Source organism: Micromonospora sp. C28SCA-DRY-2 (genome assembly GCF_030519475.1).
Classification (GTDB): domain Bacteria; phylum Actinomycetota; class Actinomycetes; order Mycobacteriales; family Micromonosporaceae; genus Micromonospora.
Window position 1 is genome coordinate 1 of the sequence record NZ_JAUMKD010000001.1, and the last position, 56,570, is coordinate 56,570.

Annotated in this window: 50 protein-coding genes and 1 pseudogene (1 of these 51 running past the window's edge); 32 read left to right on the forward strand and 19 right to left on the reverse strand. The window is 74.6% G+C overall.

The window, feature by feature from the left end; translation table 11 throughout:
- Nucleotides 1–2,478 (reverse strand): DNA topoisomerase (ATP-hydrolyzing) subunit A (locus tag Q3W71_RS00005; RefSeq protein WP_302917185.1); only part of this gene is annotated, 2,478 nt, incomplete at its 3' end.
- Nucleotides 2,479–2,507: 29 nt separating this feature from the next.
- On the reverse strand, nt 2,508–4,565 hold the full coding sequence (locus Q3W71_RS00010; protein WP_302917186.1) for a type IIA DNA topoisomerase subunit B: 2,058 nt from the start codon (nt 4,563–4,565) through the stop codon (nt 2,508–2,510).
- Nucleotides 4,566–4,869: 304 nt separating this feature from the next.
- Between Q3W71_RS00010 and Q3W71_RS00015 the strand changes: the two genes are divergently transcribed.
- Both Q3W71_RS00015 and Q3W71_RS00020 read left to right on the forward strand, forming a co-directional pair.
- On the forward strand, nt 4,870–5,529 hold the full coding sequence (locus Q3W71_RS00015; RefSeq protein WP_302917187.1) for a bifunctional 2-polyprenyl-6-hydroxyphenol methylase/3-demethylubiquinol 3-O-methyltransferase UbiG: 660 nt from the start codon (nt 4,870–4,872) through the stop codon (nt 5,527–5,529).
- 229 nt (nt 5,530–5,758) lie between these two features.
- Nucleotides 5,759–7,018: a hypothetical protein gene (locus Q3W71_RS00020; RefSeq protein WP_302917188.1), complete on the forward strand. Its 1,260-nt coding sequence runs from the start codon at nt 5,759–5,761 to the stop codon at nt 7,016–7,018.
- A gap of 119 nt (nt 7,019–7,137) precedes the next feature.
- Here Q3W71_RS00020 and Q3W71_RS00025 read toward each other — a convergent pair whose 3' ends face one another.
- The gene (locus tag Q3W71_RS00025) at nt 7,138–7,680 is read right to left on the reverse strand and encodes an Rrf2 family transcriptional regulator (RefSeq protein ID WP_302917189.1); all 543 of its coding nucleotides are present in this window, start codon (nt 7,678–7,680) and stop codon (nt 7,138–7,140) included.
- A gap of 102 nt (nt 7,681–7,782) precedes the next feature.
- Between Q3W71_RS00025 and Q3W71_RS00030 the strand changes: the two genes are divergently transcribed.
- The 11 genes from Q3W71_RS00030 to Q3W71_RS00080 all read left to right on the forward strand — a co-directional run bounded on the left by Q3W71_RS00030 (nt 7,783) and on the right by Q3W71_RS00080 (nt 20,667).
- Entirely contained in the window at nt 7,783–9,063 is a 1,281-nt protein-coding gene (locus tag Q3W71_RS00030; protein WP_368050368.1) for a globin domain-containing protein, read from the forward strand.
- Nucleotides 9,064–9,222: 159 nt separating this feature from the next.
- Entirely contained in the window at nt 9,223–10,875 is a 1,653-nt protein-coding gene (locus Q3W71_RS00035) for a carbamoyltransferase C-terminal domain-containing protein (RefSeq protein WP_302917191.1), read from the forward strand.
- Nucleotides 10,872–11,873, forward strand: coding sequence for a glycosyltransferase family 2 protein (locus Q3W71_RS00040; RefSeq protein ID WP_302917192.1), 1,002 nt, complete (start codon nt 10,872–10,874; stop codon nt 11,871–11,873). The genes Q3W71_RS00035 and Q3W71_RS00040 overlap by 4 nt, the downstream gene beginning before the upstream one ends.
- Before the next feature lie 35 nt (nt 11,874–11,908).
- Nucleotides 11,909–13,648: an HAD-IIIA family hydrolase gene (locus tag Q3W71_RS00045; protein ID WP_302918680.1), complete on the forward strand. Its 1,740-nt coding sequence runs from the start codon at nt 11,909–11,911 to the stop codon at nt 13,646–13,648.
- A 56-nt stretch (nt 13,649–13,704) separates the two neighbouring features.
- Nucleotides 13,705–14,694, forward strand: coding sequence for a glycosyltransferase (locus tag Q3W71_RS00050; RefSeq protein WP_302917193.1), 990 nt, complete (start codon nt 13,705–13,707; stop codon nt 14,692–14,694).
- The gene (locus Q3W71_RS00055) at nt 14,679–15,896 is read left to right on the forward strand and encodes a glycosyltransferase (protein WP_302917194.1); all 1,218 of its coding nucleotides are present in this window, start codon (nt 14,679–14,681) and stop codon (nt 15,894–15,896) included. Before Q3W71_RS00050 ends, Q3W71_RS00055 begins: the two co-directional genes overlap by 16 nt.
- Nucleotides 15,896–16,705 (forward strand): SIS domain-containing protein, encoded by an 810-nt coding sequence (locus Q3W71_RS00060; protein ID WP_368050005.1) that lies wholly within the window; start codon nt 15,896–15,898, stop codon nt 16,703–16,705. Before Q3W71_RS00055 ends, Q3W71_RS00060 begins: the two co-directional genes overlap by 1 nt.
- On the forward strand, nt 16,702–18,111 hold the full coding sequence (gene rfaE2, locus Q3W71_RS00065) for a D-glycero-beta-D-manno-heptose 1-phosphate adenylyltransferase (RefSeq protein ID WP_302917195.1): 1,410 nt from the start codon (nt 16,702–16,704) through the stop codon (nt 18,109–18,111). Before Q3W71_RS00060 ends, rfaE2 begins: the two co-directional genes overlap by 4 nt.
- Before the next feature lie 8 nt (nt 18,112–18,119).
- On the forward strand, nt 18,120–18,803 hold the full coding sequence (locus tag Q3W71_RS00070) for an SDR family oxidoreductase (protein WP_302918681.1): 684 nt from the start codon (nt 18,120–18,122) through the stop codon (nt 18,801–18,803).
- The gene (locus tag Q3W71_RS00075; RefSeq protein WP_302917196.1) at nt 18,800–19,750 is read left to right on the forward strand and encodes a glycosyltransferase family 9 protein; all 951 of its coding nucleotides are present in this window, start codon (nt 18,800–18,802) and stop codon (nt 19,748–19,750) included. Before Q3W71_RS00070 ends, Q3W71_RS00075 begins: the two co-directional genes overlap by 4 nt.
- Before the next feature lie 53 nt (nt 19,751–19,803).
- Entirely contained in the window at nt 19,804–20,667 is an 864-nt protein-coding gene (locus Q3W71_RS00080; RefSeq protein ID WP_302917197.1) for an alpha/beta fold hydrolase, read from the forward strand.
- A gap of 116 nt (nt 20,668–20,783) precedes the next feature.
- Here Q3W71_RS00080 and Q3W71_RS00085 read toward each other — a convergent pair whose 3' ends face one another.
- Complete coding sequence (locus Q3W71_RS00085; RefSeq protein ID WP_302917198.1) at nt 20,784–20,954, reverse strand: hypothetical protein; 171 nt, start codon at nt 20,952–20,954, stop codon at nt 20,784–20,786.
- Between the two features lie 244 nt (nt 20,955–21,198).
- On the opposite strand from Q3W71_RS00085, the gene Q3W71_RS00090 reads away from it, so the two are divergent.
- Entirely contained in the window at nt 21,199–21,828 is a 630-nt protein-coding gene (locus Q3W71_RS00090) for a hypothetical protein (RefSeq protein WP_302917199.1), read from the forward strand.
- A 165-nt stretch (nt 21,829–21,993) separates the two neighbouring features.
- Complete coding sequence (locus Q3W71_RS00095; protein ID WP_302917200.1) at nt 21,994–22,356, forward strand: hypothetical protein; 363 nt, start codon at nt 21,994–21,996, stop codon at nt 22,354–22,356.
- Between the two features lie 225 nt (nt 22,357–22,581).
- Here the strand turns inward: Q3W71_RS00095 and Q3W71_RS00100 are convergent, their stop codons facing one another.
- Both Q3W71_RS00100 and Q3W71_RS00105 read right to left on the reverse strand, forming a co-directional pair.
- Nucleotides 22,582–22,773, reverse strand: coding sequence for a hypothetical protein (locus tag Q3W71_RS00100; RefSeq protein WP_302917201.1), 192 nt, complete (start codon nt 22,771–22,773; stop codon nt 22,582–22,584).
- A 97-nt stretch (nt 22,774–22,870) separates the two neighbouring features.
- Complete coding sequence (locus Q3W71_RS00105) at nt 22,871–23,782, reverse strand: DUF72 domain-containing protein (protein WP_302917202.1); 912 nt, start codon at nt 23,780–23,782, stop codon at nt 22,871–22,873.
- 118 nt (nt 23,783–23,900) lie between these two features.
- Between Q3W71_RS00105 and Q3W71_RS00110 the strand changes: the two genes are divergently transcribed.
- Both Q3W71_RS00110 and Q3W71_RS00115 read left to right on the forward strand, forming a co-directional pair.
- On the forward strand, nt 23,901–24,410 hold the full coding sequence (locus Q3W71_RS00110) for a DinB family protein (RefSeq protein ID WP_302917203.1): 510 nt from the start codon (nt 23,901–23,903) through the stop codon (nt 24,408–24,410).
- 143 nt (nt 24,411–24,553) lie between these two features.
- Nucleotides 24,554–25,336, forward strand: a complete 783-nt coding sequence (locus Q3W71_RS00115) for a hypothetical protein (protein ID WP_302917204.1) — start codon at nt 24,554–24,556, stop codon at nt 25,334–25,336.
- A 44-nt stretch (nt 25,337–25,380) separates the two neighbouring features.
- Here Q3W71_RS00115 and Q3W71_RS00120 read toward each other — a convergent pair whose 3' ends face one another.
- A complete protein-coding gene (locus Q3W71_RS00120; RefSeq protein WP_302917205.1) occupies nt 25,381–27,438 on the reverse strand; it encodes a glycogen debranching N-terminal domain-containing protein in 2,058 nt (685 codons plus the stop codon).
- Complete coding sequence (locus Q3W71_RS00125; protein WP_302917206.1) at nt 27,435–27,812, reverse strand: SCP2 sterol-binding domain-containing protein; 378 nt, start codon at nt 27,810–27,812, stop codon at nt 27,435–27,437. Before Q3W71_RS00125 ends, Q3W71_RS00120 begins: the two co-directional genes overlap by 4 nt.
- A gap of 220 nt (nt 27,813–28,032) precedes the next feature.
- Between Q3W71_RS00125 and Q3W71_RS00130 the strand changes: the two genes are divergently transcribed.
- Nucleotides 28,033–29,079, forward strand: a complete 1,047-nt coding sequence (locus tag Q3W71_RS00130) for an NAD(P)-dependent alcohol dehydrogenase (protein WP_302917207.1) — start codon at nt 28,033–28,035, stop codon at nt 29,077–29,079.
- A gap of 12 nt (nt 29,080–29,091) precedes the next feature.
- Here Q3W71_RS00130 and Q3W71_RS00135 read toward each other — a convergent pair whose 3' ends face one another.
- A complete protein-coding gene (locus tag Q3W71_RS00135) occupies nt 29,092–29,601 on the reverse strand; it encodes a DinB family protein (protein WP_302917208.1) in 510 nt (169 codons plus the stop codon).
- Nucleotides 29,602–29,679: 78 nt separating this feature from the next.
- Here Q3W71_RS00135 and Q3W71_RS00140 point away from each other — a divergent pair, with 78 nt between their 5' ends.
- Entirely contained in the window at nt 29,680–30,195 is a 516-nt protein-coding gene (locus tag Q3W71_RS00140) for a 2'-5' RNA ligase family protein (RefSeq protein ID WP_302917209.1), read from the forward strand.
- 80 nt (nt 30,196–30,275) lie between these two features.
- On the opposite strand, the gene Q3W71_RS00145 is transcribed toward Q3W71_RS00140, so the two are convergent.
- Both Q3W71_RS00145 and Q3W71_RS00150 read right to left on the reverse strand, forming a co-directional pair.
- Nucleotides 30,276–31,181, reverse strand: a complete 906-nt coding sequence (locus Q3W71_RS00145; protein ID WP_302917210.1) for a siderophore-interacting protein — start codon at nt 31,179–31,181, stop codon at nt 30,276–30,278.
- Between the two features lie 77 nt (nt 31,182–31,258).
- On the reverse strand, nt 31,259–31,486 hold the full coding sequence (locus Q3W71_RS00150) for a hypothetical protein (RefSeq protein WP_302917211.1): 228 nt from the start codon (nt 31,484–31,486) through the stop codon (nt 31,259–31,261).
- 179 nt (nt 31,487–31,665) lie between these two features.
- On the opposite strand from Q3W71_RS00150, the gene Q3W71_RS00155 reads away from it, so the two are divergent.
- A complete protein-coding gene (locus Q3W71_RS00155) occupies nt 31,666–32,280 on the forward strand; it encodes a TetR/AcrR family transcriptional regulator (RefSeq protein ID WP_302917212.1) in 615 nt (204 codons plus the stop codon).
- 72 nt (nt 32,281–32,352) lie between these two features.
- Nucleotides 32,353–33,933 (forward strand): MDR family MFS transporter, encoded by a 1,581-nt coding sequence (locus Q3W71_RS00160; protein ID WP_302917213.1) that lies wholly within the window; start codon nt 32,353–32,355, stop codon nt 33,931–33,933.
- Nucleotides 33,934–33,978: 45 nt separating this feature from the next.
- Here the strand turns inward: Q3W71_RS00160 and Q3W71_RS00165 are convergent, their stop codons facing one another.
- The gene (locus Q3W71_RS00165; protein ID WP_302917214.1) at nt 33,979–36,258 is read right to left on the reverse strand and encodes an LLM class flavin-dependent oxidoreductase; all 2,280 of its coding nucleotides are present in this window, start codon (nt 36,256–36,258) and stop codon (nt 33,979–33,981) included.
- 112 nt (nt 36,259–36,370) lie between these two features.
- Between Q3W71_RS00165 and Q3W71_RS00170 the strand changes: the two genes are divergently transcribed.
- Nucleotides 36,371–36,898, forward strand: a complete 528-nt coding sequence (locus tag Q3W71_RS00170) for a MarR family winged helix-turn-helix transcriptional regulator (protein WP_302917215.1) — start codon at nt 36,371–36,373, stop codon at nt 36,896–36,898.
- 22 nt (nt 36,899–36,920) lie between these two features.
- Here Q3W71_RS00170 and Q3W71_RS00175 read toward each other — a convergent pair whose 3' ends face one another.
- A complete protein-coding gene (locus tag Q3W71_RS00175; protein ID WP_302917216.1) occupies nt 36,921–37,565 on the reverse strand; it encodes a response regulator transcription factor in 645 nt (214 codons plus the stop codon).
- Nucleotides 37,517–38,821: a histidine kinase gene (locus Q3W71_RS00180; protein ID WP_302917217.1), complete on the reverse strand. Its 1,305-nt coding sequence runs from the start codon at nt 38,819–38,821 to the stop codon at nt 37,517–37,519. The genes Q3W71_RS00175 and Q3W71_RS00180 overlap by 49 nt, the downstream gene beginning before the upstream one ends.
- 142 nt (nt 38,822–38,963) lie before the next feature.
- Here Q3W71_RS00180 and Q3W71_RS00185 point away from each other — a divergent pair, with 142 nt between their 5' ends.
- Complete coding sequence (locus tag Q3W71_RS00185) at nt 38,964–41,081, forward strand: MMPL family transporter (RefSeq protein WP_302917218.1); 2,118 nt, start codon at nt 38,964–38,966, stop codon at nt 41,079–41,081.
- 138 nt (nt 41,082–41,219) lie between these two features.
- The gene (locus Q3W71_RS00190) at nt 41,220–42,878 is read left to right on the forward strand and encodes an FAD-binding oxidoreductase (RefSeq protein ID WP_302917219.1); all 1,659 of its coding nucleotides are present in this window, start codon (nt 41,220–41,222) and stop codon (nt 42,876–42,878) included.
- A gap of 57 nt (nt 42,879–42,935) precedes the next feature.
- On the opposite strand, the gene Q3W71_RS00195 is transcribed toward Q3W71_RS00190, so the two are convergent.
- Both Q3W71_RS00195 and Q3W71_RS00200 read right to left on the reverse strand, forming a co-directional pair.
- Complete coding sequence (locus Q3W71_RS00195; protein WP_302917220.1) at nt 42,936–44,057, reverse strand: winged helix DNA-binding domain-containing protein; 1,122 nt, start codon at nt 44,055–44,057, stop codon at nt 42,936–42,938.
- A gap of 28 nt (nt 44,058–44,085) precedes the next feature.
- Nucleotides 44,086–44,178, reverse strand: a pseudogene (locus Q3W71_RS00200) (epoxide hydrolase N-terminal domain-containing protein); the annotation flags it as partial.
- An 84-nt stretch (nt 44,179–44,262) separates the two neighbouring features.
- Here Q3W71_RS00200 and Q3W71_RS00205 point away from each other — a divergent pair.
- Nucleotides 44,263–45,318 carry a YafY family protein gene (locus Q3W71_RS00205; protein ID WP_302917222.1) on the forward strand — a complete coding sequence of 352 codons (1,056 nt, stop codon included), beginning with the start codon at nt 44,263–44,265 and terminating at the stop codon, nt 45,316–45,318.
- A gap of 28 nt (nt 45,319–45,346) precedes the next feature.
- A complete protein-coding gene (gene rpsD / locus Q3W71_RS00210; RefSeq protein ID WP_302917223.1) occupies nt 45,347–45,940 on the forward strand; it encodes a 30S ribosomal protein S4 in 594 nt (197 codons plus the stop codon).
- 30 nt (nt 45,941–45,970) lie between these two features.
- On the opposite strand, the gene Q3W71_RS00215 is transcribed toward rpsD, so the two are convergent.
- The gene (locus Q3W71_RS00215; protein ID WP_302917224.1) at nt 45,971–46,444 is read right to left on the reverse strand and encodes a molybdenum cofactor biosysynthesis protein; all 474 of its coding nucleotides are present in this window, start codon (nt 46,442–46,444) and stop codon (nt 45,971–45,973) included.
- Between the two features lie 437 nt (nt 46,445–46,881).
- Here Q3W71_RS00215 and Q3W71_RS00220 point away from each other — a divergent pair, with 437 nt between their 5' ends.
- Complete coding sequence (locus Q3W71_RS00220; protein ID WP_302917225.1) at nt 46,882–48,252, forward strand: endo-1,4-beta-xylanase; 1,371 nt, start codon at nt 46,882–46,884, stop codon at nt 48,250–48,252.
- 325 nt (nt 48,253–48,577) lie between these two features.
- Nucleotides 48,578–50,455: an adenylyl cyclase gene (locus tag Q3W71_RS00225; RefSeq protein WP_302917226.1), complete on the forward strand. Its 1,878-nt coding sequence runs from the start codon at nt 48,578–48,580 to the stop codon at nt 50,453–50,455.
- A gap of 53 nt (nt 50,456–50,508) precedes the next feature.
- Here Q3W71_RS00225 and Q3W71_RS00230 read toward each other — a convergent pair whose 3' ends face one another.
- The gene (locus Q3W71_RS00230) at nt 50,509–50,832 is read right to left on the reverse strand and encodes a nuclear transport factor 2 family protein (protein WP_302917227.1); all 324 of its coding nucleotides are present in this window, start codon (nt 50,830–50,832) and stop codon (nt 50,509–50,511) included.
- A 145-nt stretch (nt 50,833–50,977) separates the two neighbouring features.
- Here Q3W71_RS00230 and Q3W71_RS00235 point away from each other — a divergent pair, with 145 nt between their 5' ends.
- Both Q3W71_RS00235 and Q3W71_RS00240 read left to right on the forward strand, forming a co-directional pair.
- Nucleotides 50,978–51,505, forward strand: coding sequence for a helix-turn-helix domain-containing protein (locus Q3W71_RS00235; protein WP_302917228.1), 528 nt, complete (start codon nt 50,978–50,980; stop codon nt 51,503–51,505).
- 107 nt (nt 51,506–51,612) lie between these two features.
- Entirely contained in the window at nt 51,613–51,789 is a 177-nt protein-coding gene (locus Q3W71_RS00240; protein WP_302917229.1) for a hypothetical protein, read from the forward strand.
- On the opposite strand, the gene abc-f is transcribed toward Q3W71_RS00240, so the two are convergent.
- Nucleotides 51,782–53,425, reverse strand: coding sequence for a ribosomal protection-like ABC-F family protein (abc-f, locus tag Q3W71_RS00245; protein WP_302917230.1), 1,644 nt, complete (start codon nt 53,423–53,425; stop codon nt 51,782–51,784). The genes Q3W71_RS00240 and abc-f overlap by 8 nt on opposite strands.
- A gap of 481 nt (nt 53,426–53,906) precedes the next feature.
- On the opposite strand from abc-f, the gene Q3W71_RS00250 reads away from it, so the two are divergent.
- Nucleotides 53,907–54,929, forward strand: coding sequence for a GGDEF domain-containing protein (locus Q3W71_RS00250; protein WP_302917231.1), 1,023 nt, complete (start codon nt 53,907–53,909; stop codon nt 54,927–54,929).
- 463 nt (nt 54,930–55,392) lie between these two features.
- On the forward strand, nt 55,393–56,570 hold the 5' portion of the coding sequence (gene fsxC, locus Q3W71_RS00255; RefSeq protein WP_302917232.1) for an FxsC protein. 28 nt of this gene lie beyond the right edge of the window; only the first 1,178 of its 1,206 coding nucleotides appear in the window; its start codon is at nt 55,393–55,395; its stop codon lies beyond the right edge, outside the window.

Genomic DNA, 56,570 nt, shown 5'->3' on the forward strand with positions numbered 1-56,570 from the left:
GCGTTCGATCTGGTGGCCGATGACGGTGGGGCCGAGCATGACGGCGAAGCCGGAGCCGTCGCGGCGCGGGTCGGCCGCCGGCAGCTCCACCGGCTCGCCGTTGGCCGTGGCGCCCACCGGGCGCGGGCCGACCCAGGCGACCACCACGTCGGTCTCGCCCTTGAGGAACCGCTGGGCGCGCACCCCGCCGGTCGCCCGCCCCTTCGCCGGGTACGCCTTGAACGGCGTCACCTTCACCGTCGCCCCGGTGGAGGTGACCACCATCGGCTCACCGTGCTTCGGGTCGTCGGTGCGCACCGCGCCGAAGAACACCACCCGCGCGCCGGCCGGCAGGTTGATGCCGGCCATGCCGCCGCCCTTGAGTCCCTGCGGGCGCACCAGCCCGGCCGGGAAGCGCAGCAGCGACGCCTCCGAGGTGACGAAGGTGAGCGTCTCGGCCCCGTCGGTGAGCCAGGTCGCGCCCACCACCTCGTCGCCCTCGCGCAGCCCGATCACCTCGAACTCGTCCGAGCGGACCGGCCAGTCCGGCGCGCAGACCTTCACCACGCCCTGCCGGGTGCCGAGCGCCAGCCCCGGCGAGCCCTCGGCCGTCGGGCCGAGCGGCGCCAGGCCGACCACCGTCTCGCCGGCGGCCAGCGGCACCAGTTCGGCGGCCGACATGCCGCCGCGCAGCGACACCGTGCCGGCCTGCTCGGGCAGCACCGGCAGCGGCAGCACGTCGATCTTGAACGCCCGGCCGGCGCTGGTCACCAGCAGCACCCGGCCCCGGGCGGTGGTGTGCACCACGGCGCGTACCGCGTCGTGCTTGACCCGACCGTGCCGGCGCCGCCCCTCGGCCGCCTCCTCCGACTCGGCAGCGGTCCGGGCGACCAGCCCGGTCGCGGAGAGGATCACCTGGCACGGATCGTCGGCCACCTCCAGCGGGCCGGCCGGCGCGGACGCCGCCAGCACCTCCTTGAGGTCGCCGTCGACCAGGGTGGTCCGCCGGGCGGTGCCGAACTGCTTCACCACCGCGGCCAGTTCGTCGGAGACGAGCTTCCGGAGCACCTTCGGGTCGTCGAGGATCCGGGACAGCTCGGCGATCTCGGTGCGCAGCTTCTCCTGCTCGGCCTCCAGCTCGATCCGGTCGTACTTGGTGAGCCGGCGCAGCGGAGTGTCCAGGATGTAGGTCGCCTGGATCTCGGAGAGCTTGAACCGCCGCATCAGCCCGTCCTTGGCCGCCTGCGCGTCCTCGCTGCCCCGGATCAGCTTGACCACCTTGTCGATGTCGAGCAACGCGATCAGCAGGCCGTCGACCAGGTGCAGCCGCTCCTCGCGCTTGCGCCGCCGGTACGAGCTGCGCCGGGTCACCACCTCGTAGCGGTGGGCCAGGAAGACCTCCAGCAGCGCCTTCAGCCCGAGCGTCTGCGGCTGCCCGTCGACCAGCACCAGGTTGTTGACGCCGAAGGACTGCTCCAGCGGGGTAAGCCGGTAGAGGTCGGCGAGCAGGGCCTGCGGGTTGACGCCGACCTTGCACTCGATGACCAGCCGGGTGCCGCTCTCCCGGTCGGTGAGGTCCTTGACGTCGGCGATGCCGGTGAGCCGCTTGGTCTTGGTGACCTCGTTGGTGATCGCCGCGATCACCTTCTCGGCGCCGACGCCGTAGGGCAGCTCGACCACCGTGATCGCCTGCCGGCCCCGGCTGCCCTCCAGCGGGCCGATCTCCACCTTGCCGCGCATCCGGACCACGCCCCGCCCGGTCTCGTAGGCCCGGCGGACCTCGTCCAGGCCGAGCAGCAGGCCACCGGTGGGCAGGTCGGGGCCGGGCACGAACTCCATCAGCTTGTCGAGCGTGGCGTCCGGGTGGTTGATCAACCAGCGGGCGGCCTGGACCACCTCGGCGAGGTTGTGCGGGATCATGTTGGTCGCCATCCCGACCGCGATCCCGGACGCGCCGTTGACCAGCAGGTTGGGGAAGGCGGCGGGCAGCACGGTGGGCTGGGTCAGCGAGCCGTCGTAGTTCGGCTCGACGTCGACGGTGTCCTCGCCCAGCTCGCCGACGAGCAGCATCGCCTCGCGGGACATCCGGGCCTCGGTGTAACGGGCGGCGGCCGGGCCGTCGTCCGGGGAGCCGAAGTTGCCGTGCCCGTCGATGAGCGGCACGTTGAGGGAGAAGTCCTGGGCCAGCCGGACCATCGCGTCGTAGATCGCGGTGTCGCCGTGCGGATGGTACTTACCCATGACGTCGCCGACGATCCGGGCCGACTTCACGTGGCCGCGGTCGGGGCGGTGCCCCTGCTCGTACATCGACCAGAGGATGCGCCGGTGCACCGGCTTGAGGCCGTCGCGGGCGTCCGGCAGGGCCCGGGAGTGGATCACCGAGAAGGCGTACTCCAGGTAGGAGTCGGAGACCTCGGCGACCAGCGAGTTGTCGATGACCCGGGCACCGGCCTGGTCGAACGCGGAATGGTCGACCTTGGTGTCCTTGCGGCGTGCCATCGCTCAGCCCTCCCCTCGTACTGACGTGTTCATGCGTCGATCGCCTCCCGGTCGACCAGGTCGGCCGAGTCGATCAGCCAGTTGCGACGCGGTTCGACCTTCTCCCCCATCAGCAGGTCGAGGATCCGCTCGGCGGCGTCGACGTCGTCGAGGGTGATCCGGCGGACCGACCGGGTGGCCGGGTTCATGGTGGTCTCCCAGAGCTCGTCGGCGTCCATCTCGCCGAGACCCTTGAACCGCGGGATCGGAGTGACGATCTGCTTGCCGGCCTTCTCCAGCCTGCGCACCGTCGCCGCCATCTCGGCCTGGGTGTAGGTGTAGAACGTCTCCGGGTTGCGGCCCTTGGTGGTGATCTTGTGCAGGGGCGGCATCGCGGCGTAGAGCCGGCCGGCCTCGATCAGCGGCCGCATGTAGCGGGCGAAGAGCGTGATCAGCAGCGTCCGGATGTGCGCGCCGTCCACGTCGGCGTCCGCCATGATCAGTACGCGGCCGTAACGCAGCGCGGACAGGTCGAAGGTGCGCCCGGAGCCGGCGCCGAGCACCTGCACGATGGCGGCGCACTCGGCATTGTCCAGCACCTGCTGGAGGTTGGCCTTCTGCACGTTGAGGATCTTGCCCCGGATGGGCAGCAGCGCCTGGTATTCGGCCGAGCGGGCCAGGCGGCCGGTGCCCAGCGCGCTGTCGCCCTCCACGATGAACAGTTCGCTGCGCTCGATCCCCGCGGCCCGGCAGTCGACCAGCTTGGCCGGCATCGACGCGCCCTCCAGGGCGGTCTTGCGCCGGGCGGCGTCCTTCTGCTGCTTCTGGGTCAGCCGCACCCGGGCCGCGTCGACGATCTTCTGGAGCACCGTGCGGGCCTCGGCCTTGCTGCGCCGGTCGTCCAGCCAGGCCTTGACGTGCTGCTCGACCAGGGACTGGATCACCTTGGTGATGCCGGCGGTGGAGAGTTCGTCCTTGGTCTGCGAGGTGAACTGCGGCTCGGGGATCCGCACGTGCACCACCGCGGTCATCCCCTCCAGGACGTCGTCCAGGGTGGGCGGATCCTCCTTGGCCTTGAGCAGGCCACGGGTGTTGCGGACGGCGTCGGCGAGGGTACGCGCCAGGGCCCGCTCGAAGCCCTTGCGGTGGGTGCCGCCGTGCGCGTTGCGGATGGTGTTGGTGAAGCACTCGACGGTGCGCTCGTAGCCGGTGCCCCAGCGGAAGGCCACCTCGACCTCGGCCCGTCGCTGCACGTTGGACTGCATCACGCCGTTGGCGTCGGCGGCGTTCTCCCGGTAGCTGCCCTCGCCGGTGACCAGCAGCGTGCCGGAGACCGGGCGGTCACCGGCCGGGGCGAGGAACTCCACCATGTCGGTCAGCCCGTTGGGGAAGTGGAAGCGCTCCTCGGTCGGCTCGGCGCCGGTGTGGTCGCGCAGCAGGTAGCTCACGCCGGGGACCAGGAAGGCGGTGTTGCGCAGCTTCATCCGCACGGCCTCGGTGTCCAGGGCCGCGCCGGTCTCGAAGTAGCGGGGGTCGTGCCAGTAGCGGATGGAGGTGCCGGTGCGCTGACCGCGCTTCATCGCGCCGACGACCTGGAGCCCCGGGCCGGCGGTGAACGGCGCGTCCGGCCCGTCGCCGTCGAAGATCCCCGGCACGCCGTGCCGGAACGACATGGCGTGGACCTTGCCGCCCCGGCGGACCGTCACGTCGAACCGGCGAGAGAGCGCGTTGACCGCCGAGGCGCCCACGCCGTGCAGGCCGCCGGAGGTCTTGTAGCCGGAGCCGCCGAACTTGCCGCCGGCGTGCAGCCGGGTGAGCACCAATTCGACGCCGGAGAGGCCGGAGCGGGCGTGCACGTCGGTCGGGATGCCCCGGCCGTCGTCGTCGACCTGCACCGAGCCGTCGGCGTGCAGCGTCACCTCGACCTTGCGGGCGTGACCGGCGACACCCTCGTCGGTGGCGTTGTCGAGGATCTCGTTGACGAGGTGACCCACGCCACGGCTGTCGGTGGAGCCGATGTACATGCCGGGCCGCTTGCGGACGGCGTCCAGCCCCTCGAGGTGCGTGAGGTCGTCGGCCCCGTACAGGGTCTCAGGCTCTGCGGTCAACTGGTCGTACTCCCAGGTCTCGGCGGTGTGGTGCCGCTCACCGGCGAACGTCGCCCCCCTCGCGGCGCGCCGCAGCGAGCCTAGCCCGCTGCTCCGACAACGCCGTGGCACCCCGCGCGACCCGCCGGGGCGGGGCGCGGCTGCGGCCCGGAAGCTCCGGAAGACGCGCTCGGCGCGCTCCCGGCAGTGCAACGCCGCGGACGCCGGCCGGATTCCGGCTCCCGCCCGGGACGGCCGGAACGGCACCGCACCGCTACGCTGGCCGACGGTCGCGCCCGGTGGGGCGCCGGCGCGGGGAGGCGGCGTGCGGGAGGACGGGGCGACCGGGCGGCTGTCGGCCGAGTCACTCGCGGCGGGCGACCCGACCGGCTGGTTCGAGCGGCTCTACACCGAGGCGGAGCGGGGCGACGCGGCGGTGCCGTGGGACCGGGACGCCCCGCACGGGCTGCTGGCCGGGTGGACCGCGGCGAGCGGGCTGACCGGGGCCGGCCGGCGGGCGGCCGTGGTGGGCTGCGGCTACGGCCGGGACGCCGAGCACGTGGCCGGGCTCGGCTTCGCCACCGTGGCCTTCGACATCTCCCCGACAGCGGTCCGGACCGCCCGGGACCGGCACCCGGGCTCGCCGGTCGACTACCGGGTGGCCGACCTGCTCGACCCGCCGGCCGCCTGGCGGCGCGGGTTCGACCTGGTGGTGGAGAGCATGAACGTGCAGGCGCTGCCACCCGAGGTCCGGGTCGCCGGGTTCGGCGCGGTCGCCGACCTGGTGGCGCCGGGCGGCACGCTGCTGGTGATCGCCGCCGGCCGGGCCGACGACGAGGAGCCGCCGGCCGCGCCGCCCTGGCCGCTCACCCGCGGCGAGGTCGACGCCTTCGCCGGGAACGGGCTCGCGCCGGTCCGCGTCGAGGAGTTGCGGGACCCGTCGGGCGTGCTCCGCTGGCGTGCGGAGTTCCACCGCCCCGCCTGACGCCACCGGCGCACGGGCGCCGCACACCAGTCGCCCACCCCGGGCCGGGACCGCCGACGTGGCGGTCACGTCCGCCCCGGTCGGGCTGCCCGCACGACCGGTGGCGCCGCCCCGGGGACCGCCCCGCATCGAAGGATCATGTTTCCGGCCATTGACGGCCGTCACACCGAGGTGATCTGATCGCGCTCTCGGAGGATCTTTCATATTTCGATCGTCGGATGGGGGACCCATGTCCAGGTTCCGTCGTACCGTCGTCGCGGTCGCGCTGGCCGCCGCCACGACGGCGCTCGCCACCGCCGTGGCGCCGCCCGGGCCCGCCTCGGCGGCCCTGCCCACCGCGGCCGTCGCGATCGGCGACAGCTTCATCAGCGGCGAGGGCGCCGGCGCGTACGCCCCGGTGGTGGACGCCAACGGCGTCGCACAGACCTTCCCCGGCTGGACGGCGCCGAACAGCAACGCGTTCTTCTGCCACCGCTCGGCGAACGCCTCGCTGCACCGGGCCACCCTGCCGGGCATCCAGGACCGGTTCAACCTCGCCTGCTCCGGCGGCCAGCCGCACGACATCGCCACCGCCTCCTCGGCCCGGGCGAACGGCCGGCAGGTGGCCGCGCAGCTCGACCAGCTGCGCGCGGTCGGGCGGACCCACGACATCGACCTGGTGCTGCTCGGGCTCGGCTCCAACAACAGCTCGTTCACCTTCGGCGACGTCGCCGAGAAGTGCGCCAACCGGTTCATCGCGGACGCCTGGACCGGCTGGTGGGAGTTCTGGGCGTACCTCGGCGGACCGGTCGAGCAGGAGCCCTGCACGGACGCCGACCTGGCCACCGCCGCGCAGTGGAGCGCCGCGACCGCGGAGACCACCACGGCCGTACGCCAGCTGCTGACCACCCTGCGCGAGATCGACGCCGACGGCCAGCACCGGGTCGTCTTCCAGGACTACACCAACCCGCTGCCGTTCGACCTCGACCCGACGTTCCACACCGAGGACAGCCGGGACGACACCCGGGACAAGTTCCGCGCCCTGGGCGCCGAGCGGTACGCGGCCGGCTGCCCGATCCACCGGGCCAGCCTGCTGCCCGGCCACCGCTTCTCGCAGGGCCTCGGCACCCTGGTGCGGTCCACCCGGGACACCCTGGCCGCCGAGTTCCCCGGCGCCGACCTGGTCTACCTCAACGTGCAGCGGGCCTTCGACGGCGCCCGGCTCTGCGAGTCGGCGGCCAGCCCGACCGGCGCGCTGGCCACCCCGATCCGGCTCCAGGACTCCCCGCCGAACGGCGTCTTCGTCACCAGCCTGGCCGGCAAGGACAAGATCGCCATCCAGCGGATCGCCAACACCTGCGTGTCGTACTTCCAGACCTGCCAGGAGTCGTGGCACCCGAACGCGGCCGGGCACCAGGTGCTGGGGCAGTGCCTGAGCGGCGCCGCCGCCACCAGCGCCCGCGCGGTGGCCTGCGTCCGCGCCACCAACGGGTCGATCACCGTCTCCTGACCCGCCGCGCCCGGGCCCGCGGGCGCGGCGACGACGAGGCCCCGCCGCCCGGCGGGGCCTCGTCCGCGTCCGGGCGACCCGCCGGAACAACCCGGGCGCGCCGCTCGCCCGCGGTCGACCTACCCCTCGCTCCCGGCCGCCGCCGCGCAGGTCGCCGGGACGCCCGGCCCAACGGGTGCGGCGGGGACGCCGGGTGCGGCCGGGACGCCGGGCGCGGCCGGGACGCCGGGCGCGGCCGGGGGCGCGCCGAGGGCGAGCACGATCGGGCCGGCCGGGCCGGCGACCAGGTCGTCGAGGCGTACGCCGTCGAGCACGGCGAGGAACGCCTGCCGGGCGCGGCGCAGCTCGGCGCGCAGCCAGCAGGCCGCCCGCAGCGGGCAGGGCGGGGCCTCGCAGTCGACCACCTCGTCCTCACCCTCGAACGCCCGGACGACCTGCCCCACGGTGAGCCGCCCGCCGCCCTCGGCGAACGTCACCCCGCCGGCCCGGCCCCGGACGGTGACCAGCACGCCGAGCCGCTGCAACCGCTGGACCAGCTTCGCCACGTGGTTGCGCGGCAGCGCCAACTGCCCGGCCAACTCCTCGACGGTCGTCCGGCGCGGCGTCGCGGCGGCGGCCATGGCGATCCGCAGCGCCATGTCGGTGGACCGGTTGAGCCTCACCCGCCCGACCCTAGCCAGCGCGGACGCCGCCGACCACGGCCGGACGGGCCGGGAGTGTGATCCGGGCGACCAGCGACCCGGGACCTTCGGCCCTGAAGAGGTATCTCAAATGCTTGTTTAGCTGGCCGGGCCCGAACGGTTCATCGGAGAAGGAGACAACTCGTGCTCACCGAGTCCTCAGCAGCAGTGGTGACGGCGACCCTGCCCGCCGTCGAAGCGCACGGGGAGGCGATCACCCGCCGGTTCTACCAGCGGATGTTCGAGGCGCACCCGGAACTGCTGGACCTGTTCAACCGGGGCAACCAGGCGACCGGGGCGCAGCAGGCCGCGCTGGCCGGCGCGGTGGTGGCGTACGCCGGGCACCTGACCGGCGGCTCGACGGTGCCGTGGGGGCCGATCCTGGACCGGATCGCGCACAAGCACGCCTCGCTGGGCATCACCGCCACCCAGTACACGATCGTCGGCCGGCACCTGCTCGCCGCCGTCGGCGAGGTGCTGGGCGAGGCGGTCACCCCGGCGGTGGCGGCGGCCTGGGACGAGGTGTACTGGCTGCTGGCCTGCGAGCTGATCGCCCGGGAGGCGCGCCTCTACACGCTCGCCGGGCTGGCCGAGGGCGAGTCGGTGTGGCGCGACTGGCGGGTGGCCGACAAGGTGCGGGAGACCCCCGACGTGGTCTCGTTCGCCCTGGTCCCGGTCGACGGCGGCGCGGTGCCCACCTTCACCCCCGGCCAGTACACGTCGGTGGCGGTCGACCTGGACGGCGGGCGCGGCCGGCAGATCCGGCAGTACAGCCTCTCCGGCCGCCCCGGCGCCGACCACTGGCGGATCACCGTCAAGCGGGTGCGCGGCACCGACGGCGCCCCCGACGGCATGGTCTCCACCTTCCTGCACCAGCAGGTCACCGTCGGTGACACCCTCCGGCTCAGCCCGCCCTTCGGCGAGGTCAGCGCGGTCGCCGGGTCCGGACCGCTGCTGCTGGTCAGCGCGGGCATCGGGCTGACCCCCGCGATGGCCGCGCTGGAGCACCTGGCCGCCACCGAACCGCAGCGCCCGGTGACGCTGGTGCACGCCGACCGGGCCGGCGCCGCGCACGCCTTCCGCGGCGAGCTGCCGCGCCTGCACGCCGCGCTGCCCAACCTGCGGACCACGCTCTGGTACGAGGAGGTCACCGACGCCGACCGGGCCGGACCGACCGCCGAGGTGGCCGGCGGCCGGGTCGACCCGGAGCTGATCCCGCTCTCCCCCGACGCGCACGTGCACCTGTGCGGGCCGCTGCCGTTCATGAACGTGGTCCGCGGTGGCCTGCTGCGCCGCGGGGTCCCGGTGGAGCGGATCGCCTACGAGGTGTTCGGCCCGGGCATGCTCCGCGACGACCGGGCCTGACCACGGGATACGTCCGCCGAACCGGAGCCGGGCCGGCGGGCGCCGGGGCGACGCGCCGCCCCGGCGCCCGCCCGAATCTCCACACCCGACTGAGCGGCCCCTCAGGAGAAGTCGATGATCTAGAGGTTAGGCGGAGAAGCCGAGGGTAGGGACCTTCCCATGCGGGTCCTTGGCATCAACGCGATCTTCCACGATCCGGCGGCCGCCCTGGTGGTCGACGGCAGGGTGGTGGCTGCCGCCGAAGAGGAACGGTTCAGCCGCCGCAAGCACGGCAAGCGTCCGGTCGCCTTCTCGGCGTGGGAGCTGCCGGAACTCTCCGCCGCCTGGTGCCTGGCCAGCGCCGGACTGGACGTCGACGACCTCGACGCGGTCGCCTACTCGTTCGACCCCGGGCTGTGCCGCCCGGCGGAGACGCTCGGACTGGCCGACCCATGGGACTGGCTGCGCGTCGAGTACGCCCAGCGCGCGCCGCAGTTCCTGGCCGCCGCCCTGCCCGGCCTCGACCCCGGCAGGGTGCGCTTCGTCCCGCACCACGTGGCGCACGCCGCGTCGGCCGGGCTGGCCGCACCGGCGGGCGGCGACGACACGGCGGTGCTCGTCCTCGACGGACGCGGCGAGGTGGCCAGCCACCTGGCCGGCGTCTACGCCGACGGGCTGCTGCGCCCGCTGGCCGCCCAGCAGCTGCCGCACTCCCTCGGCCTGCTCTACGAGGACCTCACCCGGCACCTGGGCTTCCTGCACTCCAGCGACGAGTACAAGGTGATGGCGCTGGCCTCGTACGGCGAGCCGAAGCACCTCGGCCTGCTGCGCGAACTGGTGCGGGCCACCCCGGAGGGCGGCTTCGCCATCGAGCCGATCGACTGGGGCAGCCTGGCCAAGGCCCGCACCGCCGACGGGGAGATGACCGGCGACCACGCCGACCTGGCCGCCAGCGTGCAGGCCCGGCTGGAGGAGGTGATCCTCGACCTGGCCCGCTGGCTGCACGACGCCTCGGGCGGGGCGTCCACCCTGGCCATGGCCGGCGGGGTGGCGCTCAACTGCGTGGCCAACGCCCGGATCGCCGCCGAGGGACCGTACCGGAACGTCTGGGTGCAGCCGGCGGCCGGTGACGCGGGCACCGCGCTCGGCGCCGCCCTGCACGTCGCCCGCGACCTCGGTGACCGGACCATCCCGATGGCCGGGGCCGACCTCGGTCGCGGCTGGTCGGACGAGGAGCTGGAGGCGGAGCTGCGCCGCGCCGCGCTGCCGTACACCCGGCCGGACTCGATCGCCGCCGAGGCGGCCCGGGTGCTGGCCGGCAACGGGGTGGTCGCCTGGTTCCAGGGGCGCAGCGAGTACGGGCCCCGCGCCCTCGGGCACCGGTCGCTGCTGGCCCACCCCGGTGACCCGGCCACCACCGCCCGGCTCAACGACGTCAAGGGGCGCGAGCAGTTCCGCCCGGTCGCCCCGATGGTCCGCGCGGAGCGCTTCGCGGAGATCTTCGAGGGCGTCTACCCCAGCCCGTACATGCTCTTCGTGCACCGGGTGCGGCCCGACTGGCGCGACCGCATCCCGGCGGTCACCCACGTCGACGGCACCGCCCGGGTGCAGACCGTGCACGCCGACACCGAACCGCTGGTCGCCGACCTGCTCGCCGAGTTCGACCGGCTGACCGGCCTGCCGGTGGTGGTGAACACCTCGCTGAACACCGCCGGCCGCCCGATGGTGGACACCCCACGCGAGGCGATGGAGCTGTTCGGATCCGCCCCGGTGGAGCTGCTGGCCATCGGCCCGTTCGCGGTGCGCCGCGGCGCGCTGGGCGGTGACCGGTGATCAGCATCGTGGTGCCGACGCTCGGCCGGCCCAGCCTCGCCGTGCTGCTCGACGCGCTCGCCGGCCAGGTGGGTGAGCTGCCCGACCCGGAGATCCTGCTGGTCGACGACCGCCGCGAGAGCACCGGCGAGCTGCCGGTGCCGGGCGCGCTGGCGGCGTACACCAAGGTGCTGACCGGGCCCGGCGCGGGGCCGGCGGCCGCCCGCAACCTCGGCTGGCGCGCCGCCCGCTCCCCCTGGATCGTCTTCCTCGACGACGACGTCGTGCCGGCCCCCGACTGGTGCCGGCGACTCCTCGCCGACCTGGCCGTCGGCGACCTGGTCGGCGGGGTGCAGGGCGTGGTCCGGGTGCCGCTGCCGGCGCACCGCCGGCCGACCGACTGGGAACGGGTCACCGCCGGCCTCGCCGAGGGGAACTGGATCACCGCCGACATGGCGTACCGCCGGGCGGCGCTGGACGACACCGGCGGCTTCGACGAACGGTTCCCGCGCGCCTACCGGGAGGACGCCGAACTGGCCCACCGGGTGCGCCGCGCCGGCTGGGAGCTGGTCCGCGGCGAACGGTCGGTGACCCACCCGGTACGCCCGGAGAGCCGCTGGGTGAGCCTGCGCACCCAGCGGGGCAACGCCGACGACGCGCTGCTGCGCCGGCTCTACGGCCCCTACTGGCGCACCGACCTTCGACTGCCGCCCGGGCGCCGGCACCGGCACGTGGCGGTCACCGCGTCGGGCGCCCTCGCCCTGGTCGCGGCCGGACTGTACGCCGGGACCGGCGGGGCGCGCCGGGCGGCGCTCGGCGCGGCGGCCACGGCCGGCGCGCTCGGTTGGCTCGCCGGCACCGCCGAGTTCGCCCGGGCCCGGATCGCGCCCGGCCCGCGCACCCCCGGCGAGGTCGCCACCATGGTGGTGACCAGCGCGCTGATCCCGCCACTGGCCGTGACCCACTGGCTACGCGGCTGGTGGGGCAGCCGCGACGAGCGCCCCGGAACGGGCAGTTGATGTTTACTTCTCCCGGCCGAGGCAACTGCTCCGACATGGACGCCCCGATCAGTGCAGGTCACCGCCTCTACGACGCGGTGTTGCTGGATCGGGACGGGACGTTGGTGGAGGACGTGCCGTTCAACGGTGATCCGGAGAAGGTGCGGCCGGTGCCGGGGGCGCGGGTGGCGTTGGATCGGTTGCGGGCGGCGGGGTTGCGGCTGGCGGTGGTGACGAACCAGTCGGGGTTGGCGCGGGGGTTGTTCACCGAGGCGCAGATGCGGGCGGTGCACGCGCGGGTCGAGCGGTTGTTGGGGTCGTTCGATGCGTGGTTGGTGTGTCCGCATGATGACGGTGACGGGTGTGGGTGTCGTAAGCCGTTGCCGGGGTTGGTGTGGGCGGCGGCGCGGGAGTTGGGGACGACGCCGGCGCGGTGTGTGGTGGTGGGGGATATCGGGCGGGACGTTGCGGCGGCGTTGGCGGCCGGGGCGTCGGGGGTGTTGGTGCCGACGCCGGTGACCCGGCCGGAGGAGGTCGCGGCGGCGCCGCAGGTGGCGGTGGATCTGCCGGCCGCGGTGGAGTTGATCCTGTCCCGGCAGGCGGCGGTGGATCCGGCCACCTACCGGTCGTCGGGTGCCACTTCGGCCTTCCTGTCGGTTGACGTCGCAGCGGCCGGTTCCGCCGCCGCGACGGGAACGCCTGCGCACGCCGTGACGACGACCGCTGCCGGTGCCGGTGGTGGGGCGGGTCGGTCGGGGCGGGGGCGGACGGTGCTGGTGGTGCGGTCGGACTCGGCCGGGGACGTGCTGGTCACCGGGCCGGGTATCCGAGCGGTCGCGGCCGGCGCGGACCGGGTGGTGCTGCTGTGCGGGCCCCGGGGACGCGCGGCAGCGGACCTGCTACCCGGAGTCGACGCCGTCATCGAGCACCCGCTGCCCTGGATCGAGGCCACCCCCGACCCGGTCGACCCGGCCACCATGCACACCCTCACCGACCGGCTCACGGCCGTCGACGCGGACGAAGCGGTGATCTTCACCAGCTTCCACCAGTCCCCCCTGCCCCTGGCCCTGCTACTACGCATGGCCGGCGTACCACGCATCGCCGCGATCAGCGACGACTACCCCGGCAGCCTGCTCGACATCCGCCACCGCGTCCCCGTCGGCGTCCCCGAACCCGAACGCGCCCTCTCCCTCGCCGCCGCCGCCGGCTACACACTCACCGACGACGACGAACCCACCCTCCGCCTCGGCCCGGAGGTCCTCGCCGCCGACCCGGTGACCGCCGGGCACCCGGCGCTGGCCGAACCGGGCTACGTGGTGGTGCACCCCGGCGCGTCGGTGCCGGCCCGCGCCGCCGACCCGCGCCGGCACGCCGAGATCGTGGCCGCGCTGCTCGCCGCCGGTCACCGGGTGGTGGTCACCGGCGGCCCGGACGAGACCGACCTGACCGCCCGGGTCGCCGCCGCCGGCGCGGTCGACCTCGGCGGGCGGACCGACCTGGCCGGCCTGGCCCGGGTGCTCGCCGGGGCCCGCTGCGTGGTGGTCGGCAACACCGGGCCGGCGCACCTCGCCGCGTCCGTCGGCACACCGGTGGTCAGCCTCTTCGCGCCCACCGTCCCGTTCGGACAGTGGGGGCCCTGGCGGGTGCCCACCGTCCGCCTCGGCGACGCCACCGCCGCCTGCCGCGACACCCGGGCCGCCCGCTGCCCCGTTCCCGGGCACCCCTGCCTGGCCCGCGTCGACCCGGCCGAGGTGGTCGCGGCCGTCCGCGTCCTCGGCCCTCCGGTCCCCACCTGAGCACCCCCGCACGGTCCCCGTCCGCCCACCACCGCGACGCCCGTTTGAGGAGTGGCATGAACGTCCTGCTCTGGCACGTGCACGGCTCCTGGACCACCTCGTTCGTGCACGGCAAGCACCGCTACCTGATCCCGGTCACCCCCGACCGCGGCCCCTACGGCCTCGGCCGCGCCCGCACCTACCCCTGGCCCGACACCGCCGTCGAGATCACCCCCGACCACCTCGCCACCACCGACGTCGACCTGGTCATCCTGCAACGACCCGAGGAACTCGACCTCGCCACCGAATGGCTCGGCCGCCGACCCGGCCACGACCTGCCCGCCATCTACGTCGAACACAACACCCCCAAGGACGGCCAGGTGCCCAACAGCCGGCACCCGATGGCCGACCGCGACGACCTGCTCATCGCCCACGTCACGCACTTCAACGAGCTGTTCTGGGACACCGGTGGCGCGCGCACCACGGTGGTGGAGCACGGCATCCTGCCGCCCCGGTACGAGTGGAGCGGCGAGCTGGACCGGCTGGCGGTGGTGACGAACGAGCCGGTGCGCCGCTGGCGGGTCACCGGCACCGACCTCATGCCCAGCTTCGCGCGGGTGGCGCCGTTGGACGTCTTCGGCATGGGGGTGGCCGGGCTGCCCGAGGCGCTGGCCCGCGCCGGCGCCCCGGACGGCCTGCCGGTGACCGGGTACGACGACCTGCCGCAGGACCGGATGCACGCCGAGGTCGCCCGGCGGCGCGCGTACCTGCACCTGTGCCGGTGGACCTCGCTCGGGCTGAGCCTGATCGAGGCGATGGCGATCGGCATGCCGGTCGTCGCGCTGGCCACCACCGAGGCGGTGGACGCCGTACCGGCCGACGCCGGCGTGCTCTCCACCCGGGTGGACACGCTCGTCGAGGCGGCCCGGTGGTTGACGACGGACCGCGACGCGGCCGCCCGGTTGGGCGCGCGGGGTCGCGAGGTGGCGAAGGAACGCTTCGGGCTGGACCGGTTCCTCACCGACTGGGACCGGCTGATGGAGGAGGAAACATGCGGATCGCGATGATCTCGGAGCACGCCAGCCCACTCGCCGTCCTCGGGGAGGAGGACGCCGGTGGCCAGAACACCCACGTCGCGGAGCTGGCCGCCGCGCTGGTCGGCGAGGGGCACGACGTCCGCGTGTACACCCGCCGGGACTCCCCCAGCCTGCCGGACACCGTCGCCACCCTGGACGGCTACCGGGTCTGCCATGTGCCGGCCGGCCCGGCCCTGCGGGTGCCGAAGGACGAGCTGCTGCCGCACATGGGCGAGTTCGGCCGCTGGCTGGCCGGCCAGTGGCGGGACGGCGACTGGAGCCCCGACGTGGCGCACGCGCACTTCTGGATGAGCGGCCTGGCCACCCTGCACGCCGCCCGCCGGACCGGGGTGCCGGTGGTGCTCACGTACCACGCGCTGGGCACCGTGAAGCGCCGGCACCAGGGCGCGCGGGACACCAGTCCACCAGGGCGGATCGGCTTCGAGCGGGCGCTCGGCCGGGCCGCCGACCGGGTGATCGTGCAGTGCCAGGACGAGGTCGGCGAGCTGGTCCGGCTCGGGGTGCCGCGGTCCCGGATGGCCCTGGTGCCGTCCGGGGTCAACCAGGAGGTGTTCCGCCCCGACGGGCCGGTGGCCCCGCGCGACCCCGCCCGGCCGCGGATCCTCACCGTGGGCCGGATGGTGGAACGCAAGGGCTTCCTGGAGGTGGTCCGGGCGATGCCCGCGGTGCCCGACGCGGAGTGCGTGGTGGTGGGCGGTCCGCCCGCCGACCTGTTGCCCGCCGACCCGTTCGCCCGCCGGCTGGGCGCGCTGGCCGAGTCCTGCGGGGTGGCCGACCGGGTGCGCCTGGTCGGCGCGGTGCCGCGGGAGGAGATGGGCCGCTGGTACCGCTCGGCCGACATCCTGGTGGCCGCCCCCTGGTACGAGCCGTTCGGGCTCACCCCGCTGGAGGGGATGGCCTGCGGCGTGCCGGTGATCGGCACCCGGGTCGGCGGCATCGCCGACACCGTGGTGGACGGCCTCACCGGCGACCTGGTGCCACCTCGCGACCCGCGGGCGCTGGGCACCGCGATCCGCCGGCTCCTCGCCGACCAGGTCCGCCGCTTCGCGTACGCCACGGCGGCGCTGGACCGGATCCGCAGCCGCTACTCCTGGAAGCGCTGCGCCGAGCAGTTGAGCGCGGTCTACGCCGCGGTCAGCTCGGTCGGCCGCGCCACGCCGGCGGTGGCCTGATGACGCAGCAGCTCTCCACCCTGGACACTCACCTGGCCCACCTGGCGGCCGCGCTGCTGCCGTACCGGCAGGTGGCCGAGCGGCTCTCCGGCTGGGGCACCGAGCTGGCCTGGACGCTCGCGCGCGGCGGTCGGCTGCTGGTGGCCGGCAACGGCGGCAGCGCCGCCGAAGCCCAACACCTCACCGCCGAACTCGTCGGCAAACTCCGCGACGACCGCCAACCCCTGTCCGCCATCGCCCTCCACGCCGAAACCAGCGCCCTCACCGCCATCGGCAACGACTACGGCTACGACCAAGTCTTCGCCCGCCAGGTCCGCGCCCACGGCCGACCCGACGACATCCTCCTCCTGCTCTCCACCAGCGGCACCAGCACCAACCTCCTGCACGCCGCCCACGCCGCCCACGACACCGGCCTACGCTGCTGGGCCTTCACCGGCCCCACCCCCAACCCCCTCGCCGACGCCTGCCACGACACCCTCGCCATCCCCTCCGACGACAGCCAGATCGTCCAGGAACTCCACCTCGTCTCCACCCACCTGCTCTGCGAATACGTGGACCAGGCGCTGCCCCTGGTCCGGGAGCTGCCACGGCTGTCCGCCGGGCGGACGGCGGGGTTCGGCAGCCCGTTCGGTCGGGACGGGCGGGCGCTCACCAGCACCGGCACCCCCGGCCCCGGCGGCCCGAAGGGCCACGGACCGAACAGCCACGGGCCGAACGGGCACGGACCGAACGGGCACGGGCCGAACGGGCACGCTGCCAACGGGCACGCTGCCAACGGGCACGCCCGGCGCGACGGAGCGGCGTCGTGAACGGCCCGCTGGTGGTGGTCGGCGACACCCTGCTCGACCGGGACGTGGCCGGCACCGTCAGCCGGATCTGCCCGGACGCGCCGGCGCCGGTGCTGGACGAGCGGTCGGCCGTGGACCGGCCCGGCGGCGCCGGCCTGGCGGCGCTGCTCGCCGCCGCCCAGGGCGCCGAGGTGGCGCTGGTCACCGCGCTCGCCGACGATCCGGCCGGCGCCCGCCTCGCCGAACTGCTGACCGCCGCCGGAGTCCGGCTCTACCCGCTCCGGACGCCCGGCGCGACGCCGGAGAAGATCCGGCTGCGCGCCGGTGGCCAGACGCTGCTGCGCCTGGACCGGGGCGGCGCCCCGCAGCCCTGCGCCGAGCCACCCGAGGCGGCCCGCGCGGTGATCGCCACCGCCGGCGCCGTCCTGGCCAGCGATTACGGGCGCGGGTTGCTGCGCCAACCGACCCTGCGCGCCGCGCTGGCCGAGACGCCGGCGCCGGTGGTCTGGGACCCACACCCGCGCGGGGCAGCGGCGGTCGCCGGCACCCGGCTGGCCACCCCGAACCTGGCCGAGCTGCGCCAGCTCACCGGCGACGCCGGTGCCGGCGATCCGCTCTCCACCGCCACCCGCGCCGGGCACGAGCTGCGCCGGCGGTGGCGGGTCGGCGCGGTCGCGGTGACCATGGGGCCGGACGGGGCGGTGCTCTGCCACTCCGGCAGCAGTCCCCTGGTGGTGCCGCCACCGTCCGGGGTGCACGACGTCGAGGACACCTGCGGCGCCGGGGACCGGTTCGCCGCCGCCGCGGCGACCGCGCTGGCCGGCGGGGCGGTGGTCGCCGAAGCGGTCGCCGAGGCGGTCGCCGCCGCGTCGGCGTACGTGGCGGCCGGCGGCGCGGCGGGACTGCACCGGGACACCCCGCCGGCCCGCCCGCAGCAGGCCGGACCGGCCGAGGAGCTGGTGGCGCGGGTACGCGCCGACGGGGGCACCCTGGTGGCCACCGGCGGCTGCTTCGACATCCTGCACGCCGGGCACGTGGCCACCCTCCAGGCGGCCCGCCGACTCGGCGACGCGCTGGTGGTCTGCCTCAACTCCGACGCCGGCGTCCGCCGGCTGAAGGGGCCGGAGCGGCCGGTCAACACCGAGGCCGACCGGGCCCGGGTGCTGGCCGCACTGGACTGCGTCGACGCGGTGGTGGTCTTCGACGAACCCACCCCGCACGCGGTGCTGTCCCGGCTCCGCCCGGACGTCTGGGTCAAGGGTGGCGACTACGCCGGCGACGGGGCGCCCGAACTGCCCGAGGCCGAGCTGGTGCGCAGCTGGGGTGGCCGGGTCGTGACGGTCCCCTACCTGGCCGGCCGGTCCACCACGGCGACGATCGCCGCCGCGCGCCCGCGCGGCGGGAACCTCATCAAGGGAGCGGCATGAACAGGGAGATGAACGGAGCGGCGATCCTGGTCACCGGCGGGTCGAGCGGACTCGGCGCGGCGGTGGTGACGGCCGTGACCAAGGCCGGCGGCCGGCCGTACGTGCTGGACCGGCGGCCGCCGGCGGACGGGGTGCCGTGGGTGGAGTGCGACCTGGCCGACACCCGGGCCGCCGAGGCCGCCACCCGGCAGTTGGCCGAACGCTCCGGTGGCCTGGACGCGGTGGTCACCGCCGCCGGCATGGACGTACCGGGCAAGCTCGCCGACATCCCGAGCGAGACCTGGGAGCGCATCGTCGCCGTGGACCTGCTCGCCACGGCCGCGGTGATCCGCGCCGCGCTGCCGTTCCTGGAGGCCTCCCGCGGCACCATCGTCACGGTCGCCTCCACGCTGGGCATCAAGGCCGTCAGCGACGCCACCGCCTACTGCGCCGCCAAGTTCGGCGTCGTCGGCTTCACCCGCGCCCTCGCCGCCGAACTCGCCGGCACCATCGGCGTCACCCTGCTCATCCCCGGCGGCATGCGCACCGCCTTCTTCGACGACCGCGACCCCACCTACCAACCCGGCCCCGACGCCATCCTCAACGACCCCGCCGACACCGCCGCCGCCATCATGTTCGCCCTCTCCCAACCCGCCGGCTGCGCCATCCGCGAAATGATCGTCTGCGCCGACCAAGAAACCAGCTACCCGTGATCCTCACCCTCCGCGCCCTCGGCGTCGGCGACCTCGCCACCGCCGTACCCGCCCTCCGCGCCCTCCGCACCGCCCACCCCGACCAGGAACTCACCCTCGCCGCACCCCACTGGCTCACCCCCCTGGTCAACCTCATCGGCGCCATCGACCACCTGATCGACACCCCCGACCTCGACACCCTCACCTGGACCGGCCCACCCCCCGACCTCGCCGTCAACCTGCACGGCCGCGGACCCCAGTCCCACCGACTCCTCCTCGCCACCCGACCCCACCGCCTCCTCGCCCACGCCAACCCCGACGCCGGACACACCGACGGACCCCACTGGCACGACCACGACCACGAAATCGACCGCTGGTGCCGCCTACTCGCCTGGTACGACATCCCCACCGACCGCACCGACCTGCACCTGCACCGCCCCCCACCCGACGGCATCCCGACCGGGGTGAGCATCGTGCACCCCGGCGCGAAGGCGACGCAGCGACGCTGGCCGCCGGCCCGCTTCGCCCGGGTGGCCCGGGAACTGGCCGGGCGGGGGCATCGGGTGGTGGTCACCGGCAACCGGGGGGAACGCGGGATCGCGGTGGCGGTGGCCCGGTTGGCCGGGCTGCCCGACGAGGCGGTGCTGGCCGGCGAGACCGACCTCGGCGACCTCGCCGCGCTGGTCGCGTACGCCCGGCTGGTGGTCAGCGGCGACACCGGCATCGGGCATCTCGCCACCGCCTACGGCACCCCCTCGGTCCTGCTGTTCGGCCCGGTGGCCCCGGCGCAGTGGGGGCCACCGCCGGACCGGCCCTGGCACCAGGCGCTCTGGGTCGGGCCGGTGCCGCGGGCCGCGGCGGACGACACCGCACCCCACCCGGCCCTGGCCGCGCTCGACGTGTCGCAGGTCCTCGCCGCCGTGGACCGGGTGCAGCGGCACCGGCCGGCCCTGCTGCCCACACCGTAGGAGGGCGGCCGGTGGTGGACGGTCCGCCAGCTACCGGCAGGTAACCTGAGCCCGTGAACGCGACGGCGGAGTACGCGCAGGAGTTCGTCGAGGTCGACGGGGCCCGGCTCGGGATCCAGGTCTACCCGGAGCCGGAGGGGGTGGCGGCGGCGCCGGTGGTGGTGATCTGGCCGGCGATGGGAGTGCGGGCCCGCTACTACCGCCCGTTCGCCGCCGCGCTGCGCGCCGCCGGCCTGGCGGTCGTGGTGGCCGACCTGCGTGGCACCGGGGAGAGCACACCGAGACCCAGCCGTGCCTGCCGGTACGGCTACGCCGAGCTGGCCACCGACGTGGGCGCCGTGCAGGCGGCGCTCAAGCCCCGGCTGGACGGCCGCCGCACCGTGCTGCTCGGGCACTCCCTCGGCGGGCAGGTCGCCCTGCTGCACCTCGCCCTGCACGGCACGGACGCCGTCGACGGCCTGGCCCTGGTCGCGGTCGGCGTCCCGTACTGGCGGTCCTACCCCGGCGCCCGGCGGTTCGGGGTGCTGCCGTACACCCAGGGGATCGCCGCGACGGCCCGGCTGCTCGGCGTCTGGCCGGGCTGGGGCTTCGGCGGCCGTCAGGCGCGCGGGGTGATCCGGGACTGGGCGCACACCGCCCGCACCGGCCGTTTCCCCCGGCTGGACGGGGTGGACGCGGAGGCGGCCGTGCGCGCGGTACGCACCCCGGTGCTCGCGGTCAGCGTGGACGACGACCAGTACACCCCGCACGGGACGATGGACCAGCTCTGCGCCAAGCTGGTCAGCGCCCCCGTGGCCCGGGAGCGCTACACGGTGGCCGAGGCCGGCGCCCCGCTGGACCACTTCACCTGGGTGCGGGCCGCGACCCCGCTGGCCGACCGGGTGGCCGCCTTCACCGCCGGCCTGCCGGCCCGCTGACCGGCGCCCCGCGCGCCTGATCCCCGCCCGGGCCGGCACGGCCCGCCGGTCGCGCCGCCCGCAGGGATGCCGACGGCGCATCGGTCACCGGCCGCCGGGCGGTGCCGCGCCCGGGGTCACTCCTCCTGGTCGACCGGCACCATCCGGCCGTCGCGCTCCACCCGGGTCTCGCCGTGCTCGGCCGGCGGCGGGACCTGCGCGCTGGTCTTGCGCGGGTCGTTGTCCGGATGCATCAGGACGGCGTCGGTCTTCTGGGTCTTCTCCCTGCTCTCGTCCGGTTGCGACATCCGCTTCCCCTCCCCCTCGAACTGCCTCGGTCACGAACTACCCACCGCCGCCCGGCCGACTCCTCGGCACGCCGGTCGGCTCTCCCAGGGACCGTCCGCACCGGCCGGACCGCCCCCGGTCGTCCCGGCGGCTCCCCGATGTCCACCGGGCTCCGCGTCCGGGGCGTCCCGCCTGATGACGGGCGGGATTAGCGGCCCGGGTGGTGGGTATGCCGCGACGCCCGACACGGTGGAAGGGGATCAGATGTCCGAACGGCACACCGCACTGCGCTCGATGCACGATCTGGGCTTGGCGGCCTGGTTCGGGGGCTCCCTGATGGGAGCGTTCGGCGTCAACGGCGGAGCGGCACAGATCAGTGACTCGACCCAGCGGCTTCCGGTGGCCTCGGCGGGCTGGTCCCGGTGGACCCCGGTCAACGCCGCCGCGATCGGCGCCCACCTCGCGGGCGCGGTCGGCGAGCTGGTGACGGAGAGCCCCCGGGTGATGGCCCAGACGGGGGTCGGCCGGGCCAGCACGCTGAAGACCGCGCTGACGGTCAGCGCCCTCGCGGTCACCGGCTACAGCCGGTTGCTCGGCATGAAGCTCGAGAAGGCCGGCAGCCCGCCGGTGGACGGGATCACCGAGCCGAACCACCAGACGCCGTCGAACGTCGCGTCCGCCCAACGCCAGATGAAGGCGCTCCAGTGGGCGGTCCCGGCGCTGACCGGCGCGCTGATCGTGGTCACGGCGTACATGAGCGAGCAGCAGAAACCCGGCGAGGTGTTCCGCGGGATGCTGAACCGGGTCAGCGCGATGGGCTCGCCCAGGGCGGTCGGCAAGATGGCGGCGCTGACCGCGCTCGGGAAGCGGATGCCGATGTCCTCCCGCCGCTGACCCGGCCCCGAGCACACGGCGTCCCGCCGGCTCCTCGACGGCGGGGCGCCGGCCGGCGTGCCCGGACGCCGTCACGCCGGCCGAGCGTCCCGGCACCGCGGGGCATGACCGGGGCCGGGACGGGCAATCCGCGCCGGTAGCGGCGGAGCGACCAGCGAGGTGAGCATGGCACCAGCAGACGGACGCGGCGGCGACGGACGTGACGTCGCCACCCCGTGGAAGACGACCGACGGGTTCGACGCCGAACCACCCTGGGGCACCGGCGAGCACGACCCGATGGACGAGGGCAGCGAGGAGACCGCGGTACCGGAGGGCCGGCGCGGGGAGCGCCGCGCCGGCCAGCCGGCCGGACCGTCCGGCGGACGCGGCCGGCACGGGTTCGGTCCGGTCGAGCCGACCCGGACGGCCGAGGCGGGGCCGGGCGCGCCGCCGGACCCGGCGCCGTCGCGCCGGTCCTTCCCGGACGACGCGGACATCGGGGAGCGGACCGAGGACGCCTTCCGGACCCAGGGCCGGCGCCACTCGTAGCCGGCGGTCACCGGGCCGGCCCGCCAGGGCCGGTCGGTCGCCGCCCGTCCGGGCGCCAGGGCGGCCGTTCCCGGTGCTCCAGAGCCGGGGTGGCGATCGACCCTTTCCCGGCGTGGTGGCCGGGTGCCGCCCGGCCGGACGGCGGCGGGCGGACGACCGGCGCCGGGGTGACCGGCGGGACGGCGGCGGGTGGACGACCGCCCCGCCACCCGTCCCACGCGGCGGTCAGGAACCGCTGCGGTCCTCACCGGCCACCGCGGTGGGCGGCGGCTCGGTCACCGGGTGCCCGGTGTCGTCCACCAGGCCGGGCGCCATGCTGCCGCCGTGCGCCTCCTGCGCCTCCCGGGTCCGGCGGGCCGCCGCGTCGTCCGGCACCGCCGGCGTCCGGTCCGCTGACCGGTTCTCCTGCTGGCTCATCGTGTGCTGTCCCTCCGTCGTTCCTCGTCCCGGCCGGTACCCGGCCGCCCCACCGGGAAACCACACCGCCGGGACGGCGCCACGCGGCCGCCGGTCCTCAACCGGTCGGGACGGCGCGGACCGCCCGACCGTCGACCGGCGTGACGCCGAGCAGCCCGGCCAGCCGGGCGGCGTCCCGCTGCGCCTGGTCGCCACAGCAGTTGTTGAACAGCACGTGCAGTTCGTCGCTCTGCCCGGCCAGCTCGACCAGCAGCTCCGCCCACCGGCGCAGCTCCTGCTCTCCGTAGGCGTAGCGGAACTTCTCCTGCTTGTCGCCGTCGGCCCAGTCGGCGCTGTGCCCGTGGAACCGGACGAGCGCGAGGCCGGCGGTGGCGTACAGGATCGGCGGCACCGAGGACGGGTGCCCCTGCGGCATGTCCACACAGGCGAAGGTGAGCCCGCGATCGCGCAGGAAGGTCAGCGTCTCCGCCGCGGCCGTACCGTCGAACCAGGACCCGTGGCGCAGCTCCACGGCGACCCGCCACGGCCGGCACCGCTCGGCCAGGTCGGCGATGCGCCGCTGGGCGGCCGCGCCGCGGGCGAACCAGGGCGGGAACTGCAACAGCACGGCGCCGAGCCGGTCGGCCGCCGCGAGCGGCTCCAGCGCCGCGTGGAACCGGGCCCACAGCTCGTCGTACGCCGCCGGCGGCAGGTCCCGGCGGCGGATCCGGGCCGGGCCACCGGCCGGGCGCAGATCCCGCGGCAGCGCGGCCACCGGGGTGGGGTGGCCGGTGAAGAGGCTGAACGCCTTGACGTCGAAGGTGAACCCCTCCGGCGTGGCGCCCACCCAGCCCTGGGTCGTCTCCGGCACCGGCACCGCGTAGTAGGAGGTGTCCACCTCGACCAGCGGGAACCGGCTGGCGTACCAGCCGAGCCGGGCGGCCGGGGTGTTCGCCGCCCGGGGATACCACCCGGAGCGGAGCAGCATCCGGTCGGCCCAGCCCGACGTACCCACCTTAATCACACCCATGTAGTTCAGTGCACCGCTGATCGGGCGGATCGGCAACCGGAGACGCGGCCGGGACGAAACCGTCGGTGGTCCGGCCTATCCTGACCCTCGCCACGACGTCGGGTGAAGGGTGACATCGATGACCATCTCGGAGCAGGTGACCACCACCAGCGAGCGGGCTGATCTGCTGCAGACGCTGCGCCGGCACCGCGGGTTCCTCCGGCAGACCGTCGACGGGCTCACCGACGAGCAGGCGGCCCGGCGCACCACCGTCAGCGAACTCTGCCTCGGCGGGCTGATCAAGCACGTGGCGGGCACCGAGCACCGGTGGATGCTCTTCGCGGTCGGCGGCGCCGAGGCGATGGAGAGCGAGCCGGTGGACTGGGCCGGCCAGTTCCGGATGACCGGGGGCGACACGCTGGCCGCCCTGCTCGACGACTACGCGCGGGTCGCCGCACGGACGGACGAGCTGGTCCTGACCCTCGACCTGGACGCCGCGCACCCCCTGCCGCAGGCACCGTGGTTCGAGCCGGGCGCGAGCTGGTCGGTGCGCCGGGTCCTGCTGCACCTGATCGCCGAGACGGCCCAGCACGCCGGGCACGCCGACATCCTCCGTGAGGCGATCGACGGCGCGAAGACCATGGGCTGACGGCCCCGGCGCCCCGGCGGTGCCGGCCGCCCCGCCGCCGGGTCTCCCGCCACCGTCCCGTCCCCGGGGCGGTCCGCCTCCCGTCCCACGTCACACCGGTTTGATGTGACGCCACCGGAGCCGGTGGCGCTGAGGGACACGAGATGAACGCACACCGGATGGACCAGGAGACCGTCGAGCGGCTGCTCGACGGTCCGGTCGTCGACCCGCAGGACGGTCCCCGGCCGTTGGTGCTGCTGCTGACCGCGGTCCGCGCCGCACCACGCGACGATGAGCTGGCCGGGGAGGGCGCGGCGGTGCACGCGTACCGCCGGGCGCTGGCCGGCACGCCGCTCGACCTGCCGGGCCGGCCACCGCAGCGGCTCACCCTGACCGCGTTCGGCGTCCGGGCCCTGGTGGCCGGCATCGCCCTCGCCGCCACCGGCGGGGTGGCGTTCGCGGCCGCGAACGGTACCCTGCCGAACCCGTTGCGCGAGCCCGCGCCGGCCAGTGCGCCACCGTCGACCCCGTCGCTCCCGGCCGCCTCCCCCGGCGGCTCGGCAGGTCCGTCGGCGCCGCCGTCCGGGCCGGGCGGTCCCGACGTCGCGCCGACCGCCGCGCTGACCGGCCTGTGCCGGTCCTACCGCGAGGTGGCCGACAACCCGGGCCGCGCGCTGGACAATCCGGCCTTCGCTCCCCTGGTCGGCGCCGCCGGCGGCAAGGATCGGGTGGACGGCTACTGCGACCGGGCGCTGGGGGGTCCCCCGGGCCAGTCGAGGTCGCCCGGAGCCCCGACCGACCGGCCGGGTGGTGCGCCGGGCACCCGGGCGACCGACCGGCCGGCGCCGGACACGTCCCCGGACGGGCGGCCCACCGTGACCGGTGGCGACCGCGCCCCGGCCGCGAGCCCGCACCGCGGCCTCCCGCCGGGACACGCCGCGAGCTGACCGGCGGCCGTCGCTGACCACCACGGCCGCGACCGCGGCCCCGGTCACCGCAGCCGAGGCCGGGAGACCGTGACCCGGTCCCGGCCGTACGCGTCGGCGTGGCCCCAGCGGCCCGGGATGTCCAACAGCTCGATCCGCCCGAACCCCTTCGGCAGCCGGGGATCGACCAGCAGGTTGTCCCCGCACGGGCGCAGGCCGAGCATCGTGGAGAGCAGCAGCAGCACCGCCCCGGAGGACCACGACTGGGGTCGACCCGCGCTCGGCAGCTGCACCGGATACTTCGTCAGGCTCCGCGGGTAGCCGGCGATCACCTCGGGCACCGCACCGCCGAGGGTGTGCGCCATCTCCAGGATCCCGGCGGTGATCCGGGCGGCCTGTTCGTCGTACCCGTAGCGGCGCAGCCCGGCGGCGATCAGCGAGTTGTCCGACGGCCAGATCGCGCCGACGTGCGAGCCCACCGGGTTGTACGGGCGTTGGCCGGCGGCCAGGGTACGGACGCCCCAGCCGCTGAACATGTCCGGGCCGAGCAGGTGCTCGGCCACCGCCCCGGCGCGCCCCTCGTCGACGATCCCGCTCCACAGCAGGTGCCCGATGTTCGACGAGAGCGCGTCGACCGGCTCGCCGTCCGGCCCCAGCGCGAGCGCGTAATGGCCCCGGTGCGGCAGCCAGAAGTCCCGGTTGAACCGCTCCCTGAGCTGCGCCGCCTGCCGCTCCAGCCGGTCGGCGTACTCCGGGTCGTCCCAGAACTCGCGGGCCAGGCGCGCGCCCCGCACCTTCGCGTCGTAGGCGTAGCCCTGCAACTCGCAGGTCGCCCGGGGCAGGGCGGGCGCGCGGCAGCGCCGGTCGACGATCGCGCCGGCGGAGTCCTTCCAGGTCTGGTTGACCGTGCCGGTGCGCGGGTTGCGGCTCTGGTAGCGCAGGTAGCCGTCACCGACGAGGTCGCCGTACTCGTCGATCCAGTCGAGCGCCATCCGCGCCGGGTGTCGCAGCTGCCGCACCAGCTCGCCGTCACCGGACCAGCGCTCGTACTCGTCGAGCAGGATGACGAAGAGCGGCGTGGTGTCGGCCGCGCCGTAGTAGAGCGCGGTGGGCCGGTCGCCGAAGGCGGCGAGTTCGCCGTAGCGCAGCTCGGCCAGGATCTTGCCCGGTTCCTCGTCGTGCTCGTCGTCGAGCTGCCCGCCCTGCAGCAGCGCGAGCAGGCGCAGCGTCGCCGGGGTCAGCTCCGGGACGAACGGCAGGGTCTGCAGGCAGGTGATCAGGCTGTCCCGCCCGTAGAGCGACATCGCCCACGGCAGGCCGCCCACCGGGACCCGGTCGACGGACGACAGCGGCTCGTAGCGCAGCGCGGCGAGGTCGGTGAGGCTGCCCCGGTACAGCGCGGGCAGCGCCTCGTGCTCGGCGACCAGCTGCGGCGCGCGGTCCAGCCACGCCTGGAGGTCGTCGCGCATGCCGCGGCGGATGTGGTGCCGGTGGGTGGTCAGGTCGGCCCGCATGTCCCGCCCGGCCTCGCCCTGGAAGGTCATCGCGATGTGCAGGTCGGTGTTCCACTGCCCGTCCGGCTCCACCCGGATCCGGAAGGTCATCCCGCTCCGGTCGATCTCGGCCGGCGCCGTGCTGGAGATGACCGTCTCCCGGGCGAACCGACCCCGGGCGTACCGCAGGCGCAGCAGGCCCCGCTCGGCGTCGGGGGTGACCACGACCTCGCGGTGTCGCGGCTGGCCGACCTCGGCGATGTCCGCGAAGTCGGCCCCGATCTCCATCCGCACGGTGAGGTACGCCGGCTCGGCGGCGTGGTTGAGCACGGTGAGCCGCTCGTTGAAGCTGTCGTCCAGCGAGCGGTGCCGGATCACCGAGACGTCGGCGTCGACGTAGTGGCTGGCCGCGCCGGGCACCAGGACGAACCGGGTCTCGAAGTACGTCAGGTCGTCGCGGGAGAGCGCGTTGAGCCGCTCGCCACCGACGGTGAGCACCCAGCGGGACAGGAACCGGGTGTCGAAGAAGAAGAGGCCTACCGGCGCCTGCGGGTCCACCTCGATGTCGCCCTGCCCGTCGCCGATGGCGAAGGCGTTGCCGGAGATGACGTGCAGCCGTTCCTGCCTCATCGGCCGCCACCCGTCCCGGTGGTGAGCTCCCGGGGGTGCCGGGCGTCCGGCGGCCCGGGAAAGATCCGCCGGAGCAGCATGAACAGCCGGATGTCACCCTGCACGGTCACCTCGTTGCGCATCAGCGCCTCCGCCGGGTGGATCTCCCCGCGGGCCAGTTGGTCGAAGATCTCCCGGTCGGCGCGCACCACCAGCTCGGCGTCGTCGGTCGAACGGCTCACCTGGACGCGCTGGTCGCCGATGGTGAGGTACCAGTGCTCGGTCCGGCCCTCCTCCCGCATGTCCAGCCGCACCGTGCCGGCGACGGCGTCGGGCAGCTCGACGCGGCGGCTGGGCCCCAGCCGCCGCAGGTGCTCCACCGCGGACGCGGTCATCGGCTTCCCCCCTCGCACCTCGCAGGCTCAGGGTCACCCCGACGAGGGTGAGCGGTGCTCACCCGGACGGGGTGATTCCGGGCCCGCCGCCGGCCGTGCGACGCCGGGCCGGGCCCGCCCCCGGGCGCGCTCCCCGCACCGCCTCGGTCCCACCGGTTTGTGCCGGCGCCCAGCGGGCAGACCCGCCGCTGGACGGCAACGGAGGGACGGGGGTCGAGGTATGCGCGCACTGCGGTTGCCGGGCTGGAAGTCGGAACCGGAACTGGTCGAGGTCGACGAACCCACCCCCGGCCCCGGCCAGGTGGTCGTCAGGATCGGCGGGGCCGGCGCCTGCCACTCCGACCTGCACCTGATGCACGACTTCGAGCCGGGTTCGGTGCCCTGGAACCCGCCGTTCACCCTCGGCCACGAGAACGCCGGCTGGGTGCACGCGCTCGGCGCCGGGGTGACCGGGCTGGAGGTCGGCCAGCCGGTGGCTGTCTACGGGCCGTGGGGCTGCGGCACCTGCGCCCGCTGCCGGGTCGGCGTCGACCCGTACTGCGAGAACGTCGCCGCGGCGCCGGCGCCCGGTGGCGGCGGCGGGCTGGGCACGGACGGCGGGATGGCCGACTACCAGCTGGTGCCGGACGCCCGGCACATCGTGCCGCTGCCGGACGGGCTGGACCCGGTGCGGGCGGCGCCGCTGACCGACGCCGGCCTCACCCCGTACCACGCGATCCGGCGGTCCTGGCCGAAGCTCGCGCCGGGCAGCACGGCCGTGGTGATCGGCGTCGGCGGGCTCGGGCACGTCGGCATCCAGATCCTCAAGGCGACCACCGCCGCCCGGGTGATCGCCGTCGACACCCGGGACGCGGCGCTGCGGCTGGCCGAGGAGTGCGGCGCCGACCTGGCCCTGCCCTCCGGCGAGGGGACGGTCGACGAGATCCGGCGGGCCACCGGCGGCCGGGGCGCGGACCTGATCCTCGACTGCGTCGGCGCGGACGCCACTCTGGCGCTGGGCGTGGCCGCCGCGCGCACCGTCGGCGACCTCACCATCGTCGGGATCGGCGGGGGCACCCTGTCGGTCGGCTTCTTCACCGTCCCGTACGAGGTGAGCATCCAGACCACCTACTGGGGCAGCCGGCCGGAGCTGGTGGAGGTGCTCGACCTGGGCGCGCGGGACCTGGTGCGGCCGAAGTCGACCACCTACCCGCTGGAGGAGGCGGTCACCGCGTACCGGCAGATGCGGGACGGCACGCTGGAGGGGCGCGCGGTCATCGTGCCCTGACCGGCACCGCCGTCAGCCCCGCTCGATCAGGCCGCGCACGTAGGCGGCCTGGCCGATGTGCTGCAGGTCGTCGTTGGCCACGCTGACCAGCCGGACGCCGAGGGTCACCGGCGGATCCCAGGACTCGTCGACCACCCGGTCCAGGTCGGCCGGGCGCAGCTCGGCCAGGAGGGCGCGGGTGCGCGCGGCCACCGCCTCGTGGTAGTCCACCAGCGCCCGCGCGCTCTCCGGCCGCACCGCGGCGACCTGCTCGGGGGTGTGCGCGTAGCCGATGTCGTCGGGGTCGGGGCGGAGTCCGAAACGCCCCGCCCAGTCGCCGGTGACCCAGAGCTGCTCGGTGTCGAAGGCGTCGGAGACGTGGTGGTCCTGGAGCCGGGTCAGGTGCCAGACCAGCCACCCGACCGGGTTCGCGTCCGGTCCGGGTGCGTGCCGCAACTGCTCCGGGGAGAGGCCGTCGACCGCCGCGCGGACGAGGGCGGGCAGCCGGTCGTACGTCTCGGTCAGCAGGTCGTTCACGTCCATCCGGCGCCTCCTGGTTGTGCCGACACCTCCGGGTACCGCCGGGGGCGACGGTCAAACCCCGGCGCCTAAGGTGATCGCGTGGTCGCGGCGCTGGAGCTCTACCTGGACACCGACGCCACCCGGCGGATCCGGGTGCTCTGGGACGCGCTGGAGTCCGAGGGTGTGCAGAGCATGCGCTCCCTGCTGGAGCAGCGCCACCGGCCGCACGTCTCGCTCGCGGTGGCGTCGCGCTTCGACCCGGAACGGGTGGCCGCCGCGCTGGCCGGGACGGTGGTGGCCGCGCCGCTGCGGCTGTCCTTCCAGCACGCCGGCCAGTTCGTCGGCCGGGTGCTCTGGCTCGGCCCGACGCCGACCGCCGAACTGCTGGACCACCACCGGCGGGTGCACGACCGGCTGGCCGCGGCGGGCATCACGCTGGTCGAGCACTACCGGCCGGGGCGCTGGGTGCCGCACTGCACGCTCTCCATGCGGGTGCCGAACGTGCTGATGGCCGCGGCCGTCCGGCGGTGCCTGGAGGTGCTGCCGCTGGAGGCCACCGTCGTCGGCGCGGCCCTCACCGATCACGCCCGCGGCATCTCCCAGCCACTGCCCTGAGCCGCCGTTCGCGGTCGGGGCACTCCGGTCGCTCGGTCACCGCGGAGCGCGGCGGCCACCGTACGCGGCGGTGGGCGGGCTCAGGCGGTGTCGGCCCGGCCGAGCCGCCAGTACCCCATGAACGCCACCGCGCTCCGGTCGAGTCCCCGCTCGCCGACCAGGTGCCGGCGCAGGGTGCGGATGACCCCGGCCTCGCCGGCCAGCCAGGCGTAGAGCGGCACCGGGGCGGCCGGAGTGGGCACCTCCCAGAGGATGTCCCGGTCGACGTCCACGTCGGTGATCACCTGGTCGGCTCCGGTGCCACCGTCGCCGAGCAGCGCGCCCGCCGCCGCCGCGACCGCCGGGACGAGCCGGCAGCCGTGCGCGCCGGCGCCCCGGGACAGCCACTGGACGTCGACCCCGCGCGGCGCCACGACCGGCAGCGCGTCGGTCTCCTCGGGCACCTCCAGCAGCGCCCGGCCGCGGGCGTCGGCCGGCAGCCGCTCCAGGATGGCGCAGATCGCCGGGGCGGCGGTCTCGTCGCCGGCCAGCAGCAGGTGGCCGGTCGACGGCGGACGGAACTCCACCCCACCGTGGTCACCCGGGTAACCGGCGTCCGGGCCGAGAATGGCGATCTCGTCACCGGGCCGGGCCCGCCGGGCCCACCGGCTGGCCGGCCCGCCGTCACCGTGCAGCACCAGGTCGACGTCCACCTCGCTGAGCAGTGGGCGGACGGCCCGGACGGTGTAGGTGCGGATCGGGTTGCGCCGCTGCACCGGCAGGGCCCGCCACTGCGCGTACCAGTCCTCGCCGCCGGGCAGCTGGACGCTGTTCTCGCCGGGCAGCGGGAACGCCAGCTTGATCCGCTGGTCGTAGCCGTTGTCCGCGAAACGGTCGAGATCCGGGCCGGTGAAGGTGACCCGCAGGAACGACGGGCTGATCCGGCGTACCGCGCGGACCTCGACGGTGAAGACGCGCCACGGCGCGACGGGCAGGACCTGGGTCATGGCGGTTAGGGTAGGCTAACCGAATATCGGGGTGATCAGCACCCCCCACCCCGACACCCGATCGGTGGACGCGCCCGCTACGGACGCTCCTGCCGCCGGTCGCTCTCGGCCACCATCGCCCGGATCTTGCGCAGTGTGGCGTCCGGCGCGAGGATCGCCGCCCGCCACCGGTCGAGCCGGCCGCGGAGGTCCCAGACCGTCGCCCGCAGTTGCTGCACCTGCTCGCGCAAGTTCGCCAGCTGCGACCGGGCGGCCAGCGCCTCCTCCTCCAGCTCGGTCACCCGGGCCCGCAACGGCTGCACCATCCACCCGGGGATCGGACACATAACAGCAGGTCAGCGGGGTTAGCCGGGCCGGCGAGTCCGCTCGCACCGGTGGTGCGACGGCGGCCCGGCCGGAGGGTGGCCCGCCACCAGGAGTCACCAACATCACTTCACTCGATAAAAACTTGCAGAGCGTGCAAGTTTCCTCGTAGCGTCCCCGCGTGACCGTTGCCGAGCAGACCGCGCCCGGGCGCCGGGACCGCAAGAAGCGGCTGACCCGGGACGCCCTCACCACCGCCGCGCTGCGCCTGGTCGCCGAGCACGGGCTGGAGAACGTCACCGTCGAGCAGATCAGCGAGGCGGCGGACGTCTCGGCGCGCACCTTCTTCAACTACTTCTCGTCCAAGGACGAGGCGCTCATCGGCAACCCGGCGGCCGACCGAGAACTGCTGCTGGCGCGGCTGGTCGCGACCCCGCCCGGGGTGCCCGCGCTGGAGGCGATCCGGCTGGCCCTGACCGAGACGGTCGAGACGATGCAGGCCGACCGCGAGCTGTGGCGGCTCCGGCTGGCGGTCATCGAACGCAACCCGGCGCTGCTGACCCGGCTGATCGCCGGCAACGCCGAGGCCGAGCGGGCGATCGTCGAGACCATCGCCGACCGCCTCGGGGTCCCGCCCGACCACGGCCACCCGGCGCTGGTCGCCGCCGTGGCCGGCGCCGCGTTCCGCACCGCCCTGCTGCGCTGGGCCGCCGAGGCCGACACCCGACCGCTGGGGGACCTGGTCCACGAGGCGTTCGCCGCGGTCGCCGCCGGCCTGCCGGATCCCCGGCCCTGAACCCCCACGCCAACCCGGGCGCCGCCGCGCCCGGGTCCGCCTGTCCGCCCGAAACCGCACGAGGGAGCGTCAATGACGGCTACCGCCCCACCCGCCGAGCCCGCCGAGGCCGGCGCGCGAATGTCGCGCCGGGAGGTCCTCCAGGCCCTCTCCGGCCTGATGGTCGGCATGTTCGTGTCGATCCTCGCCTCCACCGTGGTGGCGAACGCGCTGCCGCGGATCATCGCCGATCTCAACGGCAGCCAGACCGTCTACACCTGGATCGTCACCAGTGAACTGCTCGCCATGACGGCAACCGTGCCGCTGTGGGGCAAGATGGCCGACCTGTACAGCAAGAAGCTGCTGATCCAGCTCTCGCTGGGACTGTTCGTGGTGGGTTCGCTGATCGCGGGCCTCACCCCGAACGTCGAGGTGCTGCTGGTCAGCCGCGTGGTGCAGGGCATCGGGGCCGGCGGCATGACCGCGCTGGCCACCATCGTCATGGCGGCGATGATCCCGCCGCGCGAACTGGGCCGCTACGCCGGCATCTTCGGCGCGGTCTTCGGCGTGGGCACCGTCGCCGGGCCGCTGATCGGCGGGGTGCTGGTGGACACCTCGTGGCTGGGCTGGCGGTGGTGCTTCCTGATCGGCGTCCCGTTCACCCTGCTCTCCATCGTGCTGCTCCAGCGGACCCTGCACCTGCCGGTCGTCCGGCGGCGGGTCACCATCGACTGGCTCGGCGCCGTGCTGATCACCGCGGGCGTCAGCACGCTGCTGATCTGGTCCTCGCTGGCCGGTAACACGTTCGCCTGGGCCTCCGGCTGGACCGCCCTGATGGTCGTCGGCGGGATCGTGCTGCTGGCGCTGGCCGTCGTCGTGGAGGCGCGGGCGACCGACCCGATCGTCCCGCTGGACATCTTCCGCAACCGCACCGTCTCGCTGGCCACCGTCGCCAGCGTGCTGGTCGGCGTGGCGATGTTCGGCGGCACCGTCTTCCTGTCCCAGTACTTCCAGATCTCGCTGGGCAAGTCGCCGACCATCGCCGGCCTGATGAGCCTGCCGATGGTCTTCGGCCTGCTGGTCTCCTCGACGGTGGCCGGCCAGCTGATCACCAAGTACGGCCGGTGGAAGGCGTACCTGGTGGCCGGCGCGGCGGTGATGATCGTGGGGATGCTGCTGCTGGGCACCATCGACGCCGGCACCAGCGTGCTGGTGCTGTCGATCTACATGGCCGTGCTCGGCGTCGGCGTCGGCATGCTCATGCAGAACCTGGTGCTCGCCGCGCAGAACGACGTGCCGGCGCACGAGCTCGGCGCGGCGACCTCCGTGATCACCTTCTTCCGCAGCATGGGCGGCGCGATCGGGGTCAGCGCCCTGGGCGCCGTGCTGGCCAACCGGGTCACCTCGCTGATGACCGAGAAGCTCGGGCCGGCCGCCACCGGCGGCGGTGGCTCGGCCGAGGTGCCCGACCTGTCCGCGCTGCCCGAGCCGGTGCTGCGCGTCGTGCAGGAGGTCTACGGCGTCGCCACCGCCGACCTGTTCCTGGTCGGCGCCCCGTTCGCGGTGCTCGCCCTGATCGTGGTGCTGTTCATCAAGGAGAAGCCGCTGCACACGCTCAGCGGCGACGAGCGGCGGGCCCGGGAGGAGGCCGCCGCCCAGGCGGCCGGGCACTGACCCGTACGGCGGCGGGGTGGGCGATCGGCCCACCCCGCCGCCGCGTCACCGGGTGGCCGGCGGGACCGGGAAGTTGGTGTGGAACACCGCGTCCGGGTCGTAGGCGCGCTTGACCTGGCGCAACCGGCTCAGCGTGGGCTCCGGGAAGGCGTCGCGCAGCCGCTCGGGGCGCGGGTCGGTCTCGAAGCTCAGGTAGAGGCCGTCGGCGTGCGGGTACACCCAGGCGTCCCACGGCTCGTCCAGGGCGGAGCGGCGCACCCCGCCGCCGAAGGCGACGGCGGAGAAGTTCTGGTGCCGGTGCGGGTACGCGGTCTCGCCGGCCGGCACGTCGTTGACCGCCCCGCCCACGGCGCGCAGTTGCAGGAAGTACGAGACACCCTCGGTGACCAGCCGGGCGAGCCCGCCGGCCACCTCCGGGGTGAGGTGGGTGAACAGCCCCGAGCGGGTGATCGGGCCCAGCCCGCCGGACGCGTAGTGCGGCTCGGTGGGGAAGACGACCCCCGAGTACGGCATCAGTCGGGCCTCGTGGTCGAGCACCGGGGCGACGTCGGCGAGCCGGCGCAGCGCGGCGACCGCGGCGTCGGTGTCGTCGCTGGCGTAGACGGTCATCACCCGGGCCACCACCGACGGCGCGCCCCGGTTCGGGGACAGGATGATGAAGCTGGTCAGCTCGCGCGGCGAGGTCTCCACCACCTGCCCCCAGCGCGCCAGCACCCCGGCGGTGTCCGAGGCGTCGAGCAGCATGACGGAGTGGACGATGTCGCCCACCCGGTCGGCGGCGAGTTCCAGCGAGGTGACCGCGCCGACGTTGGCGCCGGCGCCGCGCAGCGCCCAGAACAGGTCGGGATGGTGCTCGGCGTCGGCGCGGACGATCCGGCCGTCGGCGAGGACCACCTCGGCGGCCCGGACGTGGTCGATGGTCAGCCCGTGCAGCCGGCCCATGAAGCCGATGCCGCCGGTGGTGGCCAGCCCGCCCACGCCGACCCCGCCGTAGTCGCCGGAGCTGATCGCCAGGCCGTGCGGGACGAGCTTCTCGGCGACCTGCCCCCAGCGGGCGCCGGCGCCCAGCCGGACCAGCCCGGTGCGCTCGTCGAGCAGCTCGATGCCGTCGAGGGCGCCCAGGTCGACGACGATGCCGCCGTCGTTGGTGGAGCGCCCGCTGATGCCGTGGCCGCCGGAGCGGAGCGCCATCGGCACCTCCTGCTTGCGGGCGTAGGCGAGCGCCTCGGCGACCTCCTCGGCGCTGCGCGGGCGCAGCACCAGGCCGGGCCGGCCGGCGCGCAGGTAGCCGGAGCGGACCGACTCGTACTCCCGGTCACCCGGCTCCACCGCCCGGCTGGCCAGCGCGGCGGGCACGTCGTCGTAGGCGATGCCGGCCCGGCGAGCCGCCAGCGCGGCGCTGCCCCGCCGCCGGGCGACCGGCGCGGTGCCGGCGGAGGCCCGCTCCGCGGCGACGAGTTCCCGCAGCGCCGGGGCGACCTCCTGGCCGAAGGTCTGGATGGCGCGGGGGTCGTCGCCGATCAGGATGAAGGTGCCGATCCCCCGCTCCAGGACGTATGGGGCGAGTTGCTCGACCCACTGGGCGGGCGGCCCCTGGAGGAAGCCCCGGCCGCGCGGGGTGAAGGCGCCGCCGATGTTGAGCACCCGGCGGATCTCGGCGGGGTGGCGGCCGGCCCGGGTGGCCGCCTCGTCGATGGTCGCGTTGCCCTCGACCAGGCCGTCGTCGCCGACGTACCGCAGGGTGACCGCCCAGCCGTCCGCGACCCGGCCGGTCAGCCGCAGCATCCGCGGTTTGAGCGCACCCAGCCAGATCGGGATGTCGTGGGCCGGCGCCGGGCCGCGCTGCACACCGGCGACCCGGTGGTACGTGCCGTCCACGGTGAGCGCTGTCGGTTCGGCGGTGTCCCAGATCCCCCGGATGATCTCGATCCCCTCGGCCAGCGCCTGGACGCCCTGGCCCGGGGTGAGCCGCCGGCCACCCATCGCCTCGATGGCCTCCCAGAAGGCGCCGGCACCGAGCCCCAGGGTGAACCGGCCGGCGGAGAGCCGGTCCAGGCTGGCTGCCGAGCGCGCCAGCACCGCCGGCGGGCGCAGCGCCAGGTTGAGCACGTTGCCGGAGACCGAGATCCGCTCGGTGGCGGCCGCGACCCAGGTCAGCAGGGTCCAGGTGTCCAGGAATCCCGGCTGGTACGGGTGGTCCTGGAAGGTGGCGAGGTCGAGCCCGGCCGCCTCGGTGAGCTGCGCGAGCTGGACCGGCACCTGGGGGTTCTCGTTCTGGGGCGTGATGAACGTCCCGAATGTCAGCTCGTGCCCGTAGTCGGTCATGGATCCGCTCCGTCGTCCGCCATATTGTTTGCGCGACAAACGATACACGCTCCAACTCATCTGTCTCGTCGATGATATGTCTGCTCAATCACTGGCTGGTAGCATCGGCGGCATGACCACCGCTGGCGTTCCCACCCCGGTCGGCACCGACGGCGAACCGGAGTTCGTCGGCGAGTTCGGCTGGGCGCTGACCGTGCTGCTGCGGGAGTGGAGCGCCCGGGTGGCGGCGGCGGTCGGCGACCTGCCGTACGGCACCCGGGGCTACCAGGTGCTCGCGGCCGTGGTCCGCGACGAACCGCCCAGCCAGGCCTCGCTCGCCACCCGGCTGGGCATCGACCGCAGCGTGATGACCTACCTGATCGACCGCTGCGTGGAGTCCAACCTGGTGGAGCGCCAGCAGGACCCGACCGACCGGCGGGCCCGCCGGATCGTCCCCACCGGGCACGGGCGCCGCCGGCTCGACGAGCTGGACGCCCGGGTGCGCCAGGTGGAGGAGGAGCTGCTGGGCGCCCTGCCCGAGGCGGAGCGCGCGCTGCTGCACCGGCTGCTGCGGCAGGCGGCCAACGGCGTGGCGCACGACCCGGACCGCTGCGCGGTCACCGCGGACGCCATGCGCGGCGGCTCCGGCTCGCCGGCCTGACCGGGTCGCGGCGGCCGCGCTCTCAGCCGTTCAGGTACGCCAGCACGGCCAGCACCCGCCGGTTGTCGTCGTCCGACGGCGGCATGCCGAGCTTGCTGAAGATGTTGTTGATGTGCTTGCTGACCGCCTTCTCGGTGACGAACAGCCGGCCGGCGATCGCCGCGTTCGACCGCCCCTCCGCCATCAGGCCCAGCACCTCGCGCTCGCGCGCGGTCAGCTCGGCCAGCCGCTGCCCGCCGGTGTTGCGGGCCAGCAACTGGGAGACCACGTCCGGGTCCATCACCATGCCGCCGGCCGCCACCCGGCGCACCGCGTCGACGAACTGGTCGACGTTGGACACCCGGTCCTTGAGCAGGTAGCCCACTCCCCCGGCACGGTCGGAGAGCAGCTCCCGGGCGTACAGCTGCTCGACGTGCTGGGACAGCACCAGGATCGGCAGGCCGGGCAGCCGGGTGCGGGCCTGCAACGCCGCCTGGAGGCCCTCGTCGGTGAAGGTGGGCGGCAGGCGTACGTCGACCACCGCCACGTCGGGACGGTGCCGGGTCAGCGCGGGCAGCACGGACGGCCCGTCCGCGACCGCCTCGACCACCTGGAAGCCGAACGCGTCGAGGATGCGGGTCAGCCCGTCCCGGAGGAGGGCGAGATCCTCGGCGATGACAACTCGCACGGCAGCTCCATGGTCACGACGGTGGGCCCGCCCGGCGGGCTGGTCACCGACATCGTTCCATCGAAGGCTGCCAGGCGGCGCCGCACACCCGCCAGGCCGGTCCCCGCGTCCGGTCGCGCGCCGCCCCGGCCGTCGTCGCCGACCGCCATGACCAGCCGGCCGTCCCGGTGCGCCATCCGGATCCAGGCGCGCGCCGCGCCACTGTGCTTGGTCACGTTGGCCAGCGCCTCCGCCACCGCGAAGTACGCCGCCGACTCGACCGCCGCCGGCGGGCTGCCCGGCAACTCCACGTCCACCGTCACGGGCAGCGGCACGGCCAGCGCGAGCGCCTCGACCGCCCCGCCGAGGCCGCGTTCGGCGAGCACCGGCGGGTAGATGCCGCGGACCAGGTCGCGCAGCTCGACCAGGGCCTGCCCGCTGGCCTCCTGGGCCTCGGCCAGCAGCCGTCGCGCCGCCGCCGGGTCGTCGGCCATCAGCTTCCCGGCCAGCCCGATGCTCATGCGCAGCGCCACCAGCCGGGCCTGCGCCCCGTCGTGCAGGTCGCGCTCGATCCGGCGCAGCTCGGCCGCCTGGGTGTCGACCGTGTCGGCCCGGGTGACGGTCAGCTGCCGCACCCGCAGCGCCAGCTCCTGCGCCCTGGTCGGGGTGAGGAAGAAGCCGGCGAAGCGCAGGTGCAGCCAGACCAGCCAGGGCGCCACCGCCAGCCCGCCGATCAGGAAGAACCATCCCTGCGGTACGGACGCCCACGCCTCGACGATGTTGTCCATCGGCCAGAACACGCCGTAGCCGTACCAGTCGATGGTCAGGTAGAGCACCAGGGGCACCAGCAGCACGCCCTCCAGCCCGTACGCCGGCAGCACGAACGCCAGCAGGCAGGCCGCGCCGGTGATCGCACCCGGCACCAGCCAGGCGAAGTCCCGCCAGGTGGCCGGGTCGGCGACCACCCACCGGAACCGCCGCCAGGTGCCGATCTGCGCGTCGGCCGGCTTCGGCCGGTACGGGGTGGCCATCGGGATCCCGCCCCACCGGGCCAGCCGGCGCTGCGCCCCCAGGCAGAGCCGCACCAGCGCGGTCACCACCGGGAAGAGCGCGAACCCGATGCCGAACACCGGGATCAGCGCGAGCGACACCACCGAGAGCGCGAACAGCGCGACGTTGGTGGTCAGGCAGAGCAGCGCCAGCGCCAGGCCCTGCACGGCGGCGATCGCGCCCGGCCGGAGCCACTGCCGGGCGAACAGGCGTACGGAGCTGTGCACGGCTCCCATTCTGGGCCACGGCCGCCGCCGCATCGGTGGTGCCAGCACCACCGGAGTTCGGGACGTGACACCCCTGCCCCGGCCGGTCCGGGGCCGAAGGATCGACGGCGTGAGAACAACCAACCCGCGGAGGGAACCCGCCATGTTCCGGCACCGCCTGGCCGGCCTGCCGTCCGGTCGACGATCCAAGTACGTCCTGCTCGTCTTCTGGCTCATCGTCATCTCGGCGGCCGGGCCGCTGGCGCTCAAGCTCACCGAGGTGCAGGAGAACGACACCCTCGGCGCGCTGCCCGCCGGCGTCGAACACAGCCGGGCGGCGCAGCGGGCGGAGTCCGCGTTCCCCGACTCGGGGGCCCCGCTGGCGATCGCGGTCTACGTCCGGGACGGCGGTCTCACCGCCGCCGACCGGGCGAAGGTCGACGCCGACCGGGCCGCCTTCGCGGCGTACGCCGACGACGGGCAGGTGCCCGCGGCGGTGCCGAGCGAGGACGGCCGGGCGCTGCTGCTCTCCTTCCCGGTCGCCGGGGACGACGAGCGCCGCGGCACCGCGGTCACCGAGCTCAAGGACCGGCTCACCGCCGACCCCCCGGCCGGCCTGCGGACCGCACTGACCGGCCCGGCCGCCGCCGAGCACGACGTGTTCGACGCGTTCGGCGGCATGGACACCGCGTTGCTGCTGGCCACCGCGGCCACCGTCGCCCTGCTGCTGCTGGTCACCTACCGCAGTCCGGTGCTCTGGCTCATCCCGCTGCTCACCGCGGCGTTCGCCAGCCAGCTCGCCAGCGCTGTCGTCTACCTGCTGGCCCGGCACGCCGGGCTGGCGGTCGACTTCCAGAGCCAGAGCATCCTCACCGTGCTGGTGTTCGGCGTCGGCGTGGACTACGCGCTGCTGCTCATCGCCCGCTACCGGGAGGAGCTGCGCCGGCACGCCGACCGGCACGCCGCGATGGCGGTGGCCCTGCGCCGCTCGCTCGGCGCGATCGGCGCCTCCGCGGCGACCGTGGCGATCGGTCTGCTCTGCCTGCTGGCCGCGCAACTGCCGTCCACCCGGGGGCTCGGCCCGGTCGGCGCGGTCGGCATCGTCGCCGCCCTGCTCGCCATGACCACCCTGCTGCCGGCCGTGCTGGTGCTGTTCGGTCGCTGGCTGTTCTGGCCGTTCGTGCCGCGCTACGCGCCGGACGCGGCCGACGTGGACGTGGCCGCCGACCACCGGGTGTGGCGGCGGATCGCCGGCCTGGTCGGCCGCCGGCCCCGGACGGTGTGGATCGGCACGGCCGCGGCGCTGGTCGCGCTCAGCTTCGGCATCGGCAACCTCAGCGTCGGCCTGCCCGGCGACGAGACGTTCACCCGGGAGGTCGGCTCGATCACCGGCCAGCGGATGATCGCGGCGCACTACCCGAGCGGCACGGTCGCGCCCGCCGACATCCTGGCCACCGCGGACCGCGCCGACCAGGTGGTCACGGCCGCCCGCGCCGTGCCCGGGGTGGCCGAGGTGGGCGCGCCGGAACGTTCGCCGGACGGCCGGTGGGTGCGGATCGCGGCGGTGCTGGCGGACACCCCGGACAGCGCCGCCGCCCTGGAGACCGTGGAGCGGCTGCGCACCGCCGTGCACGCGGTGCCCGGCGCGCAGGCGCTGGTCGGCGGGGACACCGCCTACCTGCTGGACGAGGAACGCACGGTCGACCGGGACAACCGGCTGGTGGTGCCGCTGATCCTGGCGGTGGTGTTCGTCATCCTGATCGTGCTGCTGCGGGCGCTGGTCGCGCCGCTGCTGCTGCTGGCGAGCGTGGTGCTGTCGTACCTCGCGGCGCTGGGCGCGGCCGGGCTGATCCTCGACGCGATGGGGCACGCCAAGCTGTTCGTCGGGATCCCGTTGCAGACGTTCCTGTTCCTGGTCGCCCTGGGCGTTGACTACACCATCTTCCTCACCACCCGGGCGCGGGAGGAGGCGGCGCTGCTCGGTCACCGGCAGGGTGTGCTGCACGCGCTGACCGTGACCGGCGGGGTGATCACCAGCGCGGGCGTGGTGCTGGCGGCCACCTTCGGCGCGCTGAGCGTGCTGCCGCTGGTGCCGTCGGTGCAGTCCGCCGTGATCGTGGGCGTCGGCGTGCTGCTCGACACGTTCCTGGTGCGCAGCCTGCTCGTGCCGGCGCTCGCCCTGGAGATCGGCCGCCGCACCTGGTGGCCGAGCGCGCTGGCCCGCCCGGCGTCCCGGGCCGCCCGGCACCGCCCGGCCGAGCCGGTACCGGCCACCTCCTGACCGAGGTACGCGGGGGTGGCCGCCGCCGGCGGCCACCCCTTCGGCGCAGGGGCCGCCGGCCGCCGGGATACCGGACACCGCGCCGGTCGAGTACGTTACGGCGGATCGGGCTGGGCTGGGTGACGGCGGGGAGGCCGGATGGCCGGGAAGCACCGTTCGTGGTGGGGCTGGGGTCACGTCGAGGACGCGGTGACCGGCGCGGAGGCCGCGGCACTGACCGACCGGGTGCGGGCCCTGCTGCCCGACGCCGACCTGACCGCGCGCGTCCCGCCGCCGGTGGCCGAGCTGGGTCTGCGGGCCCCGCGGGTGGCCCCGCCGGCGTCGCTGGCCCACCTCTGCTCCACCGACGAGACCGACCGGGCGGCGCACGCGCACGGCAAGGCGTTCCGGGACGTCGTCCGGAACCTGCACGGCGACGTCCGGCACCCGCCGGACCTGGTCGTCCGCCCGGCGTCCGAACGGGACGTGGTCGACGTGCTGGACTGGTGCGCCGGGGCCGGGATCGCGGTGATCCCGTACGGCGGCGGCTCGTCGGTGGTCGGCGGCGTGGAACCACGGGTGGCCGACGGCTACCCCGGCGCGGTCAGCCTCGACCTCGGCCGGCTCGACCGGGTGCGGGAGGTCGACCGGACCAGCCGGGCGGCGCGGATCCAGGCCGGCGTGTTCGGCCCGGCGCTGGCCGACCAGCTCCGCGGGCACGATCTCACGCTGCGGCACTTCCCGCAGTCGTTCGAGTTCTCCACGCTGGGCGGCTGGCTGGCCACCCGGGCCGGCGGCCACTACGCGACGGTGCTCACCCACATCGACGACCTGGTGGAGTCGCTGCGGGTGGTGAGCCCGGCCGGCACCAGCGAGTCCCGCCGGCTGCCCGCCTCCGGCGCGGGGCCGTCGCCCGACCGGCTTTTCCTCGGCTCCGAGGGCGCGCTCGGCGTCATCACCGAGGCGTGGCTGCGCCTGCAGGAGCGGCCGCGCTGGCGGGCGGACGCGGCGGTGCACTTCGACGAGTACGACGCGGCGGTGGCCGCCACCCGGGCGATCGCCCAGTCCGGGCTGCACCCGAGCAACTGCCGGCTGCTCGACCCGGCGGAGGCGCTGCTCAACGCCGGCGTCGCCAGCACCGGCGGGGTTCTCGTGCTCGGCTTCGAGTCCGCCGACCACCCGGTCGGGCCGGGGCTGGACCGCGCCGTCGAGCTGTGCCGCGACCACGGCGGCGCGCTGCCCGACCCGCCCCGGGTCGGCCCGGCGTCCAGCGAGCGGGGTGGCGCCGTGGACACCTGGCGCTCGGCGTTCCTGCGGATGCCGTACCAGCGCGACGCCCTCGCCGCCCGGTCGATGATCGTGGAGACCTTCGAGACCGCCTGCACCTGGGACCGCTTTCCCGCGCTGCGCGCCGCGGTGCTCGACGCCGCCGCGGCGGCGCTGCGCGAGGTCGGCGCGACCGGCGTGGTCACCTGCCGGTTCACCCACGTCTACCCGGACGGGCCGGCCCCCTACTTCGGCGTCTACGCCACCGGCCGGTGGGGCGGCACGCTCGCCCAGTGGGACGAGATCAAGCACGCCGTCTCCGAGGCGCTGCTCGCCGCCGGCGGCACCATCACCCACCACCACGCCGTCGGCCGGGACCACCGGCCCTGGTACGACCGGCAGCGCCCGGAGCCGGTCGGGTTGGCGCTGCGCGCCGCGAAGGCGGCGCTCGACCCGTCCTGGGTGCTCAACCCCGGTGTGCTGCTCGACGCCGCACCGGGCGGCGAGGGCCCGGCCGGGCGGCGGGCCGAGGCGGGCGCCGGCGATCGGTGAGGTGCGGCGGCCCGCCAGCGAGGTGGACGCGCAGCCGCGTCCGGGCCGCGCCGGCCGTCACGAGGGGCGCAGGATCCGCACCTCGGGCGCGGCCGCGTCCGGCGCGGCGAACCGGAGCACCCGCTCCCCCTCGGCCCGCACCGCCGCCAACTCGTCGGGCGGGATGCGGGCGAACGGCCGCACGGTCACCACGCCCGCGCGGCGGTCCAGCTCCCAGATCCCGGCCACCATGCCGTCGACCAGCACGGTGGGCGCCACCAGGTCGCCCACGCAGACCCGGCGGCGGACCTCGTCGGTCATGACCCGGCTCCGGTCGGCGTGGGCGAGCAGCAGGTTGTCGAAGCCGGCGAGCAGGCGCACCGGCGCCGGGGTGGCCGGGTCGGGCCGGGGCGCGTCCGGCAGGTCGTACCGCAGGCGCCCGTCCTCGTCCCGGAAGACGCGCAGCTCGGCGGCCATCCCGGCGATGACCTCCCGCAGGCCGGCGACGCCCGACCAGGCCCGTACGTCGGCGGCGGTGGCCGGGCCGAACGCGGCCAGATGGCGCCGGACCAGCCGGCGCGGGTCCGGCGGGTCCAGCGGCCCCAGCACCGGTTCGGCCAGGGCGAACGGGGTGGCCCCGGTCGCGTCCCAGGTGCCGCTGGGCGCGGGGTGCAGCAGCGGCAGCAGGTACTGCACCGACCAGGCCAGGGCGGTGCCGTCGGCGCCGGGCCGGCCGGCCGCGAGCCGCCGCCCGAGGTCCGGCCGGGTGAGCGCCGCCCCGGCCAGGATCTCCCGCGCCTCGGCGACCACCGCGGCCAGGTCGATCCCGGCGGTACGCCGGCCGAACGCGTTGCGCTGCACCCGGGTCAGCAGCGGGGTCAGTACCGGCCGCAGCGCCCGGTAGTCCGCGGCGGTGACCAGGTGCTGGGTGGCCCGCATCATCGTCGACCGCACCAGCCGGCCGGTCTCGATCGCGGCGGTCAGGTCGGCGGCGGTGAAACCGGCCAGCCGCGAGTGCAGGGCCAGGTACGGGTCGTTGGCGTGCTGCGCGTTAAGGCCGCCCAGCCGGGCGGTGGCCGTGACGACGTCCAGCGGCGCACGCCGCAGCAGCAGTTGGCGGGCCAGGGTGGCCCGGCCCAGCGCCCGCCGGTCGAGCGTCTCGACCGGCGCGCCGGTGGTTCCCGGCCGGCGGGCGCCCATCTCAGCGGACCTTCCGGAAGAAGGCCCGGACGTCGGGCAGCTCGGGCCAGCGGGTGTTCGCCAGCCGGGCGCGCAGGTCGTCGAGCCGGTCCTGCGGGGCGTCGATGCGGAACGGGTGGATGTCGGGGTCTGCCGTCGTCATGGTGGCCACGCTAGGAGCCGCTCAGGACAGTTCCGGTCCTAACCTGCTGGCATTCTGGTCGGCATGCTGAAGGCTCCGGCGCGGCTGCTCAAACTGCTGTCGTTGTTGCAGACCCACCGGCACTGGTCCGGCGCCGAGTTGGCCGACCGGCTCGGGGTCACCGTGCGCACGATCCTCCGGGACGTGGACCGGCTGCGCGAGCTGGGTTACCCGGTGGACGCCGTCCAGGGCACCGCCGGCTACCGGCTCGGCGCCGGCGCCGCGTTGCCGCCGCTGCTGCTCGACGACGACGAGGCGGTGGCCGTCGCGATCGGTCTGCGCACCGCCGCGGCCAGTTCGGTGACCGGCATCGACGAGACGGCGCTGCGCGCGTTGACCAAGCTGGAGCGGGTGCTGCCGGCCCGGCTCCGGCACCGGGTCACCACCGTGCAGCACGCCACCGTACGGGCCGGCGCGCCCGGACCCACCGTCGACGCCGACGTCCTGGTGGCCATCTCCGACGCCTGCCACCGGCGGGAACGGCTGCGCTTCGACTACACCGACCACCACGGCGCACGGTCGGTGCGGCTGGTCGAGCCGCAGGCGCTGGTCAACTGGGGTCGGCACTGGTACCTGGTCGCCTGGGACACCGACCGGGCCGACTGGCGTTCCTTCCGGGTCGACCGGCTCCACCCCCGGATACCGACCGGCCCCCGCTTCGCCCGGCGCGATCCCCCCGACGGCGACGTGACGGCGTACCTGGCCCGGCAGCTCTCCGCCGGGGTGTGGGCGGTGCGGGCCACGGTCACCGTGCACCGGCCGGCCGCCGTGGTCGCCGAACGGATCTGGCCCGGCATGGGCGCGGTCGAGCCGGTCGGCCCGGACAGCTGCCTGGTCCACCTCGGCGCCGACACGGCCGCCGACCTGGCCTGGATGGTGGCGGTGATCGGCCTCGACGTCACCGTCACCGGGCCACCGGAACTCGTCGACGCGGTACGCGCGCTCGGCGATCGGTGCCGCCGGGCGCTGGCACCGCCGGCCGACCGGTCGGGCGAGGCTCCGGCGCCGGCGGGCGGGAGCTCGCCGGCCGGGTCACCCGGATCGGGTGAGGCCGGTTCACCCGGGTCGGGGGCAGGGTGAGGGCCACGGCGAGTCGAGGGAGGACACCATGCTGCGGTCCAAGGTCAACGTCGCGCCCACCGACGAGGTGCCACTCAAGCCGGCGTGGGGTTACCGGCTGCGCCGGCAGCAGCACCCGATCGGCCGGCGGGGCGGGCCGCGCCGGGCTCCCCGCGGCTACCGGCTGCCCGACGCCGAGCGGCACCGGCTCCGGACCGCGTACGACCTGCGGGAGCGGCAACTGGTCCGGGCCCTGGTGACGGCCGCCGGGCAACCGGGCGACGCGGCGGAGAACCTGGCCGGGCAGTTGGAACAGCGGCTGGACGCGCTGGTGCACCGGGCCGGCTTCGCCCGCACCGTGACCGAGGCCCGTCACCTGATCGGGAACAACACGTTCTCCCTCGACGGCGGCAAGGTCAACCAACCGTCGTACCTGGTCCGCCCCGGGCAGGTCATCCAGGTGCGGCCGGAGAAGCAGTGCCCCACCCCGGCCGCGGTGGCCGCCGGGGGCTTCACCGCCACCGAGGCCCCGCCCTACCTGGAGGTGCGGCCGGCGGAGTTCACCGCGACGCTGACCCGGGAACCGCGCCGGCAGGAGGTGCCGGACCTGCGGGACGTGCCGCTCACCGTCCAGCCCGGCTAGCGGCGCCCCGGCCGGTGCCGCCGGCGGGCGTCAGCGGCTGATCGTCACGTCGACCGGCCCGACGCGCAGGGTGCCGTCGTCCAGCGGGGTGCAGCGCACGCCGCCCCGGCGGCGCAGCGCCTTCCACGCGCCCGGGCCGATGGTGACCTCCATCCAGGCGCAGGGGTTCGCCGGGCGGTTGACCCGCAGCCGGACCGGACCCGCGCCGGAATCCAGCGTGAGCACGGCTCCGATCAGGTCGTCCACGGCGATCCCGGCGGTGAGCACGTTGCGCCGGACCTGCACCAGGTCGACCCCGGGCGGCAACGACTCCCGCGCGATCACTGTCACGCTCGCCTCGCGGTGCGCCGGCTTGCCGAAGTACCGGTCGCCGACGATGCCGAGGCCGGCCCGGAGCTGGACCTGGTCGACCAGTTCGCCGGGTGGGGCCGGTGCCGGGCCGTCGGCGGGCCGGCCCACGTAGCGGTGCACCGGCGAGGCCAGCAACTGCACGATCCGCGGCACCCAGCGATTCTACGGAGTCGCCGGCCCCCGCCTGGCCGTCCCGCCGGATAACCGGCCCGGTTGGACCGGGACACCGCCGGCGGGCCGGACCGGCGCCGGACCGGCGAACCACCGGCCACGCGTTACGGAACTCCTCCGGAACATCCGTCCAAAGGGATATCCAGCAGATCATCCCGGGTACCGTGGCCAGCTTCGCCGCCTGCTGGATAGAGGCTCTGGCCTGCTTGTTCTCTCCGAGGAGACCTCGCAGCCCTCTCCTTAGCTATCGTTAGTTTTCCGGAAATTCTTGCCGCGCCGATCGGTCGCTGCGATACTCCACATCTATTCGGGTCGATACCCGGTCGGCGTTCCACCGGCGGCCGGTCGCGACCCCGACACACCCCCACCACACCAGGCCGGCGCGCCACCAAGCCCGGTCGCCAGCAGAAGGGGCAGAGATGATCGACAGCTGCCAGCGGGACAACCGTCCGAAATCGACAGCACGAAGGCGGGCGGCCCTCGCCCTCGCCGCCGTTGGTCTGCTCGCCGCGGGCGGAGCCGTGGTGCTGCCCGTCGCGGCCAGCGCCGGCACCACCCTGGGCGCCTCCGCGGCGGAGCGCGGCCGGTACTTCGGCGCCGCCGTGGCCGCCAACAAGCTCAGCGACAGCGCGTACACCACGATCCTGAACCGCGAGTTCAACTCGGTGACGCCCGAGAACGAGATGAAGATCGACGCCACCGAGCCGCAGCAGGGGCAGTTCACCTTCACCAACGCCGACCGGATCGTCAGCCACGCCCGCAGCCGCGGGATGAGCGTGCGCGGGCACACCCTGGCCTGGCACTCCCAGCAGCCGGGCTGGATGCAGAACATGAGCGGCAGCGCGCTGCGTCAGGCCATGCTCAACCACGTCACCCAGGTGGCCACCCACTTCCGCGGCCAGGTCGTGGCGTGGGACGTGGTGAACGAGGCGTTCGCCGACGGCAGCACCGGCGCCCGCCGCGACTCCAACCTCCAGCGCACCGGCAACGACTGGATCGAGGCGGCGTTCCGCGCCGCCCGGGCCGCCGACCCCGGCGCGAAGCTCTGCTACAACGACTACAACACCGACGACTGGACGCACGCCAAGACCCAGGCCGTGTACAACATGGTCCGCGACTTCAAGCAGCGCGGCGTACCGATCGACTGCGTCGGCCTCCAGTCGCACTTCAACAGCGGCTCGCCGTACCCGGCCAACTACCGCACCACGCTGTCCAGCTTCGCCGCCCTCGGCGTCGACGTGCAGATCACCGAGCTGGACATCCAGAACGCCCCGGCCGACACGTACCGCAACGTGGTCAACGACTGCCTCGCCGTCTCCCGCTGCACCGGGATCACCGTCTGGGGCATCCGGGACAGCGACTCCTGGCGAGCCGACCAGAACCCGCTACTGTTCACCAGCAGCGGCGCCAAGAAGCCGGCGTACGACGCGGTCCTGGCCGCCCTCAACGGCGGCACCACCCCGACCACTCCCCCCACCACCCCGCCGACCACCGGGCCGACCACCCCGCCGCCCGGCGGCAGTTGCACCGCGACCCTGCGCGACGGCACCCGGTGGGGCGACCGGTTCAACAGCGAGGTCACCGTCAGCGGAGCCAGCAACTGGACGGTCGTCGTCGCGGTGACCCCGCCGCAGAAGGTCTCGGCGACCTGGAACGGCACCCCGAGCTGGGACAGCAGCGGCAACGTGATGACCATGCGGTCCAACGGCAGCGGCAACGTCTTCGGCTTCACCACCATGGCCAACGGCAACTGGACCCGGCCCCAGGTCCGGTCCTGTACCGCCTCCTGACCCGACGACACCCGACCGGGGGTGGCGACGCGGCGCGTCGCCACCCCCGCGCGTGTGCCGGCCCGGCCCCCCCGGGGGCGAGGGTCCGCCGTGGACCGCCCGGTCGCCGGCCGTCCGGAAAATCAATGCTCCCGCCGGTAGCGGGCGACCCGGTTCACAGGGTAGAAACAAGCCACCCCCTTCTTTCACAACGTGATACAAGTCGGCGAGATCGAGAGAGCGCTCTCACAGAGGCTCCTCGGCCGCCGCGAGTGGCAGGTCTCCTTCCCCCACCCACGTCGCTGCGTCCGGGAGCAGGTGCCGGCCAGCGGAGAGGACGAACCGCATGACAACGCATCCCCGCGCCCGACGGCGGCACACCGCCGGCCGGGCGCTCGCCCTCGGACTCGCGCTGGCCGCCAGCGCCGCCCTGACCGGCACCGCCGCCACCGCCGGCCCGCCCCGGCACGGTACGCCGGACTTCGGGCCCAACGTCACCATCTTCGACCCGAGCATGCCGGTCGGCGAGATCCAGGCGACCCTGGACGCGGCGCACGCCCGCCAGGTCGACGCCGAAATGGGCACCGCCCGGCATGCCTACCTGTTCAAGCCGGGCAGCTACGGCACCGCCGAGCAGCCGTTGCAGGTCAAGGTCGGCTACTACACCGAGGTCGCCGGACTGGGCGCCACGCCCACCGATGTCGACGTCAACGGCAAGATCGAGGTCTACAACCGCTGCCTGGCCGACGGCGGCGCGGGCAACTGCATCGCCCTGGTCAACTTCTGGCGCACGCTGTCCAACCTGTCCATCGACATCGACGCCACCGGCCAGGACGGCTGCCGGTCGTCGGCGAACTTCTGGGCCGTGTCCCAGGCGGTGTCGATGCGCCGGCTGGACATCGCCGGCGGCAACCTGTCGCTGATGGACTACTGCACCGCCGGCCCGCAGTACGCCAGCGGCGGCTTCATCGCCGACTCCCGGCTGCCCGCCACCACCAACGGCTCGCAGCAGCAGTGGCTGACCCGCAACAGCGAGGTCGCCGGCTGGTCCAACGCGGTGTGGAACCAGGTCTTCGCCGGCGTGGTGGGCGCGCCGGACGACGCCGGCTTCCCCGACCCGCCGTACACCACGCTGGACACCACCCCGCTCAGCCGGGAGAAGCCCTACCTGTTCGTCGACGCCAAGGGCCGCTACCAGGTCCGGGTGCCCGCGGTGCGACGCGACAGCCGCGGCGTCACCTGGGCCGACGGCCTGACCCCGGGCCGGACCATCCCGATCGGCGACTTCTTCATCGCCAAGCCGTCCGATCCGGTCCGGGTCATCAACAGCCAGCTCGCCCGCGGCAAGCACCTGTTGCTCACCCCGGGCGTGTACGACATCGCCCGCAGCATCCAGGTCAAGCGGCCGAACACCGTGGTCCTCGGCCTGGGGCACGCCACCCTCACCGCGGTGGACGGGTCGGTGCCGCTGGACGTCGCCGGCGTGCCCGGCGTGGTGATCGCCGGCGTCACCATCGACGCGGGCCCGACCGAGTCGCCGGTGCTGCTGCGGGTGGGCGCCAAGCACGGCCGCAACCACAGCACGCCGTGGAACCCGACCACCCTCTCCGACGTGTACTTCCGGGTCGGCGGCCCGCACATCGGCCGGACGGACATCGCGCTGGAGGTCAACAGCGACCACGTCCTCATCGACCACACCTGGGTGTGGCGCGGCGACCACGGCGTCGAGGGCTTCACCGAGGGCGTCAACGGCGACACCGACCGGTGGCGGACCAACACCGGTCGGTACGGCGCGGTGATCAACGGCGACCACGTGACCGCGACCGGGCTCTTCGTCGAGCACTTCCAGCGCTACAACACTGTCTGGAACGGCGAGCACGGCACCACGGTCCTGTACCAGAACGAGCTGCCGTACGACCCGCCGACGCAGGCCGACTGGATGAACGGCGGGGTCGAGGGCTGGGCCGGGTACAAGGTCGGCGACCGGGTCCGGCACCACACGTTGTACGGCGGCGGCGTCTACGTGTTCAACCAGAACAACCCGTCGATCCACACCGAGAACGGCTTCGAGGTCCCGGTGACCCCGGGCGTGCGGCTGCACCACGTGATGACCGTCAACCTCAGCGCCGGCACGATCGACCACGTGGTCAACGGCGTGGGTGGGGCGGCCGACACCACCCGGGTCGGCGCGCCGGTCTACGTCGCGCAGTACCCCGTCCCGTAACGGCGACCGACAGCACGGGCCGGAGCCGGTTATCGGCTCCGGCCCGTGCGCCGTCAGGGGGCGATGCGCAGCCGGCGGATGCGGTCGTCGTCGTACTCCTCGAAGCGGAACCGCAGCCCGGCGAACGGACTGCCGGGGAAGTCACCGGTGATGGTGGCGGTGACCACGGTGCCCTCCGCCGTGGCGGCGACGTCCGTGATCTCGTACGACACCAGCGGCGTCTCCCGTCGCCAGGCGCGGATGGCCGCGACGCCGCGGTGCTCCCGGCCCTCGTCCTGCACCACGGCGTCGTCGGCGAAGAGCGCGAGGTACGCCTCCGTGTCCGGCTGGCCGGCCAGCTCGAAGTAGCGACGGATGATCTCTGGTGCTCCGGTCACGGGAACTCCTCCCCGGGTACGACGCGGCTCGCGCCGCCGGTCGACAAGGCGCGCCGGATCCCGCCTCCTGCCACCCGGCGTACCCTTACTGCTGAACTAGAAGTCAGTGACTTCGACATTAGCACCGACTTGCGAGGAGCCAGCCATGGCGGGGAAGGTCCGGCTCGAGGACCGGGAGTGTCCGCTCTCGGCGACCCTCGGCGTGGTCGGCGAGTGGTGGACCCTGCTGATCCTCCACGACGCCTTCGACGGCTACACCCGCTTCGACCAGTTCCAGGAGAACCTCGGCATCTCCTCCAGCATGCTGACCGGCCGGCTGCGTACGCTCACCGCCAACGGCCTGCTGGAACGCCGCCGCTACCAGACCCACCCGGACCGCTACGAGTACGTCCTCACCGACCTTGGCCGCAGCCTGCGGCCGGTGATCGTGGCCCTCGCCGCCTGGGGAAACTCCCGCCTGCGCCCCGAGGAGCGCAGCATGGTCCTGGTCGACCGGGAGACCGGCGCCGAGGTCGAGCCGGTCGTCGTGGACCGGGCCACCGGCCGCCTCCTCGACCCGGAGAACTTCGTCTTCGCCGCCGGCCCGGCCGCCAGCGAGGTCATGCGCGACCGGTACGCGGCGGTCCCGACGGCGAGTCGCCGTTCCGCCTCCCCGCCCGACACCTCCGCCTAGGCTGCCCCTGGGGAGGGGGTCGCCGGCCGACCGTGCCGACCGACGGCCGGCGTCCGCGGGTTGCGGCACGAGCGCCCGGACGGCGCGCGGGAACGGAAGGGACGGCGATGGATCCGACCACCGAGGTCCTGCTGGACGCGCTGAAGCGCGCCGCGGAGGCGCACGGCGTGCACGAGCAGAAGCTGGGCCGGTCCGACCCGGACTGGCCGCAGTGGTACGCCGAGCACATGACCCGCACCCTGACCGAGGACGGCTACCGGCTCACCGGCCCGAAGATCACGTAGCCGCGCCGTCCGGCGCCCCGGTCTCCAGCAGCCGGCCCTCGGCGAGCCGCAGCCAGCGCTCCACCCCGATGTTCTCCAGGAACCGCTCGTCGTGACTGACCACCACGAAGGCGCCCTGGTACGCGTTGAGCGCGCTCTCCAACTGTCCCACGCTGACCAGGTCGAGGTTGTTCGTCGGCTCGTCCAGCAGCAGCAGTTGGGGCGCCGGTTCGGCGAACAGGACGCAGGCCAGCGTGGCGCGCAGCCGCTCCCCGCCGGAGAGCACGCCGACCGGGAGGTGCGGGCGGGCACCCCGGAACAGGAACCGGGCCAGCAGGTTCATCCGCCGCGCCTCGGGCAGGTCCGGGGCGAAGGCGGCCAGGTTCTCGGCCACCGTGCGGTCGAGATCCAGCAGGTCCAGGCGCTGGCTCAGGTAGGCCACCCGGCCCTCGGCCCGCCGGGCCACCCCGCTCTCCGGCGCCAGATCGCCGTTGACCAGGCGCAGCAGGCTGGACTTGCCGGCGCCGTTGGGCCCGGTCAGGGCGATCCGCTCGGGCCCCCGGATGGTCAGGTCGAGGCCGTCGCCGGCGAAGAGCGCGCGTCCGCCGTAGCGCACCTGCAACCGCTCGCCGAGGAAGACCGTACGCCCGGCGGGGACGTTGGTTTCGGGCAGGTCCAGCGCGATCTTCTCCTCCTCGCGCACGGCGCGGCCGGCCTCGTCGAGGCGGGCCTTCGCCTCGCTGACCCGCGCGGCGTGCGTCTCGCGCGCCCGGCCCGCCGACTCCTGGGCGCCGCGCTTCATGGTGCCGGCGAAGATCTTCGGCAGGCCGGCGTTCTTGAGGTTCCGGGAGGCGTTGCTGGCCCGGCGCTCGGCCCGCTCGCGGGCCTGCTGCATCTCCCGCTTCTCCCGCTTGACCTCCTGCGCGGCGTTGCGGAGGTTCTTCTCGGCGACCTCTCGCGCGGCCCGCACCGCGTCGGAGTACGCGGTGTAGTTGCCGCCGTAGGAGCGGACCTCGCCCCTGTCGAGTTCGAGGATCCGCTCCATCCGGTCGAGCAGCGCCCGGTCGTGGCTGACCAGCAGCAGGCAGCCGCTCCAGTTCTCCAACACCCCGTAGAGCTTGTGCCGGGCGTCGATGTCGAGGTTGTTGGTCGGTTCGTCGAGCAGCAGCACGTCCGGCCGCTTCAGCAGCTGCGCGGCCAGGCCGAGGGAGACCACCTGGCCCCCGCTGAGGGTGCCCAGCGGCTGGGCGAGCGTGACGTCGGTGAGGCCGAGCCGGTCCAGCTCGGCGCGAGTGCGCTCCTCGATGTCCCAGTCGTTGCCGATGGTGGTGAAGTGCTCCTCGCTGGCGTCACCGGACTCGATGGCGCTCAGCGCCCGCAGCACCGGGTCGATCCCGAGGACCTGGGCCACCGTCAGGTCGCCGACGAGGGACAGGTTCTGCGGGAGGTAGCCGAGCACGCCGTTGACGGTCACCGTGCCGCCGGTGGGACGCAGCTCGCCGGCGATCAGCTTGAGCAGGGTGGTCTTGCCGGCGCCGTTCGGCGCGACCAGGCCGGTACGGCCGGCGCCGACCGAGAAGGACAGGTCCTGGAAGACCGGGGTGTCGTCCGGCCAGGAAAAGGACAGGTTGGAGCAGACGATGAACGCATCGGACATCGGAAGACCTCAGAGGTGACGTGAGCGCGGCGGCGCCGGCCCGGCGGAGACAAGGGCTGGTGGAACGACGGCATGGCCACGGCGGCGGCGCTGGTCACCGCGCCGGCCGGTGGCCGGAAACTCCGGTATCACCCGGAGATGTCGTCGTCACCTGCCATGTCTGCTCTCCCTCGCTCGATCACTCCCGTCGACCCTAGCACCGGTCGGCTCGTTCGATGGGGAGCACCGGCCCGGCGCCGGCCGGCGGCCGGTGGCGGCTGGGGCGCGTGGGACGCCGGGACGTTTCCGCTGGTCCGCGACACTGCGTGCCGATACGCACACGAGCTGGTGAGGTCACCGGCGCGGGTATTGACGGTGAACGGAAGCGCACCCTTCAATGTCGGGGTGGTGGGACGCGCCACCGGAGCGGCGACGACACCGGTAGCGCTACCACGTCACCTGCGATCGTCGGCGGAGTGCCGTGGCTACGGTGGACAGTCGGGTGAACGAGCGTCGCCGAAGGATCCTCCTCGGCGCGGCGTTGCACGCCGTCTCGCACGCGGTGGCCGTCATCTACTGCCTGCTGACGCTCCACCAGCCGAACCGCTCCCTCATGCTCGCCGCCTACCTGTGTGGCATGGCGTCCGGGCTGGTGGGGGTGTGGGCGGCGCGGCGGGTGACGACGCAGGTGGCGGGATACCGTCTCTCGTTCACCATCCTGCTGGTCACGCTCCTGACGGCGGCGCTCGGCGCGCACTGGGACGGCGGTGTCACCTCGCCGGCCGCCCTGGGTTTCGTGACCACCACCGTGTTCGTCGCCAACTACACGCCGCACCTGCGGCTGATGATCGCGCTCGAGGTGCTCGTCGTCGGTTCCTACCTCGCCGTCGCCGTCACCGGCGTACCGGCGCACTCCGGTCATGTCTTCATCTACCTCGCGGGCATGCTGGTGCTGGCCTCCGTCTGCTCGACGCAGGCCCGGATCCTGGCGCGGCAGCGGTCCCAACTGCGGGCGCTGGCGGCGCTGGATCCGCTCACCGGTGCCCTGAACCGGCGCGGCCTGGCCGAGTTCGCCAGCCACCTCTTCCACGCCGGCTGCCGTCCCGGCCCGTCCCTGCTCTGCCTCGACCTGGACGACTTCAAGCTGGTCAACGACCGCCTCGGGCACGCCGCCGGCGACGAGCTGCTACGGCGGACGGTGACGGCGGCCCGGGACGTGCTGCGCGTCGAGGACGCCATCGCCCGGGTCGGCGGCGACGAGTTCGTCGTCGTGCTGGTCGACGCCGACGAACCGACCGCACGGGCCATCGCCGCCCGGATCGGCGCGGCGGTGGGCCAGCACAGCAGCGTCAGCGTCGGCTCGGCCACCGCGCCGTACGACGGCGACTCCCTCGAAGCGCTGATGCTCGCCGCCGACCAGCGGCTCTACCGGGCGAAACAGGAGCGCCAGCGGGTCGCTGCCCGGCCGCCCGCGGGCGGCAACGGCCTGCTGCCCCGGGGCGCGGACACCGTCGGCGCCCCGTGACCGGCACCGGCCGGGCGGAATCCGCCATCCGATCCGACGCAGCGCCGCCGTCCCCGGAAGCCGGCTCCGCGAACTTTCCGACACACGAGGTCCGCTCCCCCCGGCCGTGCGGAACACTCACCGGCATGGCGAGCACGGGCACGGCGGGTCATCAGCGCTGTGCCCCCCGCCGGGATCGGGGCACCGTCCGGGCGGGCCGCGACTCCCGGCCGCGACGCCGGTCCGCTGTGCGGCGGCGACGACCGGATCGGGACGCGCCGGCATCGAGCAGGGTCGAGACGGTACGACCGTCGGGTCGGGCCGCCGGACAGCCGGTTATCGTCCGATTTGCACCAGCGCTTATCCGACTGTGCACCCGATTGCGTTCTCAACACTGTTGCGTGTATGTATGTAGCTCTGGAGGATCCTGCGACCTGCGCCGAGACCGCGCCTCCGCGTCCAATCGAGCGTGTCCGGAGGGGTTGTGGCATCCATTTTTCTGAGTTATCGACCAGACGACGACGGCGCCTACGCCGAAGCGTTCCTCGGCGAGCTCTGTGACGCGATCCGGCTGCTCAGCGGCGGTGACACGTCGTTGACGGTCTTCATCTCCGGCGACGACGCGGTCGTCGACGGTGAATGGACGAGACCGGCCGCGCGGGCATTGGCGGAATGCACAGTGTTCCTCGCAATCTGTTCGCACCGGTATTTCCTCACCGAACGGTGCGGCCGGGAATGGTCGGTCTTCCAGGACCGGCTGAGCCAGCACGAGACGGTCACCGGACGTCGACCCAAGGCGCTGGTCCCGGTCGCCTGGGGAGACAACGGGCTCTACGGCGAACTCCCGGCCGGCGAGTTCACCACTGACGTCGCCCGGCGGACCGACATCCGTGCCCTGGTCCGGCTCAGGAGCCACCGGTCCCGCTACCGCGACCTGCTGGGCGGGCTCGCCCGCCACATCGTCGAGGTCAGCCGGAACGATCCGGTACGCCCCGCAGTCACCCTGCTGCCCTACGCGGCCACGCCGAACGCCTTCCGGGCGGTGGGCGACCACGCCGCCCGGCCGGCCGGCGCCAGAGCCGGATTCCCGTCGCCGTCGGTGCGCTTCGTCGTCGCGGCGGGACGTCGCGACGAGATGGCCCCGGTCCGCGACGACCTCGACTTCTACGGTCCCCGGCGAGCCGACTGGCGGCCGTACCGTCCACAGCGGCCGGAGGCCCTCGCCACCCAGGCGCAGGCGGTCGCCGCCGAGCACCTGTTCGACTCCGATGTCGTCGACGACATCGAGGACATCGTCGGTGTGCTGGAGCGAGCGGATGCCGACCATGAACTGCTCGTCATGTTGATCGACGCCTGGGTGGTGCGGCTCGCCGCGCACCGGGAAGCGCTGGCGGAGGTCGACCGGCGAGCCGACCCGGCCACCGGATTCGTGGTGCCGATCAGTGCCACCGACCCGGAGACGAGCCAGGCGCGGGAGCAGCTGACCGAGGCGTTGTCGCGGTTGCTCGCGCTGCGCTCCGCGCGGTGCAACCCGATGCTGCGGATCGGCCCCGACTCCGCCGAGGAGTTCGAGCAGGAGCTGGGCGGCATCCTGGAGGCGTCGCGCAACCTCACCTTCCGCTCCGCGGATGTCCGCAGAGTCGCCCCGGGCGCCCCTGCCGG

What these genes read in the sequence shown, in the direction of transcription:
- Q3W71_RS00020 (WP_302917188.1), top strand. Translation starts at nt 5,759, where the DNA reads ATGTCCAGGTTCCGTCGTACCGTCGTCGCGGTCGCGCTGGCCGCCGCC.
- Q3W71_RS00035 (WP_302917191.1), top strand. Translation starts at nt 9,223, where the DNA reads ATGCGGGTCCTTGGCATCAACGCGATCTTCCACGATCCGGCGGCCGCC.
- Q3W71_RS00045 (WP_302918680.1), top strand. Translation starts at nt 11,909, where the DNA reads ATGGACGCCCCGATCAGTGCAGGTCACCGCCTCTACGACGCGGTGTTG.
- Q3W71_RS00050 (WP_302917193.1), top strand. Translation starts at nt 13,705, where the DNA reads ATGAACGTCCTGCTCTGGCACGTGCACGGCTCCTGGACCACCTCGTTC.
- Q3W71_RS00055 (WP_302917194.1), top strand. Translation starts at nt 14,679, where the DNA reads ATGCGGATCGCGATGATCTCGGAGCACGCCAGCCCACTCGCCGTCCTC.
- Q3W71_RS00060 (WP_368050005.1), top strand. Translation starts at nt 15,896, where the DNA reads ATGACGCAGCAGCTCTCCACCCTGGACACTCACCTGGCCCACCTGGCG.
- Q3W71_RS00070 (WP_302918681.1), top strand. Translation starts at nt 18,120, where the DNA reads ATGAACGGAGCGGCGATCCTGGTCACCGGCGGGTCGAGCGGACTCGGC.
- Q3W71_RS00085 (WP_302917198.1), bottom strand. Translation starts at nt 20,954, where the DNA reads ATGTCGCAACCGGACGAGAGCAGGGAGAAGACCCAGAAGACCGACGCC.
- Q3W71_RS00090 (WP_302917199.1), top strand. Translation starts at nt 21,199, where the DNA reads ATGTCCGAACGGCACACCGCACTGCGCTCGATGCACGATCTGGGCTTG.
- Q3W71_RS00095 (WP_302917200.1), top strand. Translation starts at nt 21,994, where the DNA reads ATGGCACCAGCAGACGGACGCGGCGGCGACGGACGTGACGTCGCCACC.
- Q3W71_RS00100 (WP_302917201.1), bottom strand. Translation starts at nt 22,773, where the DNA reads ATGAGCCAGCAGGAGAACCGGTCAGCGGACCGGACGCCGGCGGTGCCG.
- Q3W71_RS00105 (WP_302917202.1), bottom strand. Translation starts at nt 23,782, where the DNA reads ATGGGTGTGATTAAGGTGGGTACGTCGGGCTGGGCCGACCGGATGCTG.
- Q3W71_RS00110 (WP_302917203.1), top strand. Translation starts at nt 23,901, where the DNA reads ATGACCATCTCGGAGCAGGTGACCACCACCAGCGAGCGGGCTGATCTG.
- Q3W71_RS00115 (WP_302917204.1), top strand. Translation starts at nt 24,554, where the DNA reads ATGAACGCACACCGGATGGACCAGGAGACCGTCGAGCGGCTGCTCGAC.
- Q3W71_RS00120 (WP_302917205.1), bottom strand. Translation starts at nt 27,438, where the DNA reads ATGAGGCAGGAACGGCTGCACGTCATCTCCGGCAACGCCTTCGCCATC.
- Q3W71_RS00125 (WP_302917206.1), bottom strand. Translation starts at nt 27,812, where the DNA reads ATGACCGCGTCCGCGGTGGAGCACCTGCGGCGGCTGGGGCCCAGCCGC.
- Q3W71_RS00130 (WP_302917207.1), top strand. Translation starts at nt 28,033, where the DNA reads ATGCGCGCACTGCGGTTGCCGGGCTGGAAGTCGGAACCGGAACTGGTC.
- Q3W71_RS00135 (WP_302917208.1), bottom strand. Translation starts at nt 29,601, where the DNA reads ATGGACGTGAACGACCTGCTGACCGAGACGTACGACCGGCTGCCCGCC.
- Q3W71_RS00145 (WP_302917210.1), bottom strand. Translation starts at nt 31,181, where the DNA reads ATGACCCAGGTCCTGCCCGTCGCGCCGTGGCGCGTCTTCACCGTCGAG.
- Q3W71_RS00150 (WP_302917211.1), bottom strand. Translation starts at nt 31,486, where the DNA reads ATGGTGCAGCCGTTGCGGGCCCGGGTGACCGAGCTGGAGGAGGAGGCG.
- Q3W71_RS00160 (WP_302917213.1), top strand. Translation starts at nt 32,353, where the DNA reads ATGACGGCTACCGCCCCACCCGCCGAGCCCGCCGAGGCCGGCGCGCGA.
- Q3W71_RS00165 (WP_302917214.1), bottom strand. Translation starts at nt 36,258, where the DNA reads ATGACCGACTACGGGCACGAGCTGACATTCGGGACGTTCATCACGCCC.
- Q3W71_RS00170 (WP_302917215.1), top strand. Translation starts at nt 36,371, where the DNA reads ATGACCACCGCTGGCGTTCCCACCCCGGTCGGCACCGACGGCGAACCG.
- Q3W71_RS00185 (WP_302917218.1), top strand. Translation starts at nt 38,964, where the DNA reads ATGTTCCGGCACCGCCTGGCCGGCCTGCCGTCCGGTCGACGATCCAAG.
- Q3W71_RS00190 (WP_302917219.1), top strand. Translation starts at nt 41,220, where the DNA reads ATGGCCGGGAAGCACCGTTCGTGGTGGGGCTGGGGTCACGTCGAGGAC.
- Q3W71_RS00195 (WP_302917220.1), bottom strand. Translation starts at nt 44,057, where the DNA reads ATGGGCGCCCGCCGGCCGGGAACCACCGGCGCGCCGGTCGAGACGCTC.
- Q3W71_RS00205 (WP_302917222.1), top strand. Translation starts at nt 44,263, where the DNA reads ATGCTGAAGGCTCCGGCGCGGCTGCTCAAACTGCTGTCGTTGTTGCAG.
- rpsD (WP_302917223.1), top strand. Translation starts at nt 45,347, where the DNA reads ATGCTGCGGTCCAAGGTCAACGTCGCGCCCACCGACGAGGTGCCACTC.
- Q3W71_RS00220 (WP_302917225.1), top strand. Translation starts at nt 46,882, where the DNA reads ATGATCGACAGCTGCCAGCGGGACAACCGTCCGAAATCGACAGCACGA.
- Q3W71_RS00225 (WP_302917226.1), top strand. Translation starts at nt 48,578, where the DNA reads ATGACAACGCATCCCCGCGCCCGACGGCGGCACACCGCCGGCCGGGCG.
- Q3W71_RS00235 (WP_302917228.1), top strand. Translation starts at nt 50,978, where the DNA reads ATGGCGGGGAAGGTCCGGCTCGAGGACCGGGAGTGTCCGCTCTCGGCG.
- Q3W71_RS00240 (WP_302917229.1), top strand. Translation starts at nt 51,613, where the DNA reads ATGGATCCGACCACCGAGGTCCTGCTGGACGCGCTGAAGCGCGCCGCG.
- abc-f (WP_302917230.1), bottom strand. Translation starts at nt 53,425, where the DNA reads ATGTCCGATGCGTTCATCGTCTGCTCCAACCTGTCCTTTTCCTGGCCG.